General features: G+C 64.7%; 56 protein-coding genes and 2 pseudogenes. 28 read left to right on the top strand and 30 right to left on the bottom strand.

The window, feature by feature from the left end; all coding sequences use genetic code 11:
- Positions 1–101 precede the first annotated feature (101 nt).
- The 4 genes from GGR47_RS17825 (at position 102) to GGR47_RS17810 (ending at position 3,451) form a co-directional block, all read left to right on the top strand.
- On the top strand, positions 102–248 hold the full coding sequence (locus tag GGR47_RS17825) for a winged helix-turn-helix domain-containing protein (RefSeq protein WP_244305032.1): 147 nt from the start codon (positions 102–104) through the stop codon (positions 246–248).
- Position 249: 1 nt separating this feature from the next.
- On the top strand, positions 250–1,569 hold the full coding sequence (locus GGR47_RS17820; protein WP_244305030.1) for a sensor histidine kinase: 1,320 nt from the start codon (positions 250–252) through the stop codon (positions 1,567–1,569).
- A 173-nt stretch (positions 1,570–1,742) separates the two neighbouring features.
- The gene (locus tag GGR47_RS17815) at positions 1,743–2,453 is read left to right on the top strand and encodes a VIT1/CCC1 transporter family protein (RefSeq protein WP_038069674.1); all 711 of its coding nucleotides are present in this window, start codon (positions 1,743–1,745) and stop codon (positions 2,451–2,453) included.
- A 353-nt stretch (positions 2,454–2,806) separates the two neighbouring features.
- Entirely contained in the window at positions 2,807–3,451 is a 645-nt protein-coding gene (locus tag GGR47_RS17810) for a recombinase family protein (protein WP_147036046.1), read from the top strand.
- A gap of 23 nt (positions 3,452–3,474) precedes the next feature.
- Here GGR47_RS17810 and GGR47_RS17805 read toward each other — a convergent pair whose 3' ends face one another.
- On the bottom strand, positions 3,475–4,908 hold the full coding sequence (locus GGR47_RS17805; protein ID WP_226341918.1) for a transposase: 1,434 nt from the start codon (positions 4,906–4,908) through the stop codon (positions 3,475–3,477).
- Between the two features lie 133 nt (positions 4,909–5,041).
- On the opposite strand from GGR47_RS17805, the gene GGR47_RS17800 reads away from it, so the two are divergent.
- Positions 5,042–5,560 carry a hypothetical protein gene (locus GGR47_RS17800; RefSeq protein WP_231376781.1) on the top strand — a complete coding sequence of 173 codons (519 nt, stop codon included), beginning with the start codon at positions 5,042–5,044 and terminating at the stop codon, positions 5,558–5,560.
- A 40-nt stretch (positions 5,561–5,600) separates the two neighbouring features.
- Here the strand turns inward: GGR47_RS17800 and GGR47_RS17795 are convergent, their stop codons facing one another.
- Complete coding sequence (locus GGR47_RS17795) at positions 5,601–6,005, bottom strand: MerR family DNA-binding protein (RefSeq protein ID WP_101750172.1); 405 nt, start codon at positions 6,003–6,005, stop codon at positions 5,601–5,603.
- Positions 6,006–6,077: 72 nt separating this feature from the next.
- Here GGR47_RS17795 and GGR47_RS17790 point away from each other — a divergent pair, with 72 nt between their 5' ends.
- Positions 6,078–6,845: a glutaredoxin family protein gene (locus tag GGR47_RS17790; RefSeq protein WP_017980773.1), complete on the top strand. Its 768-nt coding sequence runs from the start codon at positions 6,078–6,080 to the stop codon at positions 6,843–6,845.
- 21 nt (positions 6,846–6,866) lie between these two features.
- On the opposite strand, the gene GGR47_RS17785 is transcribed toward GGR47_RS17790, so the two are convergent.
- From GGR47_RS17785 to GGR47_RS17725, 13 genes are all read right to left on the bottom strand, one after another.
- Entirely contained in the window at positions 6,867–7,193 is a 327-nt protein-coding gene (locus GGR47_RS17785; RefSeq protein WP_017980774.1) for a copper-binding protein, read from the bottom strand.
- Positions 7,193–10,330 carry an efflux RND transporter permease subunit gene (locus GGR47_RS17780; protein WP_018251208.1) on the bottom strand — a complete coding sequence of 1,046 codons (3,138 nt, stop codon included), beginning with the start codon at positions 10,328–10,330 and terminating at the stop codon, positions 7,193–7,195. The genes GGR47_RS17785 and GGR47_RS17780 overlap by 1 nt, the downstream gene beginning before the upstream one ends.
- The gene (locus tag GGR47_RS17775; RefSeq protein ID WP_061780583.1) at positions 10,327–11,826 is read right to left on the bottom strand and encodes an efflux RND transporter periplasmic adaptor subunit; all 1,500 of its coding nucleotides are present in this window, start codon (positions 11,824–11,826) and stop codon (positions 10,327–10,329) included. The genes GGR47_RS17780 and GGR47_RS17775 overlap by 4 nt, the downstream gene beginning before the upstream one ends.
- The gene (locus tag GGR47_RS17770; protein WP_018251210.1) at positions 11,823–13,040 is read right to left on the bottom strand and encodes a TolC family protein; all 1,218 of its coding nucleotides are present in this window, start codon (positions 13,038–13,040) and stop codon (positions 11,823–11,825) included. Before GGR47_RS17770 ends, GGR47_RS17775 begins: the two co-directional genes overlap by 4 nt.
- Before the next feature lie 897 nt (positions 13,041–13,937).
- Positions 13,938–14,390: a DUF411 domain-containing protein gene (locus tag GGR47_RS17765; protein ID WP_017980778.1), complete on the bottom strand. Its 453-nt coding sequence runs from the start codon at positions 14,388–14,390 to the stop codon at positions 13,938–13,940.
- A gap of 68 nt (positions 14,391–14,458) precedes the next feature.
- Positions 14,459–14,824 (bottom strand): DUF305 domain-containing protein, encoded by a 366-nt coding sequence (locus tag GGR47_RS17760; protein ID WP_018251211.1) that lies wholly within the window; start codon positions 14,822–14,824, stop codon positions 14,459–14,461.
- Positions 14,825–14,984: 160 nt separating this feature from the next.
- Complete coding sequence (locus GGR47_RS17755) at positions 14,985–15,722, bottom strand: PepSY domain-containing protein (RefSeq protein WP_017980780.1); 738 nt, start codon at positions 15,720–15,722, stop codon at positions 14,985–14,987.
- A gap of 25 nt (positions 15,723–15,747) precedes the next feature.
- Complete coding sequence (locus GGR47_RS17750; RefSeq protein WP_024310687.1) at positions 15,748–16,332, bottom strand: c-type cytochrome; 585 nt, start codon at positions 16,330–16,332, stop codon at positions 15,748–15,750.
- Positions 16,333–16,347: 15 nt separating this feature from the next.
- Complete coding sequence (locus tag GGR47_RS17745; protein WP_024310688.1) at positions 16,348–17,640, bottom strand: copper resistance protein B; 1,293 nt, start codon at positions 17,638–17,640, stop codon at positions 16,348–16,350.
- Complete coding sequence (locus tag GGR47_RS17740; protein WP_017980784.1) at positions 17,637–19,670, bottom strand: copper resistance system multicopper oxidase; 2,034 nt, start codon at positions 19,668–19,670, stop codon at positions 17,637–17,639. The genes GGR47_RS17745 and GGR47_RS17740 overlap by 4 nt, the downstream gene beginning before the upstream one ends.
- A 67-nt stretch (positions 19,671–19,737) precedes the next feature.
- Positions 19,738–20,307: an RNA polymerase sigma factor gene (locus tag GGR47_RS17735; RefSeq protein WP_017980785.1), complete on the bottom strand. Its 570-nt coding sequence runs from the start codon at positions 20,305–20,307 to the stop codon at positions 19,738–19,740.
- Between the two features lie 10 nt (positions 20,308–20,317).
- On the bottom strand, positions 20,318–20,758 hold the full coding sequence (locus GGR47_RS17730; protein ID WP_017980786.1) for a periplasmic heavy metal sensor: 441 nt from the start codon (positions 20,756–20,758) through the stop codon (positions 20,318–20,320).
- Entirely contained in the window at positions 20,755–21,024 is a 270-nt protein-coding gene (locus GGR47_RS17725; RefSeq protein WP_020486670.1) for a hypothetical protein, read from the bottom strand. The genes GGR47_RS17730 and GGR47_RS17725 overlap by 4 nt, the downstream gene beginning before the upstream one ends.
- A gap of 127 nt (positions 21,025–21,151) precedes the next feature.
- On the opposite strand from GGR47_RS17725, the gene copC reads away from it, so the two are divergent.
- From copC to GGR47_RS17710, 3 genes are read left to right on the top strand one after another with little or no spacing between them, the layout of a single operon-like run.
- Positions 21,152–21,520 carry a copper homeostasis periplasmic binding protein CopC gene (copC, locus tag GGR47_RS17720; protein ID WP_020486671.1) on the top strand — a complete coding sequence of 123 codons (369 nt, stop codon included), beginning with the start codon at positions 21,152–21,154 and terminating at the stop codon, positions 21,518–21,520.
- Positions 21,521–21,524: 4 nt separating this feature from the next.
- Positions 21,525–22,451 (top strand): copper homeostasis membrane protein CopD, encoded by a 927-nt coding sequence (gene copD / locus GGR47_RS17715; protein ID WP_042469566.1) that lies wholly within the window; start codon positions 21,525–21,527, stop codon positions 22,449–22,451.
- A gap of 52 nt (positions 22,452–22,503) precedes the next feature.
- Positions 22,504–22,773, top strand: coding sequence for a flagellar biosynthetic protein FliQ (locus GGR47_RS17710; RefSeq protein WP_017980790.1), 270 nt, complete (start codon positions 22,504–22,506; stop codon positions 22,771–22,773).
- 45 nt (positions 22,774–22,818) lie between these two features.
- Here the strand turns inward: GGR47_RS17710 and GGR47_RS17705 are convergent, their stop codons facing one another.
- The 3 genes from GGR47_RS17705 to GGR47_RS17695 form a co-directional block, all read right to left on the bottom strand.
- Positions 22,819–23,151, bottom strand: coding sequence for a four-helix bundle copper-binding protein (locus GGR47_RS17705; RefSeq protein WP_017980791.1), 333 nt, complete (start codon positions 23,149–23,151; stop codon positions 22,819–22,821).
- 89 nt (positions 23,152–23,240) lie between these two features.
- Positions 23,241–24,119 (bottom strand): DUF4396 domain-containing protein, encoded by an 879-nt coding sequence (locus GGR47_RS17700; protein WP_017980792.1) that lies wholly within the window; start codon positions 24,117–24,119, stop codon positions 23,241–23,243.
- A gap of 70 nt (positions 24,120–24,189) precedes the next feature.
- Complete coding sequence (locus GGR47_RS17695; RefSeq protein WP_017980793.1) at positions 24,190–25,503, bottom strand: hypothetical protein; 1,314 nt, start codon at positions 25,501–25,503, stop codon at positions 24,190–24,192.
- Positions 25,504–25,834: 331 nt separating this feature from the next.
- Here GGR47_RS17695 and GGR47_RS17690 point away from each other — a divergent pair, with 331 nt between their 5' ends.
- Positions 25,835–28,192 (top strand): heavy metal translocating P-type ATPase, encoded by a 2,358-nt coding sequence (locus GGR47_RS17690; protein ID WP_371262954.1) that lies wholly within the window; start codon positions 25,835–25,837, stop codon positions 28,190–28,192.
- Entirely contained in the window at positions 28,189–28,572 is a 384-nt protein-coding gene (gene cueR / locus GGR47_RS17685) for a Cu(I)-responsive transcriptional regulator (protein ID WP_017980795.1), read from the top strand. Before GGR47_RS17690 ends, cueR begins: the two co-directional genes overlap by 4 nt.
- A gap of 52 nt (positions 28,573–28,624) precedes the next feature.
- Here cueR and GGR47_RS17680 read toward each other — a convergent pair whose 3' ends face one another.
- Positions 28,625–29,146 (bottom strand): DUF6118 family protein, encoded by a 522-nt coding sequence (locus GGR47_RS17680; protein WP_017980796.1) that lies wholly within the window; start codon positions 29,144–29,146, stop codon positions 28,625–28,627.
- 212 nt (positions 29,147–29,358) lie between these two features.
- Here GGR47_RS17680 and GGR47_RS17675 point away from each other — a divergent pair, with 212 nt between their 5' ends.
- Positions 29,359–30,606: a cytochrome P450 gene (locus GGR47_RS17675; RefSeq protein WP_017980797.1), complete on the top strand. Its 1,248-nt coding sequence runs from the start codon at positions 29,359–29,361 to the stop codon at positions 30,604–30,606.
- Positions 30,607–30,679: 73 nt separating this feature from the next.
- On the opposite strand, the gene GGR47_RS17670 is transcribed toward GGR47_RS17675, so the two are convergent.
- Positions 30,680–31,096, bottom strand: coding sequence for a MerR family transcriptional regulator (locus GGR47_RS17670; protein ID WP_017980798.1), 417 nt, complete (start codon positions 31,094–31,096; stop codon positions 30,680–30,682).
- Between the two features lie 62 nt (positions 31,097–31,158).
- Here GGR47_RS17670 and GGR47_RS17665 point away from each other — a divergent pair, with 62 nt between their 5' ends.
- The 3 genes from GGR47_RS17665 (at position 31,159) to GGR47_RS17660 (ending at position 33,261) form a co-directional block, all read left to right on the top strand.
- The gene (locus GGR47_RS17665; RefSeq protein ID WP_017980799.1) at positions 31,159–31,575 is read left to right on the top strand and encodes a mercuric transporter MerT family protein; all 417 of its coding nucleotides are present in this window, start codon (positions 31,159–31,161) and stop codon (positions 31,573–31,575) included.
- The gene (locus tag GGR47_RS19310) at positions 31,575–31,796 is read left to right on the top strand and encodes a GDCCVxC domain-containing (seleno)protein (RefSeq protein ID WP_081609171.1); all 222 of its coding nucleotides are present in this window, start codon (positions 31,575–31,577) and stop codon (positions 31,794–31,796) included. Before GGR47_RS17665 ends, GGR47_RS19310 begins: the two co-directional genes overlap by 1 nt.
- Positions 31,797–32,058: 262 nt before the next feature.
- Positions 32,059–33,261 carry an aspartyl protease family protein gene (locus GGR47_RS17660; RefSeq protein ID WP_082795033.1) on the top strand — a complete coding sequence of 401 codons (1,203 nt, stop codon included), beginning with the start codon at positions 32,059–32,061 and terminating at the stop codon, positions 33,259–33,261.
- Here the strand turns inward: GGR47_RS17660 and GGR47_RS17655 are convergent.
- Positions 33,255–33,671, bottom strand: coding sequence for a MerR family transcriptional regulator (locus GGR47_RS17655; protein ID WP_004212867.1), 417 nt, complete (start codon positions 33,669–33,671; stop codon positions 33,255–33,257). The genes GGR47_RS17660 and GGR47_RS17655 overlap by 7 nt on opposite strands.
- A gap of 78 nt (positions 33,672–33,749) precedes the next feature.
- On the opposite strand from GGR47_RS17655, the gene GGR47_RS17650 reads away from it, so the two are divergent.
- The 3 genes from GGR47_RS17650 (at position 33,750) to lspA (ending at position 36,958) form a co-directional block, all read left to right on the top strand.
- On the top strand, positions 33,750–34,376 hold the full coding sequence (locus GGR47_RS17650; RefSeq protein WP_007406842.1) for a cation efflux transmembrane domain-containing protein: 627 nt from the start codon (positions 33,750–33,752) through the stop codon (positions 34,374–34,376).
- Entirely contained in the window at positions 34,376–36,337 is a 1,962-nt protein-coding gene (locus GGR47_RS17645; RefSeq protein ID WP_064311260.1) for a cytochrome c/FTR1 family iron permease, read from the top strand. The genes GGR47_RS17650 and GGR47_RS17645 overlap by 1 nt, the downstream gene beginning before the upstream one ends.
- Positions 36,338–36,433: 96 nt before the next feature.
- Positions 36,434–36,958, top strand: a complete 525-nt coding sequence (gene lspA / locus GGR47_RS17640; protein ID WP_064311259.1) for a signal peptidase II — start codon at positions 36,434–36,436, stop codon at positions 36,956–36,958.
- 74 nt (positions 36,959–37,032) lie between these two features.
- On the opposite strand, the gene GGR47_RS17635 is transcribed toward lspA, so the two are convergent.
- From GGR47_RS17635 to GGR47_RS17605, 7 genes are all read right to left on the bottom strand, one after another.
- Positions 37,033–37,614 carry a class I SAM-dependent methyltransferase gene (locus tag GGR47_RS17635; RefSeq protein WP_232318420.1) on the bottom strand — a complete coding sequence of 194 codons (582 nt, stop codon included), beginning with the start codon at positions 37,612–37,614 and terminating at the stop codon, positions 37,033–37,035.
- Between the two features lie 125 nt (positions 37,615–37,739).
- Positions 37,740–39,029 carry a sodium:proton exchanger gene (locus tag GGR47_RS17630; protein ID WP_198161971.1) on the bottom strand — a complete coding sequence of 430 codons (1,290 nt, stop codon included), beginning with the start codon at positions 39,027–39,029 and terminating at the stop codon, positions 37,740–37,742.
- Positions 39,026–39,373, bottom strand: coding sequence for a DUF190 domain-containing protein (locus tag GGR47_RS17625; RefSeq protein WP_064311318.1), 348 nt, complete (start codon positions 39,371–39,373; stop codon positions 39,026–39,028). The genes GGR47_RS17630 and GGR47_RS17625 overlap by 4 nt, the downstream gene beginning before the upstream one ends.
- A gap of 14 nt (positions 39,374–39,387) precedes the next feature.
- Complete coding sequence (locus GGR47_RS17620) at positions 39,388–42,669, bottom strand: efflux RND transporter permease subunit (protein WP_084445250.1); 3,282 nt, start codon at positions 42,667–42,669, stop codon at positions 39,388–39,390.
- A 3-nt stretch (positions 42,670–42,672) separates the two neighbouring features.
- Positions 42,673–43,845 carry an efflux RND transporter periplasmic adaptor subunit gene (locus tag GGR47_RS17615; protein WP_064311257.1) on the bottom strand — a complete coding sequence of 391 codons (1,173 nt, stop codon included), beginning with the start codon at positions 43,843–43,845 and terminating at the stop codon, positions 42,673–42,675.
- A complete protein-coding gene (locus tag GGR47_RS17610) occupies positions 43,842–45,185 on the bottom strand; it encodes a TolC family protein (protein WP_064311256.1) in 1,344 nt (447 codons plus the stop codon). The genes GGR47_RS17615 and GGR47_RS17610 overlap by 4 nt, the downstream gene beginning before the upstream one ends.
- Positions 45,182–45,502: a hypothetical protein gene (locus tag GGR47_RS17605; RefSeq protein ID WP_147036290.1), complete on the bottom strand. Its 321-nt coding sequence runs from the start codon at positions 45,500–45,502 to the stop codon at positions 45,182–45,184. The genes GGR47_RS17610 and GGR47_RS17605 overlap by 4 nt, the downstream gene beginning before the upstream one ends.
- A gap of 250 nt (positions 45,503–45,752) precedes the next feature.
- On the opposite strand from GGR47_RS17605, the pseudogene GGR47_RS19400 reads away from it, so the two are divergent.
- Positions 45,753–46,010, top strand: a pseudogene (locus GGR47_RS19400) (hypothetical protein); the annotation flags it as partial.
- On the opposite strand, the gene GGR47_RS17600 reads toward GGR47_RS19400, so the two are convergent.
- Positions 45,987–47,086 (bottom strand): IS3 family transposase gene (locus GGR47_RS17600; RefSeq protein WP_147036294.1). Its coding sequence is split into 2 segments (ribosomal slippage): positions 45,987–46,825 and positions 46,825–47,086, totalling 1,101 coding nucleotides; the frame shifts between segments, so codons are not numbered across the junction. The pseudogene GGR47_RS19400 and the gene GGR47_RS17600 overlap by 24 nt on opposite strands.
- A 386-nt stretch (positions 47,087–47,472) precedes the next feature.
- On the opposite strand from GGR47_RS17600, the gene GGR47_RS17595 reads away from it, so the two are divergent.
- The gene (locus tag GGR47_RS17595) at positions 47,473–48,390 is read left to right on the top strand and encodes a cation diffusion facilitator family transporter (RefSeq protein WP_064311253.1); all 918 of its coding nucleotides are present in this window, start codon (positions 47,473–47,475) and stop codon (positions 48,388–48,390) included.
- Positions 48,391–48,450: 60 nt separating this feature from the next.
- Here GGR47_RS17595 and GGR47_RS17590 read toward each other — a convergent pair.
- Positions 48,451–48,759: pseudogene (locus tag GGR47_RS17590) on the bottom strand (efflux RND transporter permease subunit); the annotation flags it as partial.
- 247 nt (positions 48,760–49,006) lie between these two features.
- On the opposite strand from GGR47_RS17590, the gene GGR47_RS17585 reads away from it, so the two are divergent.
- From GGR47_RS17585 to GGR47_RS17550, 8 genes are all read left to right on the top strand, one after another.
- A complete protein-coding gene (locus GGR47_RS17585; protein ID WP_042469209.1) occupies positions 49,007–49,339 on the top strand; it encodes an ArsR/SmtB family transcription factor in 333 nt (110 codons plus the stop codon).
- A gap of 11 nt (positions 49,340–49,350) precedes the next feature.
- Positions 49,351–49,779 (top strand): arsenate reductase (glutaredoxin), encoded by a 429-nt coding sequence (gene arsC / locus GGR47_RS17580; RefSeq protein WP_064311251.1) that lies wholly within the window; start codon positions 49,351–49,353, stop codon positions 49,777–49,779.
- Entirely contained in the window at positions 49,779–51,065 is a 1,287-nt protein-coding gene (locus GGR47_RS17575) for an arsenic transporter (RefSeq protein WP_042469213.1), read from the top strand. The genes arsC and GGR47_RS17575 overlap by 1 nt, the downstream gene beginning before the upstream one ends.
- Positions 51,066–51,290: 225 nt before the next feature.
- Entirely contained in the window at positions 51,291–51,494 is a 204-nt protein-coding gene (locus GGR47_RS19195; RefSeq protein WP_338112067.1) for a GNAT family N-acetyltransferase, read from the top strand.
- A complete protein-coding gene (arsH, locus tag GGR47_RS17565; RefSeq protein WP_042469215.1) occupies positions 51,494–52,270 on the top strand; it encodes an arsenical resistance protein ArsH in 777 nt (258 codons plus the stop codon). The genes GGR47_RS19195 and arsH overlap by 1 nt, the downstream gene beginning before the upstream one ends.
- 207 nt (positions 52,271–52,477) lie before the next feature.
- Positions 52,478–52,747, top strand: coding sequence for an HU family DNA-binding protein (locus GGR47_RS17560; RefSeq protein ID WP_042469217.1), 270 nt, complete (start codon positions 52,478–52,480; stop codon positions 52,745–52,747).
- Positions 52,748–53,008: 261 nt separating this feature from the next.
- A complete protein-coding gene (locus GGR47_RS17555) occupies positions 53,009–53,776 on the top strand; it encodes a hypothetical protein (protein ID WP_042469218.1) in 768 nt (255 codons plus the stop codon).
- Positions 53,777–53,959: 183 nt separating this feature from the next.
- Positions 53,960–54,354: helix-turn-helix domain-containing protein (locus GGR47_RS17550; RefSeq protein ID WP_246343130.1), on the top strand; the 395-nt coding region annotated here is incomplete at its 3' end.

The raw sequence follows: 54,354 nt of genomic DNA, 5'->3' as shown, positions 1-54,354 counted from the left end.
TCACTGCCTCCGTCATGACTCGTCTCCGCTGCTAACAAATCCATCATCAGCATCTCAGATTCGAGCCTCCAAGGCTCCGGCAGTCATGGGGTCTATATGCTATGGACGCCGAGGTAACGCCCAATGCGTTGGAAGCGGCAGTATCGCGGCTGCGCAAGCGCCTGACCGCCGTCGGGGCGGACGTGCAGGTCCGCACCGTGCACGGCGTCGGCTATGCGCTGTTCGCGCCGAGCGTATCTGGTGAATAAGATGGACGCAGTTCGGCCAAGGCGACGGTCCCCTACGCTGTTCCGACAGATTGCGGCGCGTCTGGCGGCGTTCACGCTGCTGTTCGCAGCACTCGACGTCGGGATCGTCGTGTTCACCTACAGTCGCCAGCCCGAATCGCTTGCGCAGGAATTGCTGACGCTTGAAGCGACGAAGGCTCAGGCAGGCGGCGTGCTGTCGCCCGACCTGCTAACCGGACCGCCGGGGGCCGAATCCTGGTCCGCGCGATATGTCGAACCGGGATCACCCGAGCTCCGGCGGGTGGGTCAGACCGGGATCGACGGTGCGTCGACCCTGGTCGACTGGACGCGACGCGAACATACCCCCCGCGGCTATCGGATATCGGGCGTCCGCGCGATCGACCGCGGCAGCGAGCGGCGTTGGCTGGCGATGCAGTTCGAAGGCGACGGCATCCGCCCCTATGTGCCGGTGATCGTGAACGAGATCATTCAGCACGTGATGTTGCCGCTGATCCCGCTGTCGCTGTTGCTGTTGCTGTTCAACGTCTTCGCCGTCCGCCGCGTGCTCCAACCCCTTCGCAATGCCGAGCGAGAGGTGGACGCGCTGGAACCCGACAACACCCTGCTTCGCCTTTCGGAGCCGAGTGAGCCTCGAGAGGTCAATACGCTCGTCAGCGCCGTCAATCGGGCGCTCGGCCGGCTCGATGCAGCGATGGCGACCCTGCGGGAGTTCACTGCCAACGCCGCTCATGAGCTGCGCACACCGTTGTCGATCATGCAGCTATCGCTCGACCGGCTTCCGGCAGGCAAGCAGCGGGACGAACTGCGAGCCGACGCGCGGCACCTGACCCGCCTCGTCGAACAGATGCTCGATCTTGCCCAGGCCGACGCGCTGGCCATCGATGGTCACGTGGCCATCGATCTCGCCGACATCGGTCGAGAGGTAGTGGCCGCGATGGCGCCAAAGGTGTTCGCGGCGCAGCGTGATCTACGTTTCGAGAGCTTCGGCGACACCGCGGCGATCGGGCACCCGGAAGCGATCTTCCGCATCTATCGCAACCTGATCGACAATGCGCTGTCACACGCGCCCGGCGTCACGCCCATCGACGTAAGCGCGGGACCCGGTCCACAGCTGACGGTCCGTGACTACGGGCCGGGGATTGCAGAGGTCGATCTTCCGCACGTGTTTGACCGCTTCTGGCGCAAGGATCGCCGCAGCTCTACCGGAGCGGGCCTAGGCCTTGGCATCGTGCAACGGTTGACCGAAGCGCATGGTGGAACGGTCAGCGTCGAAAACGCGACAGGCGGGGGTGCTTCGTTTCGCGTCCGACTCGAGGTCTAGACTTGAAATTACGGGAGCCATCGCTTTCGTCAGCTGTTCGTCAGGCCCGTGCCGCAACGCACCTGGCGTAGCTACATCGCTCCATCATCCCTGCACTGCTGTCCGGAGCCAAATACAATCCAATTCCCGCCCACTCGGCGGCTCACCGAGTTCGACATACTTTAGGATAGCCAATGACGACCGACGCCATCGATCACGCGCCAGGAGAACATCATCTCGTCCACCGTACAGGCTGGCTTCGCGCAGCGGTGCTCGGTGCCAACGACGGAATCATTTCTGTTTCAAGCCTGATCGTCGGTGTCGCAGCCGCGCCAGGCTCGACTGCGAGCACAGTCCTTGTTGCGGGGGTAGCAGCATTGGTCGGGGGTGCACTGGCGATGGCGGCGGGCGAATATGTTTCGGTCAGTTCGCAGGCGGATACCGAGAACGCTGACCTTGCGCGGGAATCGGCCGAGTTGGAACGTTCGCCCGTGACCGAAACGCGGGAACTGGCCGCAATCTATGAAGGGCGTGGCGTCGAGCCGTCGCTAGCGATTCAGGTGGCCGAACAGATGATGGCACATGACGCTCTGGGAGCGCATCGCCGTGATGAGCTTGGCCTTGCTGACGACGGCGCATCGCAGCCGATGCAGGCCGCGGTATCCTCGGCCTTGGCATTTGCCGCCGGCGCGATCCTACCCGTGATCGCTGCATTAGCACCGCGTAGCGCTGTGCTTTATGCGGTACCAGCAACGGCATTGGTGCTGCTTGGCGTGCTGGGTGCGCTTGGAGCGAAGGCGGGCGGCGCCCCGATCGGGCGCGCCATGATCCGGGTGGTTTTACTGGGTGTCCTTGCGATGGGGATGACGGCCCTTATTGGGGCTTTCACCGGGGCGGTGGTTTAAAAGCTTTTCGTTGCCCGCGGCGATGCGACACTAGTCCGCACCGCTACGTCCCGAAAACGAGTAAGCAAACGCATCGCCACCCACGCCTATGGTCAGCCCCCCCCCTTTCGCAAAGCTGATCGTATCCGGCACCACGCTAATTTGTTGCCGAAGTTTCCCGAAGCCTCCACCGTAACTGTCTTTGGCCGTGAAGCGACGGGGCACTCACAGCGCACACCAACCGCCAGAAAAACGACCGGTTTTCTGGCGATTGCTGTTTTTGCCTCGTCCCCCCTGCCTTGTGGTCGGAATACCCGTTGCGGAAACCACCAGCACATTGCAGGGTGTCAGATATCTTTTCTGGCAGGGTGGCGATGCTCATCGGATATGTGAGGGTGTCCAAGGCTGACGGATCGCAGACGCTGGCACCGCAGCGCGATGCGCTGCTCGCCGCAGGCGTCGATGCCTCGCGCATTTATGAGGATCTCGCGTCGGGTCGTCATGATGCACGTCCCGGCCTGACTGCCTGTCTCAAGGCATTGCAGCCCGGCAATACACTGGTGCTCTGGAAACTGGATCGCCTCGGACGCGACCTGAGGCATTTGGTCATCACCGCCGAGGCGCTGCGTGAGCGCGGCATTGGGTTGAAGGTGCTGACCGGCGCCGGCGCGCAGATTGACACCACCACCGCCAACGGCCGCCTGGCCTTTGGCATCTTCGCCGCTTTTGCAGAGTTCGAGCGCGAGTTGATCGCCGAGCGCACACAGGCCGGCCTTGCCGCGGCACGCGCGCGGGGGCGCATGGGAGGGCGACCCCGCAAGATGGACAAGGCAACGCTGGCGATAGCGACGGCCGCCATGTCCGATCGCAACGCGATCGCAGCCGATGTCGCGCGCCGTCTCGGGATGACGACGACGACACTCTATATGTACGTGAACGGTGACGGCACGCCCAAGGCGCCGGGCCAGGCACTGCTCGACGGTGTGCCATACCGCAAAGAACGGCTGCAAGCCGCGTGATAGATCACGCCGCGCCTCAGCGATCAGGCATATCGTCGAGCAGGCGAGGCGATCACGTCGTGTTCAATCGACCGGGCCGAGATCGCAGCCGGCGTCAGCGCTGCGGGGACGCATACTCCCCGGCGCGGCTTGCCCGTCAGCCGCTGGGGTCGCGCCAGGACCATCAGATTCATCACCGCCGCGCCGATCAGGAACTCTTCTTCCGCTCCGCGGATACCGCGCAGGTGAAGCCGCCTCATGCCATGCTTACCCTTGGCGTCAGCGAAGAACCGTTCAACCCCGCGCCGCAACCGCATAGACCGCTTGTAGAGCCCGGTTTCCACTTCGGCTCTGGCAAGATCGCGGACGTCCTCATCGTCCAGCCGAACCAGGGTACGACGCCGCGCCGTCGTGCATTTCTTCCGAAGCACGCACGCCTCGCAGTCACGCGCATCGGCTGCATAACGGTGTACGCCGGTGGGCAGATGGAAGGCATGATGTCGGAGCGGCTTTCCGGTCGGACAGGTAAAGCTGTCAATGTCACGATCATAGCTGAAGGCCGTTCGCGGCAGCTTGCCCTTGGTCTGTTGCGTACGGTCGATTACCGGAATGTGCGGGATTGCGCCGTGATCCCTTACGAAGCCGAGGAAGTTGGCGCTGCCATAGGCTTTGTCGGCCGCAACCCGCTTGGGACGATAATCAAAGCGATCGGCCGATCGCTCGAGCATGACGCGCCCCGCATCAACTTCCTCCGCGAACCGAGCCGGTGTCGCCTTCACATCGAGAGCGACGCCACTCGGGGTGTCGACCAGCGCATTCAGGGCGTAGCCGAACCGGCCACGCACCGTTCGCGCCGACCAAGCCGCGGCAGGGTCCGTTCGAGAGACGCCTTGGCAGCTTTTCGAGCGCGCCATTTCAAAGACGGCATCTCCAGTGTCGTGCACCCACTCCCTAACCGCGCGCGACGCGTTGGCGACATACGGCAGGTAGCCAGGAACGGTCTTGCGCTGCCAGCTCGCATCAGCCGCTATGAACGATGCATCGATCGCGGCGTCTTTTCCGCCAATCAGTCCTTCACTGATGCAGCGTCGGACCGTGCTTTCGAACAGGATCCGGAACACGTCGGCATCGCGGAAACGACCGTGCCGGTTCTTGCTGAACGTCGAGTGGTGCGGAACCTTGTCTCCCGGCGCGAGACGGCAGAACCAGCGATAGGCCAGATTGTAGCGCAGCTCCTCACACAGGCGCCGTTCGGACGTGATCGCGTAAATGCGGCCGACCAAGGCCATGCGGATGAGGAGTTCGGGATCGATCGATGGCCGTCCCCTTGCGCTGTAGTGACCGGCCAGTGCCTGTCTCAACTCGCCGATGTCGAGACATCGATCGACGCGACGCAGCAGGTGGTCTGCGGGCAACATGGCTTCTATGGTGCGGCGGGACGCCCCTTCCCGCTTACCGCGACAGGCTGGTCCCATCATAGCGACGCTCCTTTCGGCAGGGGTGAAACGAAGGAGCAACCCGGCATGTCCGGCATTTTTCAACAGGCCCGAACGGTTTTGACACCATTCCTTGAGTAGCCAAGTCAGCTAATCGCTTAGTGACCTAGCCGTAATGGATAAGTTGAGTCACTGCTGTTTTCTGCTTTCGTTCTCCACGATACTGAATCATAGAATTGTTATGCCAATCGCGCGTGAACATCGCTGGCTCTACCCGATTGACTGGCGTGAACTATCTGCCTTCATCCGGTTTGGCCGCGCCAAAGGACGCTGCGAACATTGTCAGCGCCCGCATGGTCGTCATGTGCTGCATCTGGGCGATGGTGTTTGGTGGGATGAGGACATAAGCAGGTGGCGCAACGGGCAGGGCAGGTGCGTTCGCCGCCTGCCGCCGCCCGACGCCCTCTTATGCGCGCAACCTGGCTTCGTCGGCATTGATCCACCTTCACAAGTGCGGATCACGCGCGTGGTTCTTGCTAGCGCGCATCTGAACCATGATCCGAGCGATAACCGACCACGCAACCTCGCTGCACTCTGCCAGCGGTGCCACATGCGCCACGACGCCAGCGAGCATCGCCGACGTCGGTGGATCAACGCCTTCCGTATGCGTGCGATCGGCGATCTATTTGCCTGATCCGAAATCTCCTGCTGACCGCCTGGGAGCTAATCAAAGATCACTCAGTCGGTGAATCGAACGCTGTCAGGATTGGGCACGGCCCTGCCGATCCCGAGCCGCACTCGCTGGCAAGCCGACGCAGCGAAGCACGCGCCTGTTCAAGCTCGGCGATCTTCGCATCCAGCGCCGCCATCTGCTCATGGGCGAGCTGGCGCGCACGCGCGCGATCGTCGGTCGCATCCAGCGCCAGAAGCTCACCGATCTGCTCGAGCGTGAAACCGGCTGCCTGCGCCGAGCGGATGAAGCGAAGGCGGCGGGCGTCATCGGTGCCGTAGCGCCGGATGCCGCCTCCGGCGCCAGCCCCGGTCGGCCGGTCTGGCTCGTCCAGCAAACCGCGACGCTGATAGTAGCGCACCGTTTCGACGCCGACGCCGCCCTCGCGCGCGAGCGCCGCGATCGTCATGCCGGTCATGCCTTGACTCCGTACTATGGTACGGACCCTATATAGGCGGGGCGAGGATATTGGAGAAGCGGCATGGCGAGCGCCCCCGCCAAACAGGCGACGATCTACCGGATGGTGATGCCGGAACATACCTGCCCTTTCGGGCTGAAGGCGAAGGATCTTCTGCGCCGGGAAGGCTATGCGGTCGATGACCATTGGCTGATGACGCGGGAAGAAACCGACGCTTTCAAGGCGAAGCACGGCGTCAAGACGACCCCGCAGATCTTTATCGCCGGGGAGCGGGTCGGCGGCTATGACGATCTGCGCCGCTTCTTCGGCAAGATGGTCCGCGACCCCAAGGCCGTCACCTATCGCCCGGTGATTGCCGTGTTCGCGATGACGGCGCTGATGGCGCTCGCCGCCAGCTATGCGGTACTCGGCACGCCCTTCACGGTGCGGGCGGGTGAATGGTTCATCGCGTTCTCGATGTGCGCTCTGGCGATGCTCAAGCTCCAGAACGTCGAGAGCTTCTCGAGCATGTTCCTCAACTACGATCTGCTCGCGAAGCGCTGGGTGCCCTATTCCTATGTCTATCCCTACGCGGAAGGAGCGGCGGGCGTCCTGATGGCAGCCGGCGCGTTGACCTGGCTGTCGGTGCCCGTCGCGCTCGTTATCGGTACGATCGGCGCGGTGTCGGTGTTCAAGGCCGTCTACATCGACAAGCGTGAGCTGAAATGCGCGTGCGTGGGCGGGGACAGCAACGTGCCGCTCGGCTTCATCTCGCTCACCGAAAACCTGATGATGGTCGCGATGGCGCTGTGGATGATCGCTGCGCCGCCCGTGCTGGCGATGGCGCACTGACGCGAAGGTCGGCACGCGTCGTCAATGCGGGCTGATCGCCGTAACTTCTGCCGTCATACCCTTCGCCTTGGCGGTGAATGCGACCCGCTGCCCCGACCGCAGTCCCTTGAGCAGGGTCGGGGGGGATGCCCGGAAGGTCATCGTCATTGCGGGCCAGCCGATCGTCGGGATCGGGCCGTGCTTGATGGTTACGGTTCCACCTTTCGCGTCGACGGCAGTGATCGTCCCCGATCCGCTGCCGGATTTTACAGCCGATGCAGCCGGCCTGCTGCCTTGAGCAAGAGCGCTCGCTGCGATCGGCGTGACTAGTAGCATGAATGCGGCGCGCATGGAGAAAGTGGCTTTCATCAGATCTTCCTTTCGGGGCGGGTTGAAGCTCGCCGCCGCAAGAGCAAGTAGGCGGCTGGCAGGATGAACATGGAGAGGAAAGGGGCGGTCAGCATTCCACCGATCATCGGCGCGGCGATCCGGCTCATCACCTCCGATCCGGCGCCATGCCCGATCAGCACGGGGAACAGCCCGGCGACGATGACAGCGACGGTCATCGCCTTGGGACGTACCCGCAACAGCGCGCCCTCCCTGATCGCTTCCGATACTTGCTCGCCCGACGGTGACGGCCCGCGCTCGGCCAATGCGTGTTTCAGGTAGATCAGCATGACGACGCCGAACTCCGCCGACACGCCGGCGAGCGCGATGAACCCGACACCTGTGGCGACCGATTGCGCATAGCCGAGCAGCCATAATGTCCAGATGCCGCCGGTCAGCGCGAAGGGCAGTGTGCCCATGATAAGCGCCGCCTCGTCGAGGCGACCGAAGGTAAGGTAGAGGAGAAGGAAGATGATCGCGAGTGTCGCCGGCACGACGAGCATCAACCGAGCCTCGGCACGCTGCAGATACTCGAATTGTCCGGAATAGGCGATCGAGACGCCGGGGCTGAGCCGAACATCTTTGCCAACAGCACGGCGCAGATCGGCGACCGTGGAGGCCAGGTCGCGCCCGCGCACGTCGACATAGACCCATGTCGAGAGTCGACCATTTTCCGTCTTGAGCATCGGTGGACCTTCCGCGATCGACACGGATGCGACGGTGCCGAGTGTGATCTGCTGACCCGATGCGGTGACGATTGGGAGAGTTCGCAGTCCCTCCAGACTGTCACGCAGCTCGCGGGGGTAGCGGACGCTGATCGGGTAGCGGGCAAGGCCCTCCACCGTCTGGCCGATCGTCTCGCCGCCGATCGCGCCGGACACAATCTCCTGCACATCGGCGATGTTGAGACCGTAGCGCCCCGCGGTCACCCGATCGATATCGACATCGACATAGCGGCCTCCGGTCAACCGTTCTGCCAATGCCGAGCTGACGCCCGGCACGGTCCTGGCGACACGTTCGATGCTGCCGGCGATGCGGTCCAGCTCGGAGAGGTTGGACCCCGACACTTTCACCCCGATGGGACTCTTGATGCCGGTCGCGAGCATATCGATCCGATTGCGGATCGGAGGCACCCATACGTTCGTGAGGCCGGGCACGCGCACTGTGCGGTCCAGCTCCTCCACCAGCTTTGCCGGCGTCATCCCCGCGCGCCATTGATCGCGCGGCTTGAATTGGATGGTCGTCTCGAACATCTCGAGCGGTGCCGGGTCGGTCGCGGTCTCGGCGCGCCCGGCTTTGCCGAACACGGTTTTGACCTCGGGAACGGTTTTTATCAGCCGGTCTGTGCGCTGGAGCAGGGCCGAGGCGCTCGCGGCCGAAAGGCCGGGAAGCGCGGACGGCATGTAGAGCAGATCGCCCTCATCCATCGTCGGGATGAACTCGCCACCCAATCGGGTCAGCGGCCATGCCGTCGTCGCCAGTACCAGGGCGGCGATGCCGATCGCCGCCCAAGGCCGCGCCAACACGCGGTCGAGCGCCGGGCGATAGGCACGGGTGAGCACGCGGTTGATAATGTTGTCGTTCTCGGCCGGAATGCGTCCCCGGATCAGCCATCCCATCAGGACCGGCACGAGCGTTACCGACAGGATCGCCGCTGCCGCCATCGCATAGCTCTTGGTGAAGGCGAGCGGGGCGAACAGCCGTCCCTCCTGCGCTTCGAGCGTGAACACCGGCACGAACGACAGCGTGATGATGACGAGGCTGAAGAACAGCGCCGGCCCGACCTCGGCCGCGGCCTCGGTGATGACGCGCCAGCGTTCCTCGCCCGCCAGCGCCACGCCCGGATGGTCGTGTTCCCATCGCTCGATCCGCTTGTGCGCGTTCTCGATCATCACGATCGCGGCATCGACCATCGCGCCGATCGCGATGGCGATACCGCCCAAAGACATGATGTTGGCGTTCACCCCCTGCACACGCATGACGAGCAAGGCCGCGAGCACCCCCAGAGGCAAGGTGACGATCGCGACCAGCGCAGACCGGACATGCCACAGAAACAACCCGCAGATGATCGCGACGACGACGAACTCCTCGATCAGCTTGCCCGTCAAATTCTCCACCGCGCGGTCGATCAATTGCGAGCGGTCATAGGTGGTGACGATCTCGACGCCGGGGGGAAGGCTCGCTTTCAGTTCCGCGAGCTTGGCCTTGACGGCTTCGATCGTCTGCCGTGCATTCTTGCCCTGACGCAGGATGACGACTCCGCCCGCGACCTCGCCTTCGCCGTTCAGCTCGGCGATGCCGCGGCGCATCTCGGGGCCGATCTGGATCGACGCGACGTCGCCCAAGGTAACGGGGACGCCGGCACCGGCGACCTTGAGCGGGATCGCGCGGAAATCGTCGACGGTGCGCAAGTAACCTGACGCGCGCACCATATATTCGGCTTCGCCCAGCTCGAGGACGGACCCGCCGGCCTCCTGATTGGCGCGGCGAATGGCATCGACGGCCTGAGTGTGCGTGACACCGAATGCGGCGAGCCGCGTCGGGTCGAGCAGCACCTGATATTGCTTCACCATTCCGCCGATGCTCGCCACCTCCGCAACGCCGGGCAGCGTTTTCAGTTCATAACGTAGGAACCAGTCCTGCAAGGATCGGAGCTGCGACAGGTCACGGCGGCCGGTGCGGTCCAACAGCGTGTATTCATAGACCCAGCCGACCCCCGTCGCATCAGGACCCAGCGCGGCCTGCGCGCCTTGGGGAAGCCGTCCCTGCACCTGGCTCAGATACTCCAGCACGCGTGAGCGCGCCCAATAGAGGTCGGTCCCATCCTCGAAGAGGACATAGACGTAGCTGTCGCCGAAGAACGAATAGCCGCGCACGGTTTTCGCGCCAGGCACGGACAGCATCGTCGTGGTGAGCGGATACGTCACCTGGTTCTCGACGATCTGCGGGGCTTGGCCCGGCCAGCTCGTGCGGATGATGACCTGCGTGTCGGACAGGTCGGGGAGCGCATCGACGGGGGTGGCACGCATTGCGAACACCCCGGCCATGGCGAGCGCGATGGCCGCCAGGACGACGAGGAAGCGGTTCGCGACCGACCAGCGGATGATCGCGGCAATCATCGCCCAGCCTCGCGCGTCATGCGGCGCAGCGTTGGACCATCGGCGGGTTGATCAAAGCCGAACCGCACCCGCTCACCCTTGCGATACCCACGCACCAACGCGGGATCGGCGACGCGGAACGTCATTGTCATGGCCGGCCAGCCGATCGCCGGAACGGGCTGATGGGACAGGGTGACGGAACTGCGATCGATCGCCTCGATGCTGCCGACCGTCTCGTAGATCGACGCGGTGGGTTTCACGGCCGGCTTTGTTGCGGGTGACGCTTCGACACCAATCGGACGCGCATCGAGGCCAGCGAGGCTCGCTTCGGAGTCGATCAGGAACTGGCCCGACGCGACAACCTTCTCACCCTCGGTCAGGCCGGCGACTATCTCGGTTTTGCCGCCGCCTTCTGCGCCAGTGCGAACCTCGGCGGGTCGAAAGCGTCCACCCGGCCCTGCCAACATGACGAGTGTGCGCCGGCCGGTCCGGATCACGGCCTCACTCGGAACAAGGAGTGCATCGCGGCTCCCCTGGTCGAGCGCCACGCTGGCGAACATACCGGGGCGCAACCGGCCGGCACGGTTGGGGAGCTCGACGCGGATTGTGAGCGTGCGGCTCGCTGCCTCGGCCTGGGGCAGGATCGCAGCGATGCGGCCCCTGAAGCTTTCGCCCGGGAAAGCCGCCAGCGTGGCGATGACGGGCGTGCCGATCCGCAGGTTTCCTGCGAGGGCCTCAGGGACAGCCGCGTTCAGCCACACGGTGGCGAGGCCGTTCACCTCCGCCAGTGTCTGTCCTTGCGCGACCGTCATCCCCTGTCGGACGCCGAGCGTCTTGATGACGCCCCCCACGGGCGTGCTGATCGTCGTCACACCTTGCGGTCGGCCGCGCCACTCCGCCGATGCAATCGATCCGGCGGGCATCCCGAGAAGCAACAGGCGCTCTCGTGCCGCCCGCGTGAGCCCGGCATCCCCGGTGCGGCGCACGGCGAGATACTCCGCCTGCGCGCCCGCCCATTCGGGCACAAGGATATCGGCGAGCGGGGCGCCTGCCGGCACGACATCGCCTGGCGCGCGCGCATAGACGCGCTGAACGAAGCCGCCGCTGCGTGCCTGCACGACCGCAACGTTGCGGTCATTGAACTCGATGCTGCCGGTTGCCGAGGCCGAGTTTGACAACGATCCGCGTTCGACCGTGACGATCCGCGCGCCGAGCCGCTGGAGGCTGGCCGGATCGATCGCTACGCCCGGTGCGGCGCTACCGCCTGCGCCCTCGTCGGCATAGCGGGGGATCAGTTTCATCCCCATCGACGAGAGACCCGGGCCGTCGTGCCGCTCCCCCGGGATCATCGGATCATACCAGTAGAGGATCTTCTTCTGCGGGGCTGGGGATGCCGTTTGATCGGCAGCCGAGGACGTGCCAAGTTTCGCGAGCCCGAAGCCCACGCCCCCTGCGACCAGCACCAGCGCGCTTACCGCGGTGACAAGGCGGGCGCGGGTAATGGTAGTGTCGCTCATCGATCGGCGCTCCCGAAGGTAATGGTGAGGCGGACAGAGTCTGCGGCGACGAGCGCCTCACGGTCGAGCACGGTCAGCTCGGCGTCGGCGAGCGCGGTCTTGGCTTCGATGGCATCCGCAAGACTCGCGCGACCGGCAGAGTAGCTCGCTATCTCCAGATCGGCTCGCTTCCGAGCGAGCGGAAGGAGCACGTCGCGCGCGCGCTGCCATTGGCTGTGATGCATTTGGTGGTCCGCCAGCGCGGCCTCCAGATCGGCTGCCAATGTGCGCCGGGTTTCTTCGCGCGCGGCCTCGGCCTGCGCCTGTGCGGATTTGCGGGCTTCGATGCGCGGGTTCTGACGCGATCGAGCGAACAGCGGCAGGCTCATCGAAACTCCCGCCGACACCATGTCGCCATACCGGGGGTCACGGCGTTGATAAGCTACCTCTACCCCCCAATCGGGTCGCTTCTCCGCTCGCGCCGCATCCACGTCGGCCTGGGCGCGCTGAATACCGGCCTCGGCGAGAACCATGTCGGAGTGAAGGCTGAGCGCGTCCCGCAGCCGCGCCGGAGCCAGATCGATCGCGGGCATATCGCCGGCAATCTCGGGCGCCGATACGCCGGTCCAGCGAGCCAGCATCGCGCGGGCGCGCGCAACGGCGGCCATCAACTCGTCGCGGCGGTCGTCGAGTGCCGCGATCTCCTGATCGGTCGTCAGTGTCTGACCAGGGCGGACCGAACCGGTCGTCACGGCGGCCCGCGCAGCGGAAGGGAGAGATCGAAGGAATAGCAGAACGGTGTCGAGGGCAGCTAGTCGACGCTCGGCATAAGCAAGGTCGATCCATGCCTGCCCCGCTCCCAATCGCACCTCCCGGAGCTTGGTCGCTTGCGATGCTTCTGCCGTTGCGATCACGGCGCGTGCCTGCGCTTGCGCGGCATGACGCTTGGCAAGGTTGGGTAGGTCCTGTTGGAAACCGACACGCCCCATCGTCATGTCGTCTCTGGATAGGGAGAAGGCGGGTGGCCCAGAGACAGGATAATTCTCGATTCCGATCGACACACGGGGGTCCGGAAGGCTTCCCGCCGCACGTGCATCGGCTTGGGCGGCGCTGACCCCCGCGCGACCGGCAACCGCTCCCGGGGCGTTGGCAACCGCATCGCGCAGCGCTTGGTCATAGGTAAGTGTCTGCGCGTGCGCGGCGCTCGTCGTGAGCGCGGCGACCGCGAGCATCATGGATGCGCGCATCCCTCTAGTCCCTTCATGTCATAATGATGGCCGGGCTCCAAATGGTTGATCGGAGCCCGGCACCTGTTCAGGCTCGCCAGCTTAAGTTGACTGGCCGCCCTTCATTGACATGCAGGCGTCGCGACCGCGTTCCATCATCGGGCACACGCAGGCGCTCGACTGGGGAACGTCCGTAACCCATACGCGACGTGGGGCTTGAAGCGGCGCCCGCGGGCCCGGCTGGTAATTGGAACGCCACTCCCAATGACCATTGCTTTTATTTTCAGATGTGGCCGCCGTCGCTGCCGACGCGGCGAGGCTAGCGGCAAATACCGCCAAGATGAACGTTTTCATGTCACTTTCCAATTTGATCGAGATTTAAAATCGGCAGAGCCGCAACCGGCGAACGGCTGCAGCCTGACACGGCTTGACTCGATCAAACGGTAGGCGGTTCGGGCTCGGGAGCGACGTTGAGGCCGGCAAGTGCCCGGCTGGCAGGCCAGATAACGATTTGAGATGCGATCGAGCGCTTCAGCACTCTTGCCGGCTCCTCAAACGTCATGGGAACAACGCATCCCATTTGGGCGATACACGCCAGCGTCAGTCCTTTGCATGGGTGTTCCGATGACGGATCCGGGGTCGCCATACCCGCGCAATCCATGCGGGATGGGGTGACATGGCTCATCGCCATCTTGGGTGAGAGCGATGGGCCGGCCGCATACGCAATTCCTTGGCCCAAAAGGCCAAGCAACGCTCCAACAAGAAGCAAGAGAGAAAGACGAGCTTTCAACACCCGGATACTATCCCAATTGTCAACGCCGAGGTCAATACGGGTGGTTTGCCGGGTGCCGTAGTGCCGGCATGAAGCGCCGGGGAAGATTTGCCGCTCACAAGACAACCTGTCGTTTAGGCGCCGTGGCTAGCAAAGACACGCCGGCCAGCGGCACCGAACGCAATGACGTCATAGGGCTGGGTTCTCATGCCGGGCACCTCCATGCCCGGTGAGCCCATCGGCATTCCGGCCACGGCCAAGCCGCGCACGCCTTTAGGATGCTGGGCCAGCGCGCGCTTCATGTCCGCGATCGGGACATGTCCCTCAAACGCCATGCCGTCGATGATCGCGGTATGGCAGGACGCGAGGTCAGCGGGCAGGCCGATCTTACGCTGCAGCACCTCACGGCGATCATCGTCGATGATCTGGACCTTGCGGCCGAACTGCTGACGCACCTGCGCCGCCCATTTCTCGCAACAGCCGCAACCCGGATCGCGGTGCATGGCGATGTCGGCCGCGGCCGATGCGACCGCTGGGATGGTCATTAGCAAGGCGGCGACGGCGCCACGAACACCATTCTTCATCATCAGCTCCTAAAAGGAAATCCCCGCCCTGCCGGGGGGTAGGGGGATCGACAGGGCGGGGCAGCGCTCCCTTATTGCGGGCGCTTGCCGTGCTTGCTGAGCCACGCCTGCAGCTCGGCAATATCCTTTTCCTGTTTCGTGATCGTCATCTGCGCCATGCGCTTGGTCTCGGCGTCGCGCGCGTCACGCACCGCAACGCGCGACATGGCGATGGCGCCTCGGTGATGCTCGATCATCTTGCGCGTCCACATTTCGGCCGCGTCGCCCTGCTTGGCCGCCATCATCTTCTGATGCATGTCCATCTCGGCCTGGCCGTAGGGATTGCCGGCCATCATGCCCGCCATGTCGTCGTGGTTCATGCCGGCCATCTGACCGTGGTTCATGCCCTGCATTCCGCCGCTCTGCTGCGCGAGGGCGGGCGTGGCGAGCAGCGCCAAAGCTGCGAATGTTGGTGCGAAGCGCATTATTGATCTCCCTGGGTTCTAAGACTTCTACGCGTGCGAGGCGGCTATCCCTCACCCGGGGTGCTAGAACGCGCGAGAAATTGTCAGGAAACAGGACTTTATTTCCGAGGGCTACGCTCCTGAGCCGCGTATATTATGCCTCGATCACGATGTTGCGACGCCGCGTTTTGGGCCATCGCATGTAGAGAAGCACTGCCCCCCCTAACCAAAGCGCAAGCCCACCGATCGCGAAGGCGAGCAGCCAGGGCGTGTTGAAGTTCTCGTGATTCGTCCAATCCATGATGTGAAGGCCCCAGAAGAAGTCGTAGAGCCGCCAAGTGCCGGTTCGGACAGCCGAGATCCGACCGGTGTCGGCCGCGACAAAGACGCGGGTGGAATCGAGGTCGGCGAACGCGACGCGCCAGGCGGGGAGCGTGCCGCGATATTCGGGGCTGGCGCGCTCGATCCGCTCTACCTTCGCCGCTGGTCGAGCACCGCCACGCCATGCCAAACGCGCGATCTCCTCGGCCTCACGAGCCGTTGGTGCTGGCAGCGCTTGGCCCGTCGCGGCGTCGAACAGGCGCGTTCCCTTGGCTGTCGCGACCTCGGCGACCGGGCGGCCAAGCCACATGCGATAGGTGATGGCCTCGATGGGCGCATCTGCTGCGCCTACGATCGCCGATGGTGGGGCGAACGTGCTGCCGCGGGGAAGGGGCGCCGCGGCTTTGCGGTCAACGAGGTGATCGCCATGCACCCGATCGATCGGCAGGAAGCTCATCAGGGCGCCGCTTGCGAACCATAGCAGGAGCTGCGCGCCGATGATGATCGCGAGCCATTTGTGCGTGCGGCTCGCGAGTAGATGCAGCCTCAGTTTCGCGCTTTTCAGAACCACTCCTCCCTCAACCTCGTCGCCGGGGTCACTTCATACCCGGCATGTCCTTCATCATCTCGTCGTGATCGGCCGGGGCGCTCGCGACCAGTGCCTTATACTGTTCGGGCGTCATGCCGGGGAGCTTGCGGACGAACGCGACCATATTCCAAATTAGGGGGTCGGGATGCGTCTTGCCCCATGCCGGCATGGCGCTGAGCTTCACCCCGTGCTTGATGATCCAGAATTGCTGGGCGGGGGTGAGATCTTGAGCGCGCGCGAGTTCCGGCGCCTGTGGATAGAGGCCCTGGCTCATCTCGGATTTCTCGACGCCGGGGCCGAGATGGCAACCGGAACACATTTCTCCGTAAAGGCCCGCGCCGACTGACACGCGCTGCGCCGATGCCAGATCGGCCGGGGGTGTTATGCCGCGCGCGCGTGCCTCAATCGACCGATCGCGCAGGCGTTCGAGCATTGAATAGACCGCCGGCGTGTGCGGTTCGTCGGCCGCGATGTTATACACGCCAAGGTAGATAAACGCGGCTGCGCCCAGCGCCAGGACGATCGCCAGGGCGCCTACGAACGGCAGGCTCGGGAAGTGCTGCCTTATCGAGCGCCTGCCGTCTTGAGCCATCTGTTCCTCCATCGATCAGAACCAGACACGAACGCCGGCGACGATGCTCTTGGACGTTGCGCGATCCCCATCGGCGCGCGCGTAGCGGGCGGTGTCGCCGAAGCGGCGATCCCATGACACGCCGACATAGGGGGCGAACTCGCGCCGGATCTCATAACGCAGCCGCAATCCAAGCTCGGCGTTGGATAGGCCCGATCCGATCCGGTTTTCCGGCACGTCCTGCGCAGCGAAATTGAGCTCGGCGCGCGGTTGCAGGATCAGCCGCTGGGTGATGCGCTGGTCGTAATAGCCCTCAAGCCGCCCTAGCAGGTCGCCCTTGTTGGACAGGAATACCGCGCCCTCTAGCTCGAAGAAGCCCGGTGCCAGCCCCTCCAGCCCGACGGTCGCATAGGTGCGTTTCGGGGACGGCCCCAAATCCTGGCGGACACCCGCTTGTAGATTGAAATAAGGGCCAATGGTCCGGCTATAGAGCGCCTGCACCTCGGCGCTCTCGATGCCCTCGCGGAAGGCTCCCTCGCCCTCAGACTTGATGAAGAGGCGGTTGATGTCACCCCCGAACCACGCCTCGCCATCCCAGCGATAGCCGTCACGACCGTTGCGGAATTGATACTCAGCGAGGTTCAATAGCACCTGGCTGAAGTTTTGACCGCCGTGATGCTGCTGAAGGTGATGGCGACCCATCGCCATCGCGTCCGCGCCGTAAACGCTGTCGGCCGCATGGTCGGTCGGCAGGGGCGGGGCGGGGGCGTTTCCTGCGGGAAGCGCGGTGCCAGTCTGCTGCACCCCATCGGCCGCCATGCCTGGCATTCCGGCCATTCCCGACATGCCCTGCATGTCGTGGCCGCTGTGCTGGTCGGCTGGCATGGTCATCCCCGGCATCGCCGAATGGTCCATGCCCTGCATCGGCTGCTGGGAGCCCTGAGGGACCGTTTGGCCGTTTCCGGGCATCTGCATCCCCGGCATGGCTTCCATGCCCTGCTGTGAGCCCTGCGGAGCCGCATGGTCCATGCCGGGCATAGACGAGTGATCCATGCCCGGCATGGTCCCGTGATCCATACCATTCATGCCGGCCGTTGGCGCGGCGCGGCGTTTCGTCGTCGAAGCTGATGGTCGCCTCGCAGGAGCTGACCTAGTCTTGGCCGGCTTGCCTTTGGCCGTGGGCTTCACCACCGGCTTCTTTTTCGCAGGCATCGGCATGGTCATGCCCGGCATTGCCGAATGATCCATGCCCTGCATCGACTGAGCGGCGACAGGACCGGCGATGCCGAGCATGGTGGTGGCGGCGAGCGCCGCGGTCAGCCGGTTCATGCCGCCTCTCCCGCGAACGGGCGAACGGTGACGACGCGCATCATGCCTGCGGTCATGTGGTAGAGATTGTGACAGTGGAACGCCCAATCGCCGGGTGCATCGGCGGTCAGATCAAAGGTCATCTTGCCTCCAGGCGGCACGTTGACGGTGTGCTTGCGCGGCGCATGATTGCCGTGCCCCGTCACCAGCTCGAAGAAATGGCCGTGGAGATGGATGGGGTGCGGCATCATCGTATCGTTGACCAACGTCACCCGCGCCCGCTCGCCTTTGCGGAACGGGATGGGGTCGGCGGGATCGCTCAGCTTCTGCCCGTCGAAGCCCCACATGTAGCGCTCCATGTTACCGGTCAGATGGATCTCGAACTGACGCGACGGCGCGCGCACGTCGGGGTTGGGCGCGAGCGAAACGAGGTCGCGATAGGTGAGGACGCGGTGATCCAGGCCCCCCAGACCCTGGGGCGGTTCACCGCTACGGTCCTTCGGCATCGGGGAGATGGTCTGCACGCCCGGCCCCATCTTCACGCCCGGCGCATTCTTCGGGTCGCGCATGTTCATGTTCATGCCGCCACCCGACCCGTGGTCCATCCCGGCCATGCCGCCAGCCTGGCCCGATCCGCCCGACATGGCACTATGGTCCATGCCGGCCATGCCAGCACCGCCCGCTGCCATTTGGCTATGGTCCATCCCGGGCATTACAGCGCCGCCCATCTGGCTGTGGTCCATGCCCGACATGCCGGACATGCCCGCCATCGCTGCGCCTGCCGCGACCGTCCCGTGATCGGTCGGCCCCTTCCAGCCCGTCAGCTTCCAAAGATTGCGCGAGGCGTTCTGCATCAAGGTGGGGTCCGGCCCGCGCGTGGCGACCGGGCTCTCGTCCTTCATGCCGGACATGCCCTGCATCCCGCCCATGCTCCCCATGTCCATGCCCATATCGGTCATGGTCAGCAGCGTGCGCGGACGAAGCGGCGGGACCGGGGCGACCATCCCCTCACGCGGGGCGAGCGTCGCCCGGCCCATGCCGGAGCGATCGATAGCCTCGGAGACGAAGCTGTAGGCCCGGTCCTCGGGCGTCACGATCACGTCGAACGTCTCGGCAACGCCGATCTGGAACTCGTCGATCTTCACCGGACGGACATTCTGCCCATCGGCCTGCACGACGGTCATCGGCAGGTCGGGGATGCGGACGTTGAAGTTGGTCTGCGCCGCGGCGTTGATGATCCGCAAGCGGACCCGCTCGCCCGGCTTGAACAGCCCCGTCCAGTTGTCATACGGCCCGTAGCCGTTGACCAGGAAGGTATAGGTCGAGCCGGTGACGTCGGCGATGTCGGCGGGGTCCATTCGCATCTTTCCCCACTCGATCCGGTCCTTGAGCGGCATTTCCCGACCCGCGAGCAAGCCCGCGAGGGTCGGCCGCTGATAGTTGAAATAGGCGCCGCCCATCTGCTTCAGCTTCCGGAAAATCTGCTCGCCGGTCATCTGGCTGTGGTCGGACAGCACGATCACATGCTCGCGGTCGAACGCGATCGGATCGGCACCGGCCGGGTCGATCACGATCGGCCCGTAAAGTCCGCCCTGCTCCTGCTCGCCGGAATGGCTGTGATACCAGTAGGTGCCCGACTGGATGATCGGGAACTCGTAGATGAAGGTCGAGCGCGCCTTGATGCCGGGGAAGCTGATGCCGGGCACGCCGTCCATCGCGAACGGCACGAGCAGCCCATGCCAGTGGATCGAACTGTCCTCGTCGAGATTGTTGGTGACGGAGAGGCGGACCTTTTGCCCCTCCTTCAAGCGAATGAGAGGGGCCGGCACCGTGCCGTTGACGCCGATTGCGGGCGTCGACTTGCCGTCGACGGGAAGTCTGAAACTGTCGATCGTCAGCGCGATGTCAGTGCCCGAGACGGTCGGCAGCGGTTTGACGATCCCGCCCGAGACAGGCTGCGCCCACGCGGGCATATAGGCGGTCAGCGCCATGCCACCGCCAGCAAGGGCGGCGCCGCGAAGCATCTGGCGGCGATCGATAGTGCGGCTCATACGGTCCTCAAGGCTCTCGAACGGGAGTGTCCCTCTAGCCTTGATACGCAGCTCAGGGCGCTATCCCTCAGCGCCCGCCCAATCGCTCCAGCAACTTCGATCGCGCGCGATAGAGGCGGGTTTCTACCGCCTTTTCGCTGATCGACAACACTGCCGCGGTTTCAGCCTGGCTCAACCCCTCGATCGTGCGCAGCACCAAGGATTCCTTCAATGCGGTCGGCAAGCCCGCAATGGCGCGCGTCACGCGGTCGAGTTCCTGTCGGTCGCCCGTCGCGTCGTCGATCGCCACCTGGTCGTCTGCAATGGCTTCGGCTTCCGCGCCGATCGGTGCGGCGAACGCCAGAAAGCGCCGCACGGTGCGCTTGCGCCCCCAATCGCGGCACTTGTTGATCGCGATCGTCGATAGCCACGCGCGCATCGATCGATCGCCGTCGTAGCGGGGCAGGGCCTGATGCGCCGCGACGAAGGTCTCCTGCAGAAGGTCCAGCGCCTCGTCGGCCTCGCCGACGCACGCGCGCACCATGCGGAAGATTGACTGCCGATGGCGGCGCATGATCTCGGCGAAGGCGGCTTCGCGCCCGGCGATGCTGAGGGTCGCCAGCTCGCCGTCCGTAAGCGTGGTCCAGTCGAGGCTCACGCGCCGAACCTCAACGTGCGTCGTCGGTGAGCGCCTTCACCACGGCCTGATCGAACTGGCCGGTCTGATTGGGCCGCAAGAGCTGGCGCATGGCGAAGATGTGCGCCAGCGTCGCTTTCTGGAGCTCGCCCATGACGGCGTGGCTCTGGTCGACCGCTGCGGCGACGCGCGGCCCGTTGCCATGCTCGGCCTCGATCGCTTCAGCGAGCCGGGCATTGTTCGCCCGCAATTCCAGCTCGAATGCGCGCCGCTGCACGGCGAAACGCTGCTCCAGCACTTCAAGTCGCGCTTCCTGGTTGGCGTCCAGCGCCAGCTTATGATGCAGCACGTCGTGCAGCTCCGAGCCGGGCTGGGCACGTGGCGGAAGTAGCGCCCGCCCCACGAACACACCGATGATCGCGGCGATGAAGCACGCGACAATGCCAAGCAGAAGGCGGATGCGGCCGCTCATTGCACGCCGACGAGCAGCGTGGAGGGCGCGAGCGGCGACACCGGCCCCAAGGGCGATAGCGAAGCCGCGCTGGCTTCCTTCGCGGGCACACCGGCACCGAAGATGCCCATGACGAGCGCCGCAGCGATCGTCATTGCCCCAACGCCTAAGCCGGCGCGCGCCGCTGGACGTGCGGCGACCCGCGCCAGCACGCGATCTTCCATGCCATCAAGGCTCGCGGGCACGGGTGCTTGCGCCAGCCTCATCAATACTGCGTCGAGGTCCATGTCGTTCACTCCACCCCTCTAGCATGGATTACGCAAGCGACGCGCCCATCCCTCAAATCCATCCGTGAGGGGTGGTCGATCGGGGCGCGTAATGAAGGACAGGAACCCTCCTGTCGAAAGGCCCCCTATGCGCCGCCTATCCGTTCTGACTGCTGCTGCCGCTCTCGTCATGTTCGCCGGAACGGCGAACGCCCATCCTAAGCTGGTGTCGGCATCGCCGGCCGCCAATGCGACGGTCGCGAAGCCCGCTCGTATCGAACTTCATTTCAGCGAGAAGCTGATGCCAGCCTTCTCCAAGGCCGATCTCACGATGGCAGCGATGCCCGGCATGGCAGCCATGAAGATGGCCAGCGCCTCCGCGCTCTCGTCCGATGGCCGGACCCTCGTCATCACCCCGAAATCGCCGCTCCCATCGGGTCGGTATAGCGTCGCGTGGAATGTCGTCTCGACCGACACCCACAAGGTCGCAGGAACCTACGTCTTCGCGGTGAAGTGAGGCGATGGGGGACTGGTCGCTTATCGGCGTCCGCTTCGCGCTCTACGTGACGCTGGCTGCGCTGTTCGGCCTTGCCGCATTCAGCCTTTATGGGCTGCGGGCGTGCGAGCGCGGCGACGCGCTCGCGCTGCGTCCCTGGTTCATCGCCAGCGCTGGCCTGAGCCTGTTGTTTTCAGGCGCCTGGGTCGTGCTGATGGCCTCCTCAATGGCCGGAACGCCGGCCTGGCCGATCGACCGTGAAGCAGTCGGCGCGCTGCTCACCGGCTCTGCGATCGGAGCAGCATGGAAGCTGCGCATGGTCATGGTGGCCCTCGCGGCGCTGGCAGCGCTGGTCGCGGGCGGGCGCGGCATCTGGCTGAGCATCGTCGCGCTCTGCTCGGCCGTGGCACTCGCAACGCTGGCGTGGACCGGACACGGCGCGATGGACGAAGCCGTGATGGGCTGGGTCCACCTCATCGTCGACATTCTCCATCTGATCGCCTCGGGCGCTTGGGTTGGCGCACTACTGGGGCTGCTCCTGCTCGTCTCCCGACCCGCGGCGCGCGTAGACGCGGCGCATCTGGGGCTGACGCACCGCGCGCTGCACGGGTTCGGCGCGATCGGGACGGTTGTGGTCGGCACGATCCTCGTCACCGGCCTGGTCAACGGCTGGATGCTGGTCGGGATCGGCAACCTCGCCACGCTTCCTGCGACGCTCTATGGTCAGCTCCTGATCGCAAAGCTGGCGCTGTTCGTCGCCATGCTAGGGCTCGCCTCGCTCAACCGCTTCCGGCTCACGCCGGCATTCGAGCGGTCGATCGCAGCGGACGATCACAAGGGCGCCCTCGGCGCGCTGCGGACAAGTCTGGCGATCGAAACCGCCTGTGTCATCGCGGTTCTCGGGCTGATCGCCTGGCTCGGGACGCTCGCGCCGCCTGCATCGGCGATGTGATGCGCGGCCGGGGAGCCCTCGCGGTCCCCGGCCGTTCACGGGGCCGCGCCTGATGGATCAGTCGATCCTGCTCGACGAGACGGGGAGGATGCTGGCCGTGGCCGGCCTGATCTGCGTGGTGCTGCTCGTGCCGATGATGATCGTCGGGCTGATAATCAGCATCATCCAGGCGGCGACGTCGATTAGCGAACAGACGCTGAGCTTCGTGCCTAAGCTGATCGCGCTAGGCGTATGTTTGGTGATTTTCGGGAGCGCAGCGACCGAGCTCCTGACCAAGTTCACGGCCGAGCTGTTCGCTGTGATCGCGAGCATGGGCCGTTGATATGCAGATAGCTGCGCGGGCGGGCGACCGCCCGCGCAAGCCCCGCTATGCCGCCATCCGATCGCAGGAATCGGCGCACTTCCGGCACGCTGCCACGCAATCCTCCATGCCGCCCAGGGCCTCGCAGCTCGCTGCGCAAGCCCGGCAGATCTCGGCACACTCGCGGCAGATATGCTGATGGTGGGCGGACTTGCGCGCCATGAAGTCGATCGCAACCGCGCAAATTTGCGCGCAGTCGGCCATGATCTTCATATGCTCGGGCGCGGCGTGCTGGCCGCCCATTTCGAGGCAATGGTTCATCGCCATGTGAAGACAGGTCACATGGCATTCGTGGCAGGCGTCCATGCACGCCTTCATGCCGGGGTCGATCTGGTGCATCGCATTATCTCCGTATGAGCCCCCGCCTGTTCCTAGATACGCGCGCCGCGCGATCACCCCTTGCCGCGATCTCCGTCGTTCGCGGCAAGTTACATGGCCCACCGACCGAACAGCGTCGCAACGATGATGCCCGCGCCAAGCATGATGAGCGTCAACACTGTCATCGCGGCGATCTGAGGTCCGGTCACGCGCGCGCCGGCCGCCATGCCGCTCATCCCTGCCATTGCGTCGTGTCCCATGTCCGGCATCGGCGTGGCCGATTGCCGGTCCGCGCCGACTTCGTGTCCGCCATGCCCCAGCGCGCGCACCGTGCCCATGCCGTGCTTCAAGCGCACGCCAACCAGCCAAAGGTTGATCGGATAGGCGACTGCGAACCCGACGAGTGTCGCCAGCGACATGACGCCCCAAAAGCGGAGCGAGCTGGCGTGCATCGCGGCCATGTCGCGGCTCATCAACACCACCATCGTCGGGATCATGCCGGCCATGACGGCATTCATCGACAGCCATTCGGGGATGAACGACATGCGAAGCGCGCCCCAATAGGAACCGCCCGCCATGTCGCGCATGAAAAGCGCCTGGAAAATCAGCAGTCCGAACGCGAAGCCGAACACATATTCCGCGATCACGTCCTGCCACATCGGCAGGCCGAGCGCCGTGGTGATCGCGGCTGCGGCGATGACGCCGGTTGCATCGCCCGCCATGCAATGGATGGCCGAGCCGAACGCCTGCTTCCAGAGCGGTCGAACGAAATCCTCGTGCCGCTCGTTCGCCGGCTCCTGGCAGGACAGGACATAGGCCGCGGCCATGATCGGGCCACCATAGAGCGTGACCAACAGCCACCCCCATTTCATCACGCGCAGCTCGGGGTTGCGGGTGAAGGCATCCCACGCGACGTAAGCGACCGAAAGGGCGGTCAGCACGAACCACCCGATCAGCACGGCGTCGAGCCAGGGGGCCGGGGATGGCATCGTCACGGCAGCACTCCTCTACATGCTAGAGGATACGCGGCTCTCCGGATCATCCCTTGCGCGGAGCGGGCTAGGCGAGCTTGCTGGAAACGGCCTTGATCGCTTTCAGTCCCGATCCGAACCGCGCGATGGCCTCCCGGTTCTTCTCCAGCTCGCCATAGGGCAGGTAGGATATGTCGAGGTCGGCTACGCGGCTGAACGCGGGCCGCTGCAACTGCGCGCGAACGTCCGTCTCGCGCGCGTCGGGCGCGACAAGGAACAGCCCCGCGGTCGCGTGAAGGTCGCCACCGCTCAAGGCCAGGTCGAGCATCCTGACGATGCCCGAATAGATCGAGGTCGAATGCTCCACCTCGAACGCCGCGGCGACATGATCGCCGGCCTTCTCAAGCCACAGCACGTCGATCAGCCGGATCGAGTCAGCGCCCTTCGACGTCGCGATCGTGTCGGGCAGGCGCTCAAGGCATCCTGCGCCCAAGGGTGATCCGTCGAAGGCGCGGCTGCGGTCGTTCGCGGCGATCCATACGTCATAGCCGAGCGCCAACCCTAGATCGCGAAGCCATGCCTGGATTTCGGTATGGGTGCGCTCGTTCTCGCCCTCGCGCTGAGCGGCCTTGCTGAGCGTGCGCGCTTCCTCGCGCGCCGCCTCAAGCCGCTGCCCCCAGCTCGCCAGCGTCGCGCCGCTCACGTCGAGGGGCGGAGCCGGATAGCGATCGGAGCCGATGTCGAACAACAGACCGCCGATCGCGCCTAAATCATTCGATAGCAGCTCGCGGAAGCGGTCGTTGAGATCGAGGATGCCGGTCCGCATCGCCAGAAAATGCTCCCAGCTCCCGAGCTTCACATTCGCCCCCGTCAGCGCGTTGTAGCCCTTAACGATTGCGGTGTTGAAGGGCGGCACCAGCGTCGGGTGAAGGAAGTAGAGGAGGTTGGCGACCGCCGGACCCAGCCCCTTGATCTTCAAACGGTCGATCGCGTGGATATGGCTGATGATCTCCTCGGCCGTGTCGCAACAGGAACAGGCGTCGAGCAAGCGGCCGAACGCGCGCTGATTGTCGGGGCTCTCGTAAATGTCGGGGATGCGGAGCTTCGGCTTCCAGAGGAACGCATGGTCCGCGCCCTTGAAGATTTGCCGCTGCTCGGCGACGGAATGGACGACGGTTTCGAGCGACGATCCGCGGTAGGCGACGCCGAACGTGCCGCGCTCGATCTCGCCGACAACCTGGGTGATGCCGCGCCGGATTGATCGGAAGTTCTTCAACCGCTCGTCCCAAAGAAACCAGCTCCGATAGGTCGCGCCCTGATCGTCACGCCAGCGGGCAATTAAGCGGCGCACCAGGCCGTCATGGTCGGTGCCAGTAGAAAGACTGTCGATCTGCGCTGCCATATGTCCCCGATTGCCCCCGGCCCGCGTTTGGCGAGCTAGTAATAGACCTAAGCTGCGGCCCTTATGGCGTCGAGGGTGTAGAGCTGGCCCCCGCAATATGAGGGCAACGCCGCTCCCGCGCGTAGATTCAACATACACGCCAGCGGTGCCGACAGGGCCTTGACCCTAACACGGTGTCATACCCTACATGCTCTCGGGTCGAAGGAGTCTTGCCATGAACGACCCTCATTCCCATTCCCAAGCCGGGGGTTGCGGCTGTTCGAAGCCTGCGCCTGAATCGGTCTCCACGCCCTCATCCTGTTGCGGGGGCGGCTCGGCCGCTCCCGCAAAGATCGAGCACGAACATCATCACACCGAAGCGGGCGGCTGCTGCTCGGGCAGTAAGGACAACGATGCCGCAGCAGCAGTGATCGACGCGGTGTGCGGCATGACGGTCGATCCCGCAAAAACGACACACCATGCCGAGCACGCTGGTCATGCCTATCATTTCTGTAGCGCAGGGTGCCGGAGCAAGTTTGTCGCCAATCCTGACGCCTATCTGAGCGATAAGCCGAAACCGGAGCCGATGGCGACGCCGGGGGCGATGTGGACGTGCCCGATGCACCCGCAAATTCGCCAGGAAGGGCCGGGAACTTGCCCAATCTGCGGCATGGCGCTCGAACCCGAAGAACCGTCGCTCGACGATACTCCCAACCCTGAGCTGGTCGACTTCACGCGCCGACTGTGGGTGGCGGGCGCGCTCACGATCCCGCTGCTCGTCGTCTCGATGTTCGCGGAAATGTTAGGCCTGCATGTGGTTAGCCCTGCGGCCTCGCCTTGGGTCCAGCTCGCACTCACCGCGCCGATCGTGCTGTGGGCGGGCTGGCCGTTTTTCGAGCGGGGGTGGACATCGCTTCGTACCCGCCATCTCAATATGTTCACACTGATCGCGATCGGCGTAGGTGCCGCCTTCCTCTATAGCGTGGTCGCGACGCTCGCGCCGGGCATCTTCCCAGCGACCTTCCGCACGCATGGGAGCATGGTTCCCGTCTATTACGAGGCGGCCGGCGTCGTGGTGACACTGGTGCTGCTCGGGCAAGTGCTCGAACTGCGCGCTAGGGCGGCGACAGGGCGCGCGATCCGCGCTCTCATGGATCTCGCCCCCAAGACGGCGCGACGCTTGCAGCCTGACGGTTCTGAAGAAGAAGTCGGGCTTGCCGACGTGGCAACCGGTGACCGGCTGCGGGTCCGCCCCGGTGAAGCCATCCCGGTCGATGGCGTCGTGGTCGAGGGTCGTTCGTCGGTCGACGAAGCCATGCTCACCGGCGAACCCGCGCCGGTCCTCAAGGAAGTCGAGGCGATCGTTACCGGGGGCACCGTCAACGGGACGGGCAGCCTGGTGATGGAAGCCCGCGCGGTTGGTTCGGACACGATGCTCGCGCGTATCGTCCGCATGGTCGCGGAAGCGCAGCGAAGCCGCGCCCCGATACAGGCGGTCGCCGATCGGGTTTCAGGATGGTTCGTGCCGCTCGTCGTGCTGATCTCGATTGCGACCTTCATCACTTGGTCGCTGGTCGGCCCTGAGCCGCGCATGGGCCATGCCCTGCTTAACGCCATCGCAGTGCTGGTGATCGCCTGCCCGTGCGCGCTCGGGCTCGCCACGCCCATGTCGATCATGGTCGGCACGGGACGCGGCGCTCAGGCCGGCGTGCTGGTGAAGAACGCGGAAGCCTTACAGGGGCTGGAAAAGGTCGATACCCTTGTCATCGACAAGACGGGTACGCTCACGGAAGGCAAGCCCAAGCTGATCGCGGTCGAGACGGTCAGCGCGGTCGGAGAGAACGACATGCTCGCGCTTGCCGCGGCCGTCGAAGGCCAATCCGAACATCCGCTCGCGCACGCAATCGTCGTTGCCGCCAAAGAACGAGGATTGCAGCTCGGCACAGTCGCGGACTTTGCCTCGCAAACCGGGCTGGGTGTCAGCGCCACGGTGGGCGGCCGCTCGGTCGTGATTGGCAATGCGGTGCAAATGAGCCGGATCGGCGCTGATCTCAAGCCGGTCGACGCCGCGGCCGATCGTCACCGTGGCGAAGGCGCGGGCATCATCCTCGTCGCGATCGACGGGGCGCTCGCCGGTCTGCTCGCAGTCGCCGATCCGGTGCGCGCATCGGCGCGCGACGCTATTGCCGCGCTTCGCAAGGAGGGCCTGCGGGTCGTCATGCTCACCGGCGACAATCGTGGGACGGCCGATGCTGTCGCGCGCGCCGTGGGCGGTCTTGATGACGTGCGCGCCGATCTGCTGCCGGAAGACAAGGCGCGTATCATCGGCGAGCTGAAAGCGAGCGGCGCAAGGGTCGCAATGGCGGGCGATGGGATCAACGACGCCCCGGCGCTCGCCGCCGCGGATGTCGGCTTGGCGATGGGAACGGGAACAGACGTGGCGATCGAAAGCGCCGGCATGACGCTCACGCGCGGCGATCTCTCGGCGATCGTGCGCGCCCGCAAGCTCGCTCGCGCGACGATGCGAAATATCCGCCAAAACCTGTTCTTCTCGTTCTTGTTCAACGGAATCGGCGTGCCGGTTGCGGCCGGCGTGCTTTACCCGGTTGCCGGTATCCTGCTGTCGCCGATGCTGGCCGGTGCAGCGATGGCGCTCTCGTCCTTCACCGTGGTCCTGAACGCACTGCGGCTCAACGCGGTAAAGCTGTGAACATCGGAGCGGCGTCGGACGCCAGCGGCGTCTCCCAACGCATGATCCGCCACTATGAAAAGATTGGTTTGGTGCCCGCGCCGCCACGGCGCGGGAACTACCGGGACTACGCCGACGCTGACGTTCATCGGCTGCGATTTATCGCCAACGCGCGCGACCTGGGGTTCCCGATCGAGGAAATCCGCACGCTGCTGGGGCTGTGGTCGGATCGCGATCGGTCGAGCGCGGAAGTGAAGACGCTGGCGGAAGCCCGCGCTGCCGAACTGGGCCGCAAGGTCCGCGTCTTGGACGCCATGCGCCGCTCGCTTACCGGGCTCGCCCAAGCCTGTCATGGCGATGATCGGCCTGATTGTCCGATCATCGAACGCTTGGCTGAATAACTTGCGCGGCTAACTTTTACTCCACTTGAGCGTGATCGTGCGTCGCACCGTTTCACGCGTTTCGCGCTGCGGCTTTGCCGCACCCCTCGATCGCCGCGCGGTTGGCCGTCACGATCCTGTCGGCCCCGACGATGGCGCGGAACGCGGTGGGACTGGCGCTCTGGATCATACGCTGCCCGGCTTCCCAGCGGGGCAAGTCGAGCGTCCGCGCCGCCATGCGCTCGGGCCATTGCCAGCTCGCCGGTGCGATCTCGCGCGCGACCAGGCCCGGCACGATCGCCCATGCGAGGATGCCGGCCGCCACCCCACCCAGAGCAAACCATAGCTGCCGATTCTTCTGGTCGGCGCGTGTCCATGCGGACCCGGCGATGGCGCGAAGATCGGCCATGATGCGGGCCTTGTCCTCGCCCGCCTTGGCGAGCGCCGCCTGATCCTCGCGCCGGGCGGCGCTGCCCGCCGCGGCGATGCGCTGCGCCATCTGCTCCGGCGTCATCGCCAGCGCCGGGGCCGCTTTCAGGAATTGGCCGATGCGCGCGACGTTCTCGCCTGCCGTGTTCACGTTCTGCTGGAGCACGCCAAGCGTCTCGGTATGGTCGGGTATGTCGATCGCCGCGCTCGGCCGCCAAGCCCTCCACGGCGCAGCGCCAGCTCGCCGCGCATGGCCTCGAACGCCTCGGCCGCGCCTGCTCCGCCCTGATCGTCCTCGTTCGTCACCTGTCGTGAGCCTGCAACCCGTGATATTCCTCCGAGTTAATCAAAGGAGACCCAACAATCACCGGACCGGTCATGCCTAAGACACCACACACGAAAGGCCCGGACGAAACCCTTTCTCTCCTCGCCGATCCCTATCGGTTCATCTCCAGGCAGTGCCAGCGCCTAGGCGCAAACGCTTTTGAATCCCGTTTCCTGCTGAAAAAGACCAACTGCCTTAAGGGGGCCAAGGCCGCCGAAATCTTCTACGATACGACCCGCTTCGAGCGCGAAGGTGCCATGCCGGTCGCTATTCAGAAGACACTGCTGGGCCAAGGCGGCGTTCAGGGTCTGGACGGCGAGACCCATCGGCACCGCAAGCAGATGTTCATGGGCCTGATGACACCAGAGCGCGTGCGGGCGCTGGCGCAATTGTTCGAGGCCGAGTGGCGCAGGGCGGTGCCGGGCTGGACGCGCAAAGGAGAGATCGTCTTCTATGACGAGTTGCATGAGCCGCTGACGCGAGCGGTATGCGCTTGGGCGGGAGTTCCTCTTCCGGACGATGAAGCCGGCAACCGCGCGGGCGAGCTGCGGGCGCTGTTCGACGCCGCCGGCTCGGCGAGCCCAAGGCATCTTTGGTCACGGCTGGCCCGTCGTCGCGTCGACGCATGGGCGAAGCGGATCATTGAAGGCATTCGGGCCGGGAGCATCGGCTCGGGCTCGGGGACCGCGGCTTACGCGATAGCCTGGCATCGCGACCGGCACGACGATCTTCTTTCGCCGCACGTCGCAGCGGTCGAACTGGTAAATGTCCTTCGCCCGACCGTCGCGATCGCAGTGTACATCACCTTCGTCGCCCACGCGCTGCAAACCTGTTCAGGGATCAGGGCGGCCTTGGTTCAGCAGCCGGACTATGCCGAGCTCTTCGTCCAAGAGGTCCGCCGATTCTATCCCTTCTTTCCCGCTGTGGTGGCGCGCGCGAGCCAAGATTTCGAGTGGGAGGGGATGGCCTTTCCGGAAGGGCGTCAAGTGGTGCTAGACCTTTATGGGAGCAATCACGACGCAGCGACCTGGGCCGACCCCCAGGAGTTTCGCCCTGAGCGTTTCAGGGCTTGGGACGAAGACTCCTTCAACTTCATTCCGCAGGGCGGCGGCGATCACTATCTCGGCCATCGCTGTCCCGGCGAATGGATCGTCCTCGCGATCATGAAGGTGGCGGCACACCTCCTCGTCAACGCGATGCGCTATGACGTACCGGACCAAGACCTGAGCATCGATTTCGCCAGGCTGCCAGCGCTTCCGAAAAGCGGCTTCGTGATGCGCAACGTCCACATAGGTGGCTAGGGCCGCGTGCCGTGGTGATGGTGATCGGCTCCGTTATCGACCGTTTGCGCGAGTACGGGGTGCGATGCGACATCTACGCAGTCGAATGTTGGTTCAGCAAGTCGATCACGGCGCACCTCGCCGCCCCGTCGCCTTCGCAACGGTCGATGGTCGCAGCCAGCAGGCTTTCTAGTTGCGCCAGATCCTCCATCTTAGCGCGCACACGCTCTAGATGGTGAGCCGCGATCTCGCGGACCTCACTGCATGACGCCTGCGCAGAACCGCCAAGAGACAGGATCGCGCGCACCTCGGCCGGGGAGAAGCCGAGTTCGCGCGCGCGACGGACGAACCCAAGTGCGCGGACGTGACCGGTCCCATATACCCGCCGCCCGCCGCTTGTGCGGGGTGGCGTTGCGAGAACACCAACGCGCTCGAAGTACCGGATCGTCTCGATATTCACGCCAGTCCGGCGAGACAGCTCGCCGATCGTGATGCTTTCCTCAACGCGCATATATTGCTTGCTCCTGTAGTCACTACAGGATGCATAACGGGCTAACCCGCTAGAGGCGATAGATGAACCAAGAGACCATCCCGCGTGAACCCCTAGGCGCACCAACGTCACGACGTCGCGCCGACACGGGGCTATCCGCCCTCGGCGCGCTTGCGAGCTTAGCCGCTGTTCTAGCTGCGGCGTCATGCTGCGTCCTGCCCCTCGCACTCGCGGCGCTCGGCCTGGGGGCGGGCCTGTCCAGCAACTTCGCCGCGCTGATACCACTACGGTGGCCGCTAACGGCGACCTCCCTCATCGGCTTGGCTGCTGGGTGGTGGGCCTACGCGCAGCGGCGGAGGTCCTGTGCTGGGGACCGGTCCTGCACAATGCCGCTGCCCTCGCGCGCGACACCTATCCTGCTCGCGATTGGAACGGTTCTGACGCTTATCGCGTTCGCCTGGGACCTCCTAGAAGCGCCGCTGATGAACGCGCTTTCCTGATGCAGCTCACCTCAACCCTGACCTGTCCCAAATGCGGCGGGGTGGCCACCGAAAGGATGCCCACCAACGCCTGCCAATTCTTCTATGATTGCCGGCATTGCGCGGTGGTGCTGCGGCCCCTGGCTGGCGACTGCTGCGTGTTCTGCTCATTTGGCGATGTCCCATGCCCTCCGATCCAGGAAGCGAAAGCAAACGGGACTGTGGCGGGCTGCTGCGGGTGAGGCGATAGCTTCACGTTTCTTCGTGAACTGGGGTCCTGCTCGCCAAGGTCGCGCAAGCGAAATTGCCTACTTCGGTCTTATTCGACCGGTTCCTGACCTGCCTCAACTGCTCATTTTCGAGAGGGCATTTGAACAGGATAGCATTTCGGGCGCTTCAAAAACCCTTGCTCCTCCAGTTGCTAGAGCATGTAACCGCAATTTGCTCTCCTGCGGACGGGGGGCTGGAGGTGGCTTTTTGACGGCCCGTGTTGAAGCAATCGGTATGTCTCGACGCTCATTAGTGGCGCGGCTGGTGGCCTGTGGAACCGGCTTGGTGCTCGGTTCTCCAACGCTCGCGCGACAGACTTCCCGGTCTGCGGCCTCGTGGAACTTCGGCGCGGCTCACCTCGAATGGGAGCCGCTGGAAGTCGGCACGGGTGATACCCTCCTTGTTTCGGCACAAGTGCGCGGAGTGCCGGCGCGGGCGGTGCTCGACAGTGGCAGCGGCGCGTCGATCATGAGCACGGCGCTCGCGGCGAAGCTCGGCTTGAACAATGGTGAGCGGCGCATGATTAGCGGGCTGAGCGCCAAGGCCCCGGTGCTGCTGGTCCGCGACATCGACGTACAGCTCGCCCGCGAAACCCGTCGCTTACCCTTTGCCGTTGTTGGTGATCTGAGTTCAGTGTCGGCGGCCTTCGGACGACCGATCGACGTTCTCCTCGGTGCCGATATGTTCACGGGCAGCTGCATCGCGCTCGATTTCGCGAACAGGCGTATGGCGGTCGTCAAGTCAGGCACGTTTCTCGCCGGCCCCGACTGGCGCGCTGTCGCGCTCGGACGCGGTGCCAAGCAGGAGCTGTTCATCCGGGCCTCCGTCGAGGGCCTGTCTCCCGTGCCCTTGATGATCGATCTTGGCAGCTCGGCCGCGCTGATGCTCTCGTCGGCCTATGCCCGCGATCAAGGGCTGTTGAACGGGAAGCTCGTCTCGACCGCGGCGATCGGCGGCGTCGATGGCGTGCGAGTCAACGATGCTTTCACAACCCAGAACATCAACATTGAAGGGCTTGGCGTCTCGAACGTCCCCACACTCGGGATGAGAGCTTGGCTCTCCACCAGCACGGTTGGCAATGTCGGCCTACCGCTGATCGCTCAATTCGACGTGGTGTTCGACGTGACCGCCGGATTCGTGTGGCTCCGGCCACTCGGTCCTCGTCGTCGCCTGCCGATGCTGAAGGACCGTAGCGGCCTTGGCCTCGCAGCCTCACCAACGGCGCTCACCGTCGTTCATGTGGCGGCGAACAGTCCCGCGGAAAAGGCTGGCTGGGCGGTCGGCGACCGGATCGTGGCGGTGAACGGCCATTCGATCGATGCGAACTATACGCGTGGGGAGCTCTGGCAAGTGCGCTCCCGGCCTGCTGGCACCCTCGTAAAGCTGACGATGGCCTCGGGTGATGTGCGCGACCTCAGGCTAGCCGACTATTACTGATCGGCTTGAGGGTGGCCTTTGCCGATCGCCTTCATGATCCGACAATCGGCCATGCGCGCCTTGGTGCAGCTCTGGCTGAGCATTGCCAACTCATCCCGCAACACCGCGAGTTGCGCCAGCCTCTCCTCAACATCCTTGAGGTGCTGAGCAGCGATAGCTGAGGCGGCACCACAATCCTGGTCCGGGTTCTGCGCCAGCCCCATCAACGATCGTATTTCGTCGACCGAAAAGCCGAGCCGGCGACCGTTGCGGATGAAGTGCAAACGCTCGATGTCGCTGGCATCATAGGTTCTACGGCCCGACGCCGTGCGCGGGGCGGAGCGCAGCAACCCGATCGACTCATAAAACCGGATCGTCGTCACTTTTGTCGACGTCTCGCTGGCGAGCTGCCCAATCATCACCGGCTTCATCATGCCATCCTTGCTAATGCGAACGTGTCGCACATTTCGCTTGCTTCTACAGCGACTGGAGGTGGTAAGGAAGGCCGCATGAATGCTTCTACCGAAAGCTGCGGGTGCCACGGGGAGCCCGCGCGCGCGCAAACCGATCCGGCCTATCGCCGTGCGCTGCTGACCGTCGTGGTGCTCAACCTCGGCTTCGGAGTCGCCGAGCTGTTCGGCGGGTTCATCGCCGATAGCCAAGCGCTGAAAGCGGATTCCCTCGATTTTCTCGGGGACGGGTCGATCAGCCTTATCGGTCTTCTCGCGCTTGCCTGGTCCGCACGGGCGAGGGCAAAGGTCGCGCTGACGCAGGGGTTGTTTCTCGGTGCGCTTGGCGTGGGCGTAATCGGTTTCGCGATTTGGCGCGCCCTGAACGCAACCGCGCCGGATGCCGAACTGATGGGCACAATCGGCGTTGTCGCGCTCGCGATCAATGTCGTGTCCGCCTTGGTGCTTGCGCGTTTCCGGGAAGGGGACGCCAATGTTCGCGCGATCTGGCTGTTCAGCCGCAACGACGCGCTCGCCAATGTCGCGGTGATCGCCGCGGCCGGTCTGGTGGCGTGGACAGGAAGCGCCTGGCCGGACCTCGCCGTCGCCGGCCTCATCGCCCTCCTGTTCCTCCACTCCGCTTATGAAATCGTCACTGGCGCTCGGCGCGAACTGGGAGAGCAGTAGTGCGTCTGCTCACCTTGATCCGGGCAATGCTCTCGCTGCGGCTGCTCGCCGCGCTCGCTGCGCTGCTGATCCCTGCTGCGGCATTCGCCGAACCCGGCGACGTGCAAACCGCATGGCGGCTGCTCGACTATATGGCCGTCGATTATGGAGGCGCGGTCGCGAACGGTCGGATCAAGAGCGCGTCGGAATACGCCGAAATGAATGAGTTTGCCGCGTCGGTCTCGACACGGCTTCAAGGCCTGCCGGCGAAGCCGGAGCGCCAAGCCCTCATTCAGCGGGCCGCCAACCTCCAAGCGGTAATCGCGGAAAAGGGATCGACTGAACAGGTGGCAACACTGGCGCACGGGCTCGCGGCCGATCTGCTGCGCGCCTACCCGGTGCCGCTCGCGCCCGATAAGGCTCCGAACCTCGTCTCCGGCCATGCCCTGTTCCAACAATCCTGCGCGTCCTGTCACGGCATGACGGGCAACGGCCGTGGCCCCGACGCCGCCAAGCTCGCGACACCCCCGATCGCCTTTACCGATGCCGAACGTGCGCGCCAGCGCAGCGTCTTCGCGCTCTATCAGGTGGTGACGCAGGGCATCGACGGGACGGCGATGCAGAGCTTCGCCGATCTGCCGAACGATCAGCGCTGGGCGGTAGCATTCCGAGCCGGGAGCTTCGCCTTCACGGACGCGCAGGCGCGCGAAGGCGAGCGGCTGTGGAAATCCGATCCGACCCTTCGCCGTCGCATCCCGGACCTGAAAACCCTGGTCGCACTCACCCCGGCCGCGCTCGGCGCGGCGATCGGCGACGCCAAGGCTGACGCCGTGCTCGCGTTCCTGCGTCGCCACCCTGAACAGGTGATGCAACAGGCTCCCGGCTCGCTCGCGGTCGCCCGCGCCAAACTCGCCGAAAGCGTGGCCGCTGCCCGGCGTGGCGATGCGCGGATGGCAAAAGAGCTGGCGCTGTCAGCCTATCTCGATGGGTTCGAGCCGATCGAACCAACGCTCACCGCGCGCGACGCGACGCTGATGGGCCGAATCGAGGGCGCCATGGGGGAGTTCCGCGCCGCGATCGACCGGGGCGCATCGCCCGATGATCTCGCGGAGAAGGTCACGGTGCTGGGCGGCTTTTTCGATGATGCAGAAGCGGCGCTCGCGCCCGATGCCGCCACCGAGGCGTCCACGTTCCTGGGCGCGTTCACGATCCTGCTGCGTGAAGGGCTCGAAGCCCTGCTCATCGTCGTCGCCATGATCGCATTCCTGCGTAAAGCCGACCGCGGCGAGGCGCTGCGCTACGTTCATGGCGGCTGGGTCAGCGCGATCATCGCGGGCGGAATCACCTGGGCGGTCGCCACCTATGCAATCGGGATCAGCGGCGCGAGCCGGGAGCTGACCGAAGGGTTCGGCTCGCTGTTCGCCGCGTTCGTGCTGCTCTCGGTCGGGATTTGGATGCACGGTAAGGCGCAAGCCGATCAGTGGCAGCGCTATATTCGCGAGAAGATGTCGCGGGCGCTCTCGGGCGGGTCGGGCTGGTTCCTGTTCGGACTCGCCTTCGTGGTCGTCTATCGCGAGGTTTTCGAGACGATCCTGTTCTACGCCGCTCTCTCCGCGCAAGGTGACAACGGGATGCTGCTCGCCGGCGCCGGATCGGCCATTGGACTGCTTGGTGTGATCGCCTGGGCAATGCTCCGCTACAGCCGCAAGCTGCCGATCGCGCAGTTCTTCCGCTATAGCTCCTGGCTCATGGCCGTTCTGACCGTCGTGCTTGCGGGCAAGGGCGTCGCCGCTCTCCAGGAGGCCGGCCTTATCAACATCGCACCGCTCGCGGACGTGCCGCGGCTGTCGATGCTAGGGTTATTCCCCACCTGGCAATCGGTGCTGGCGCAACTCCTGATGGCGGTCGCCATCGCAGTGGGGTTTGCCTGGAATCGGCGCAACCGATCTCGCTCGGGTTCCGGCCCGGCGACGGCTCACTAGGCGAGGCTCGCATTTGCCCCCGCTTCGCTCGCGCACACTGGCCGGCATGTCGCGCATCCGCGACGGGCGCCAGGACCTCGCGGGTACGCAGCGGACATGAAAGCGGGCACGGCCACGCTGCTGATCGCCACGGGGGCCGCGCTAGACCTGGCGACCAAGGCATGGGCGCGGGCTGCGCTCGAACCCTATGGGCCGGCGGGCGATTTCCTGCCCTTCGTCTCGCTGCGCCTGACCTTTAACGAGGGCGTGTCGTTCAGCCTGCTCGCCTCTGATGGCGACGTCGGGCGCGCCCTCCTGATCGGGCTCACGGCAATCCTGACCCTCGGCCTTGTCGCGTGGGCCTACCGCTCGCAGGGCTGGCAGCGCACGGCCTTAGCGGTCGCCGCGGCCGGCGCCGTGGGCAATCTGATCGACCGCGCCGCACGCTGGTCTGTAACCGACTTCCTCGGGCTGCACTTCGGGAGCTGGCACCCCTTCGTTTTCAACCTCGCCGACGTGTGGATTTCGCTCGGGGTCGGGCTACTGCTGCTCGGGCCATACTTACCCGCAAGAGGATCGACGGCAGAAGCGTTTCGCCGGAATGGCGCTGAACGCCCGGCAGCTACGGACGGAGGGCCGTGATGACAGAGAGTTCTCGCGACAGGCGCCCTTGATGGAGGCAACCGTCCGCCCCCGCCTTTTCGGCTGATACCGAGCTAAGGCTTGTGTGCCGAGTAGATAGAAATGGAGCCGGTCGGCGTTGATATCGACTGGCGCTCGATCACGCGATCGAACCCCGCCGCGGCGAACATGCGGGGTAGCACGCCATCAGCGTTCGGCTGGGTGTTCGCGAACCCGTCGAGGCGCTGAATCTGCCGAAACAGAGCCCGCATCGTCCGGCTGCGCTGCTCGCCATAGTCGGCAACGAAACGCGCGCCGCTTGGCCGCAGAACGTCAAATATCGCGTCAAGGATCGCCCGTTTTATGACAAGCGGGCATTGATGGAATATCAATCTCGACACGACCTTATCGACCGGCTCGATCCCGGTCCTCGCCAGCTCGTCACCCATCGCCTCGGTCCATTCGATCGCGGCGCGCGTTTTGGCTGCCTTCGCGTGGGCGATCTTCAACACGGACGGGTCGGGGTCCACCCCGATAACGCGCGCGGCCGGGCATTGCCGCTTCACCATGATTGCGAAGCTGCCCGTCCCGCATCCTACATCTAGAATCGTTTCGCTCGGGCTGGGGGCCGCCAATTGCAGCAGCGCGGTTCGCCATCGGCGCTCGCGCGTCAGCAACGCTATCGCATGATCGTATAGACCGGTCAGCTCGGGGCGGCCCAGCGCGGCACGTAATCGCGATCGAGGACGACGGGGTGCCGCTGTTTCATCCTGCCAACGGTTCCATCGTCATTGCCGAAACATCATGCATTTTCTCCCCGATGCCTTTGAGGTCGAATGGCACCCACGAGTCCCGCCAGATACTTGGCGTTCAAAGCAAAGAGCCCGCCGGCGAGCACGATGTAAAACCAGCCGAGTGCGGTCAAGCTGGCGACAGTGCGTGCCTCATCACCCTGCCAGGCTACAGCGAGCACGACCTGAACGATGAATAGCCCGGCAAGCGCTGCCGCCCCAAGCAAGCTCAGCCCGAGGCGAAGTAGGAGGGCGATGCCGAACAGCGACTGCGCCGCGGTCAGGAAGAACTCCTCATGCTGGCGCGCGTCGAGTGGTAAACTCGAAAGCTGGCCCGCACCTAGACTGACGGCGAGGGGCAACATGCCGACCAGCAAGGTCCACTGGTTGATCTTGTCGGAAATCATCGTCGCTAAGCCCTGTTCGGACCGCCTCGCCAACACGAAGAGAATGGCGACTGTGACCGCGGGGGCTTCGCTGGCGAGCGGCGCGAGCCATTGGATCAGCAGGAACTCGTCGAACCCGAGCTGACGGCCGGAGTCGACCATCGCTTCGGCGAACGGCTCCGCCGACGCGAGGATTACCGCGGCTGCCACCAAGGTCAGTCCGCCCATGACAAGCCATTGGCGCGTCGGAGAGAGCAGGGTGAGCGCAGCCGCAGGACCGGGCTCGTCATCATCGTCGTCGTCGCTGCCCGCGCCTTCACCCTTGTCGCTCGCTCGCCACATATACAGGCCGAACAAAGCAATGAGCAGGACCGTATCGACGATGCTGATTGCGTCCTTCAAGAGGACGCTGAACGCATAAAGGCTGGGCACGAGGAGGAAGAGGATCTCGACCCGGTTGGCGCTAGAAAGCGAAATTGCGCGTTCGCCTGTCTTGCGCCAATGAAGCAGCACCAGAAGCGGCCAGGCGATGCCGACCAGCAGCCGGTTCGCACCGGTCATATTTGCTGCCGCATAGTGGACGTAATTGGACCCTGGATTAGCCCCAGCCGAGTAGGCGTAGTAGAAGTCCACGGCATATTCCGGGAGCACGGTGATCAGCGCCACGATGGCGACGATCAGGCCCGCGGAGATGCGCGACTCCGCGGCTTCCGCTCCCCATGACAGGTAGAAGCCGGCTGCCAGGATGGCAGCGCCGAACAGCATGGCGTCGAGCAGAGGGTTTGGCCGCCACCCCTCGATCCTCAGAATAATGGCTGGGATCATGGCAAGCGCGGTTAGCGCGACCAGCATGACGAAGCGGCGCAACGATGCTGGATGCGCCTCCGAAGGGAAGAGATCGACTTGCCTCATCATCGTTTCGCCCCTCCGTTGTGGTCAGCGTCGGCCGTCGGGGTAATGATCTCGACCGCCTCCAAGGTAATCAGTCCGATCTCCGGAACGTCGGCGAGCTGGGTCGCAAACGAACGCAGCCTAGGGTCTTCGTCGACGATCTCGACGACCACGGCGCGGTCGCTTTCGAGCACATGGCGACGGTGGACGTGCGCCGATCGGCCGAATCCGATGAGCGCCTCCAGGACCGTCACTCCGGCAAGCCCGGCGTCTCGCGCCCGAGAGGCGACAACCTCATAGACCTTGCGATCTCCGACATAGGCGGCCTCGTCGGTGTAGATGCGGAGCAGTCTGGCTTGCTGGTTCATGCTTGGCTCCATTTTCATATCGTGCCCGGTCCAGGGAGCTGGTGCGCTCCCCCGCCGTCGTGCGGTTCGGGATCATGCCGTGCGGGATCACCGCGCTTGCTCGCCCGCTCGCCCCAGCCGAGCACCACCCGCGCAATGGCGGGAAGGACGAGCAGCGTCAGGATGGTGGCGGCGATTAGGCCGCCGATCACCGTCGTCGCCAAAGGCTTTTGCACCTCGGCGCCGGTGCCGTGCGCGAGTGCCATCGGCACGAAGCCGATCGCCGGCACGAACCCGGTCATGACAACCGCGCGCATCTTGTCCGCCATGCCGTTGCGGATCGCCTCGGCGATCGGCGCGCCGTTCTCGATACGCTCCCGGATCGCGGTCATCACGACCAGTCCGTTCAGCACGGCAACGCCGGCAAGGCAGATGAACCCGACCGCGGCCGACACCGAAAAGGCGATGCCGGTCAGCGCGAGCGTGAACACACCGCCCGCCAGCCCTAAGGGCACGGCCAAGAATACCGCCCCGGCGCGCGCGAACCCGCCCAACGCCATGTAAAGCAACCCGAAGATGGCAAGGAAGCACAAGGGCACCACGACCGCGAGCCTGCGGCTCGCATCCTGGAGGCTCTGGAACTGTCCGCCCCATTCAAGATAATAACCGGCAGGCAGCTTCACCCGCGCGATCTTGGCTTGTGCCTCTGTGACGAACGACCCGGCATCGCGACCTAAGAGGTTGACCTGGATGGCGAGGCGACGTTTGCCGTTCTCGCGCCTGATCTCATTCAGCCCCTCGGTGACGCGTATCTGCGCCACCTGGGCAAGCGGCACCTGCTGGCGCGCTTGGCCGGCTTCGCTGGGCAGCAACACCGGTAGCGCCTGAATTTCATCGAGGTTGATTCGTGTAGCCTCGGGCACCCGCACGGTGATGTCGAACCGCCGGTCGCCCTCGTAGAGCAACCCGGATTCGCGACCGCCCAACGCCGCGGAGACGGTATCGGCGACTTCCCTAACCGTCAGGCCGTAGCGCGCGATGGCGGCGCGATCGAGCTTGACGTCGAGCGTGGGCGCACCGCCAACCTGGTCGGCCTTGACGCTGCCCGCTCCGGGGATCGACTGTAGAATGCGGACCATCTCGCCAGCGGTCTGCGCCATCTTGTCGAGATCGTCGCCGTAGAGCTTGATCGCGACGTCTCCGCGCACGCCGGCGATCAGCTCGTTGAAGCGGAGCTGGATCGGCTGGCTCATCTCGTAGAGCTGACCGAGCTGACCCCGAGACGCTTTCTCAATCCGCTCGATCACGTCCGCTTTGGTATGGACGCCTGCCGGCCACTGATCCTGCGGCTTAAGAATTACATACCCGTCCGACATATTCTGCGGCATGGGGTCGGTCGCGACCTCGGCCGTGCCGGTTTTCGAGAACATCAATTCGACCTCGGGCAGCTTGGTGACGGCCGCTTCAACCTCGCGCTGCATCACCAACGACTGTTCCAGGCTGACGGATGGCACGCGTGTGGACGCGAGCGCGATGTTCTTCTCGTCGAGCTGGGGGATGAACTCGCTTCCCAGAAGCCCGAACGCGGGGATCGCCGCCAGAAAGAATGCCAGGCCGCCAAGGATGAACGGCCACGGGCGCGCAATTGCCTTGTCGAGGAGCGGTAGATAGCGTGCCTTGGTCTTGGCGATCAGCCACACTTCCTTCTCGGCGACGCGGCCCCGGATCAGCAGCGCGACCATCGCGGGCACGAAGGTCAGCGCGAGGATGAACGCGGCGACAAGCGCGAGCATGATCGTGATCGCCATCGGCGAGAAGGTCTTGCCCTCAACGCCGGTGAACATGAGCAGCGGCGCGAACGCGAGCAGGATGATTGCCTGCCCGAACACGGTGGGCTTAATCATCTCCTGGGAGGCCCGCATGGTCTCCTCAAGCCGCTCGCGAAGGGTGAGGAGCCGCCCCTCATGCTCCTGCCGGTGCGCGAGCCTCGCCAGGCAGTTTTCGATGATGATGACCGCGCCATCGACGATCAGGCCGAAGTCGAGCGCGCCCAGGCTCATCAGGTTTCCGGGGACGCGAAAGGCGTTCATCCCCATCGCCATCATCAGGAACGAGAACGGGATCACGAGCACCGCGATCAGCGCCGCGCGCCAATTGCCGAGCAACAGAAATAGCGCCGCGGCAACAAGGATCGCGCCCTCGGTCAGGTTACGTTCGACCGTCGCGACCGTGGCACTGACGAGCTTGGCGCGATCGAGCACGATCTCGACTTCGACGCCCGGCGGCAATGTTTTCCCGATCTGATCCAGCTTCGCGGCCACGTCCTGCGCGACGATCCGACTGTTTTGGCCGATCAACATCAAAACGGTGCCGATCACGGCTTCCTTGCCGTTCACGCTGCCCCCGCCGGTGCGAAGATCGCCCCCGCTCTCAACGTTGGCGATCTGTCCCACCGTGATCGGCACGCCGCCTCGGGTGGCAGCGACGGCGTTCTTGATCTCGTCCACCGAGCGCACCCGCGCGTCGAGGCGCACGAGATAGCCTTCACCGCCGCGATTATAGTAGTTAGCGCCTACCGCCAGATTGGCGTTCTCCAGAGCCTCACCAAGCTCGCTGTAGGAGATGCCGTAGGTGGAGAGCTTCACCGGATCGGGTTCGACCACGAACGTCTTGGCATATCCGCCGATCGAGTCGACGCCGGCCACGCCGGGAACAGAACGTAGCTGCGGCCGGACGATCCAGTCCTGCACGGTGCGCAGGTATCCGGCTTGTTCAACCTCGTTGGTCAGCCGCTCGCCTTCCGGCGTCAGATAGCTCCCGTCAGACTGCCAGCCGGGCTGGCCGTTCGCGCTCCTGGCTCCTTTTCCTCCCGGATTGGCGAAGCGGACCGTATACATCACGATTTCGCCGAGCCCGGTGGTCACGGGGCCGATCTGCGGCTGGACACCATCGGGAAGCGTGTCGCGCGCCTGGGTCAGCCGCTCGCCTACCTGCTGCCGCGCGAAATAGAGGTCAGTGCCTTCGGAGAAGATCGCACTGACCTGGCTGAAACCGTTGCGCGAAATCGATCGGGTCGTCTCTAGGCCGGGGATGCCGGCAAGCGCGGTCTCGATCGGATAAGTGACGAGCTTTTCCATTTCGACCGGCGAAAGACGCCGATCGACCGTGTTGATCTGCACCTGGTTGTTGGTGATGTCGGGCACGGCGTCGATCGGCAGCTTGGTGAGCTGCCAAACACCGATGCCGGCGATCCCCAAAATTATGAACAGAACCGCCCAACGCGCGCGGACAGCCAGCGCAATGAGATTGACGATCATCTGTTATTCTTCCTCGCCCGCGCCCTTGCCGAGTTCGGCCTTGAGCAGGAATGCGTTCTTGGTGGCGATGGTCTGACCCGATGCGAGACCGGACACGATCTCGATGCGGCCGGCGCTGCGCTGCCCGGTGGTGACGGGGACGGCTTTGAACCCCTTGGGCGTGCGGACGAACACCACGTCGCGAGCATTGAGCGATTGCACCGCCTCCTCGGGCACCACGATCGCGGTCGATGCACCGCTGCGGCTCGGAAACAGCCGCACGCGCACGGCCAAGCCCGGCTGAAGCCGACCGCCGATCACGTCGAGCACCGCGGTCGCAGCGCGAGTTTCGCCGCTCAAGGTCGGCGTCACGGCGCGAACACGGGCGCTGGTCGTGGATCCGTCTGGCAGGTCGATGATCGCCCTGTCACCAGGCGCGAGCCGCTGCGCGTCCGCAGGTCCAACCGCCGCCTCGATCTGTATCTGACTGGAATCGGCGACGCGGAACAACTCGGTCTCCGGTTGCACGAACGCGCCCAGGCTGACATTTTCCGATGTCACGCGTCCCGCGATTGGAGAGGCGACGACGACGCCGCGCCCGTCGCTGGTGACATTGGCCGCTCCTGCCGCGACGCTCGCACGCCGCGCCTCGGCCGCCGCTGATGCGGCTTCCGCCTGCGCCGTTTCGAGGTCAACACGCGGCGAGACCTTTTGGCCGTAAAGATAGCGTTCGCGCGCAAGGTTGCGTTGGGCAAGAGTCGCTTTCGCCGCGGCCGCTGTCCGGTCGGCCGCGATCTGGGCGGCGTCGCGGCTTTCGACGATCGCCAGCGCCTCGCCGCGTCTGACAGGATCGCCCAATCGTTTGAATACCCGCGTCACCGCGCCCCCCGCGCGCGCCGTCACGATCGCCTCGCCCGTGGGCGACGGTGCGACCGTCGCCTGGGCCACGATCTCGGCCGCCAACCCGCCTGGATTGACGGTTTCGGTGGTGACGCCCGTTCTCTTCATCATCTCGGCGCTCATCGGGAGCGTATCGCTCGGCGCCGCCTCCGCTTCGGCCGCCTCGGACTTGCCACCCTCGGGCGCGGGCGCGGCCGGGGTGTCGGCCGTCCATCGTGCGACGGTGAACCCGCCCGCCGCCGCAACGAGCACCGCCGCTGCCACGCCGCCCAACAAACGCTTGTCAGATAAGATCATCGAATATCTCCGGGGATGGCGGGGCGCGCACTCGAGGGCGTCTGCTCGGCCGATAGGGTGGCTGGCGCGGTGAGCCGCGCCAGGCGGGCCTCCGCGTCGCGGTATGTGGCAAGGGCGTCGATCGCTGCGGCGCGCGTTTCGCGAAGCGTCCGCTCGGCCTCCAAAAGATCGAGTTGGCTGAACTTGCCCGCCGCGTAGCCGAGGCGTGCGATGCGGGCGGCCTCCGCGGCTGCGGTCAGCGCCGGTCCTCCCGCCGTGCGCGCGGTCGTCGCGGCATTGGCAAGCTCGGCCTGCGCGCTCGCGATCGACCGATCGGCCTCTAGCAACGCCACCCGGCGTAGCGCCTCCGCCTGGGTTGCCTGTGCCTGGGCCTGGGCAATGGCCGCGCGACCATTGTTGAACACCGGAAAGGGGACCGACACGCCGAATACCGCCGCCACATCGTTCGTTGCCTCAAGTCGGCGCGCGCTCGCGCTCACCGTCACGTCGGGGATGCGCTGCGCCCGCGCGAGCCGGACCTGGGCGCTCGCGGTGCGCGCGTCAGCATTGGCCGCTGCCAGCGCCAGCGTGCCCTCGGCCGAGATAAGCTGGGTGGGTCCGTAGCCGCCGATCCGCTCGAACCAAGCCGTATCCAGCGGCCCGGTCACGGGCTGGCCGATCAGCCTCGCCAGGTTCGCGCGCGCCACCTCGGCAGTGCGCGCGGCCCGTTCCACCGCGGTCTCCGCGTTGATGCGAAGCACCTCGGCGCGCTGTTGCTCGATCGGCGACGCCGCGCCTGCTGTCACACGCACCCGTGCCGCCCGCGCGCCCTCAGCCGCAAGGCCGGCTTGCTCGCGTGCGACAATCAACCGCCGCTCGGCCGCCGCAGCCTCGATGTAGCTCTGCGTGATTGAGAGTGTGAGGTCGGCGATCGCGATGGCCGCGCCGATCCGCGCCCGGTCGATCTGCGCGTCCGCGACCGCGACTCGCGCCGATCGCTTGCCGCCAAGCTCGATCGGAAGCGCCAAGCCCGCGGTAGTTTCCGCGCTGCGGAGTCCGCGATATTCGCCGCTGCCGGCGACGTTCTCGGTTTCGACGACGATCTCGGGGTTGGGGCGAAGCGCCGCCACGCGGCGACCAGCCGTCGCGGCCTGTACGCCTGCAGTTCCGGCCGCAATCGAAGGAGAAACGGCGCCGCCAAGCGCCAGAGCGCGCTCAAGGGTGAAGGGAGGCTCCGAAGGCACGGCCGATGACGGTGCGGACGTCTGCGCCAGTGATCCCGACACGGGGAATGCGAGGAGCAGAACTGCGACTAGGCTCTTCCTCTTCCAGCTTTTCTGTCGAACTTGGTGCTTGCTCATCCGATTTCCCGCGATTCATGTCGCAGGTTGCGCTCATGCAACCTACAGTCTCTAGAGGAGCAAGCCCTAATTTCGCTGCTGTGCTTTCCCATCTCGAAACTGGGGCGAAGGGCGACGACGACCCGGCGTGCGGTCACGGCCTGCACGCCGGCATTGCTGACCACCAGCGGATGGAATGCAGCGCCGCCCGGTGCGAGCGCGCGTTCAAGGATGAAGGGCGGATCGGTAGCGGCCTGGGATGGCCGCGCGGCCGTTTGCGCCTGCGCTATCGAAGCGCCTGACGCGATGGCCATAAGGGCCGCGATGACACGGGACATGAATGATCGTCTCCTGACAAACCTGGAAGCCCGTGCGCGCGCACAGGTGCTAGGGGTTCGTCAGGCTTGTGGAGGCCGTAAAGCCGGGTCGCTCGTCGCGGGCGTGATCGACCCTTGATCCCACGACAGCGGGCACACGCGCATTGCGCTCGCCGAGAACACGGGGGCGGGCGTCACCGGCACGCCGATGTGGTCGCCATGGCAAGTCACATGATGGTGCGGATAACCCTTGTCGGAATCGGCTGGCACCGGCAAAGGCGTCGCCGCGCTCCAGGAAGCCGGCCTTATTAACATCGCGCCGCTCACGGACGTGCCACGGCTGTCGGTTCTAGGCGTGTTCCCCACCTGGCAATCGGTGCTGGCGCAACTTCTGATGGCTGAGCTGCCCCCTTCTGAGTGGTCCATCGACTATGACAGTCTGGATCATGGTGAGCCTCACCCCGTCTTAGGTCCGGTCTTTATGAGAAAACCGGCTCTCTTTTCGTCAGGGCAGGCATGCCTGCCCTGACGAAAAAGCGCGCTCCATCGGGGTCTGGTTGCCGAGGGAGCTATGCGGACGGTGCTCGTTGTAATCGCGCCGCCACGCCTCACATTCTACCCGTGCGTCGTCCAAGCTCAAGAACCAGTATGCGTTGAGGCATTCGGCCCGAACGCGGCCATTGAACGCCTCCGCGAACGCATTGTCGGTCGGCTTGCCGGGGCGGCTGAAGTCCAGCACTACATCATGCTGATAGGCCCATAGATCGAGATCCTTCGAGATGAATTCCGGCCCATTATCCAGACGTATGCGCTTGGGGCGACCGTGTGCTGCGGCAATGCGGTCGAGCGTCTCGACCACGTCAGAGCCACGATAGCTCGTCCGTACATCGAGCGCTGGCGACACGCGCGTGAAGTTGTCGACGATCGACAGCACCCGGATCTTGCGCCCGTCGAACAGCTGGTCCGACAGGAAATCCATCGACCAGCACTCGTTGGGCGCCGTCGCCGGCGTCCGGTCATCGCGCAGCTTCGCCTTCACCTTGCGCTTGGGCGTCTTGTTGCGCAGCTGCAGCCCGAGTTCGCGATACAGCCGATGAGTGCGCTTGTGGTTGATCTCCCAGCCTTCCCGCCGGAGCAGCACATGGATGCGTCGATACCCGTAGCGAACACGGGTCGCAGCCAACTCCTTGATCCGCATCTTGAGGCCGGCCTGATCGAGGCGGCGGGACTGATAGCGCTGGGTCGATCGATTGATCGGAAACGCGCCGCAGGCTCGCCGTTCGCTGACCTGGTAGCTCGCCTGCAAATAGCCGACGATCTCCCGGGCTCGACCAGGCCCTACATTTTTCGGCGGATGACGTCCTGCAGCATCTCCTTGTCCAGGCTGAGGTTCGCCACCAGCCGCTTCAGCCGGACATTTTCCTCCTCCAGCACCTTCAGGCGCTTCATCTCCGACGGCATCAGACCTCCGTATTTGCTGCGCCATCGATAGTACGTCTGGATCGAGATGCCGGCTTTCCGACACACCTCCTCCACGGTCGTTCCATCCTCGGCCTGCTTGAGGATGAACGCGATCTGCTGCTCGCTGAACCTCAACTTCTTCATTGACGGATTCCCTCGTCCGGCATCTGCCAAACCTAACCGGGAATTTCTCACAAAGAACGGACCAATCTGGAGGGCTCAGGTCAGCCCCGGACTTGGAGGTCATCTCCATGTCACCGCATTCATCAAGGACTTGGCTAACCCATACAGCGTCGACACACGTTGGAACGGCACTCTTTCAACAAGGGTAAGGCGTTTAGTGCCGTTCAGCGCGTCGATCGCCGATGTGCCTATTGAGAGAGTGGAACACATCGACGTCGAGTATCGCTCTGGTCATGATTATCGAACCCGGAGCGTTACAACGTGAGGGTTTATCGTAACTCAATCTGCGCACCCCTTCTCGAACGGGTTGTGGGGCCGTTCATTTCTGAAACTTGGGAAACTTCCTGATGCCGCACGATCATGGCGCAGCCGGCCATAGCCACGACCATACGGCGGGCGCCAACGCGAAGATGCTCACCTGGGCGCTGGGGCTGACCGCCACCTATCTCGTCGCCGAAGTAATCGGCGGGTTCGTTTTCAACAGTCTCGCGCTGCTCTCCGACGCCGCGCACATGATGACCGATGTCGCGGCGCTCGTGATCGCGCTGATGGCGATCAAGCTCGGCGGCAAGTCAGCCGACGAAAAGCGGACGTTCGGCTACCGGCGGTTCGAGATATTGGCGGCGGCGTTCAACGCCGTGCTGCTGTTCGTCATCGCTATCTATGTGTTCGTGGAGGCGATCAAACGCTTCAATGCGCCGCAGGAAGTCCAGTCCTGGGGCATGATGGCGGTCGCGGCGATCGGTCTCGTCGTGAACCTGATTTCGATGCGGCTGCTGACAGCGGGCAAGGACGCCAGCTTCAACGTGAAGGGCGCCTATCTGGAGGTGTGGGCCGACATGATCGGCTCGATCGGCGTGATTCTTGGCGCGCTCGCCATCAAGTTCACCGGCTTTACCTGGATCGATCCCATCGTCGCAGTAGCGATCGGGCTGTGGGTGCTGCCGCGGACGTGGATATTGCTCCGCGATACGACCAACGTGCTGCTCGAAGGCGTGCCGGGTGGACTGAAGCTCGGCGAGGTCCGCACGGCAATCGCCGGCGTTCCCGGCGTCGCCGGCCTCCACGATCTTCACGTCTGGTCGATGAGCAACGACGATGTGAGTTGCACGGTCCATGTCGTGCTGAAGGAGGGCGCGGACGTCGATGCCACTCGCACCGCTGTCCAGGCCGTCCTTCTGGAAAAATACGAGATCGAGCATAGCACGATCCAGACCGAAGGGTCAGATCGTCAATGCGGGGACGAGGACCATCTTCATCGTTAGTCGGTGAAGGATGGGAGGCGTCGCGGAACAGAACCGCAACGCCTCCCACTCTCGCGACTGTCAGGCCGAGGATAAGGCCGTGTCCGTCCGGCGTCGCGGCCTCAACCGCGACACCCAGGCGGTGATCGCCGGCAGCACCAGCAGGGTCAGCACGGTCGATGTGATTAGACCGCCGATCACGACGATCGCCAAGGGCCGCTGCACCGCGGCGCCAGTTCCAGTGGCAAGCGCCATCGGCAACAACCCGAGCGACGCCACCATCGCGGTCATCAGGACCGGACGCACCCGTTCCATCGCGCCATCGGCGATGGCCTGTTCCTCGTCCTGACCATCTTCCAGATGCTTCCCGATCGCGCTCATCATTACGAGATCATCGCCAGCGCCAAGCAAGCGTTTATCAACGATCATATCGATCATTGCCCTGTTCATGCCGAAGAAGGTGAGGGCACGAAAGTCGCGGTGGAGCAATTCCGCGCAATCTCAAAATACTGGTAGCCGCAACAGGGTCGCTGCTTGTCGCATCAACCAAGCCCTGGCCCCAACCATCCCGGCCAACGACCGGTAAGGCAGGGTATACGGGGCTGGACACACCAAGCATATCCATTATGCTGGATATATGGAAAACGAGGATGCCATCTCGGCGCTGGGTGCTCTTGCACAAGGAACGCGCCTTGACACGTTCCGCCTCTTGGTACGGCACGAACCGGATGGTTTGGCTGCCGGCGATATCGCGCGTCAGCTCGACGTGCCGCAGAACACCCTGTCGGCGCACCTCGGCATCCTCGCCCGCGCTGGCCTGGTCCGCTCCGCACGGCATAGCCGCTCGATCATCTACCGTGTCGATCTGGACGGCCTGCGCGCGCTGACGCTGTTCCTCGTCAAGGACTGCTGCGCCGGCAATGCGGAGCTGTGCGCGCCGCTCGTCGCCGAACTCACCCCCTGCTGCTGAAAGGACGCCCTGTGGCCGTCGATGTCGTCGTCTATCACAACCCCGAGTGCGGCACGTCGCGCAACACGCTCGGCCTTATTCGCAACGCCGGCATCGAGCCGCACGTGGTCGAGTATCTGAAAACCCCTCCAGCCCGCGCGTTGCTGGTCGAGCTGATCGATCGCGCCTGCATGACACCCCGCGAACTGCTGCGCGAGAAGGGGGCGCCCTATGCGGAGTTGGGCTTGGGCGACACGTCGCTATCCGACGACGCGCTGGTGGACGCGATGATGGCGCATCCGATCCTCATCAACCGGCCGCTGGTCGTATCGCCGCTCGGCGTGAAGCTCTGCCGGCCCTCCGAAGCCGTGCTCGACCTGCTGCCGACCAATCAGCTCGGAGCGTTCGCAAAGGAAGACGGCGAGCAAGTGGTGGACGCATCGGGCCAGCGCGTCGCCTGATGCTCCTTGCTGTCCTGATCTTCGTTGCGACGATCGCGCTCGTCATCTGGCAACCCAAAGGCCTCGGGATCGGGTGGAGCGCGATGGGCGGGGCCGTCGTGGCGCTGCTTGCAGGCGTCGTCACGCTGTCCGACGTGCCGGTGGTGTGGGGCATCGTCTGGAACGCGACAGCCGCGTTCGTCGCGATCATCGTTATCAGCCTACTCCTCGATGAAACCGGATTCTTCGAATGGGCGGCGCTCCATGTCGCGCGCTGGGGGAGGGGGCATGGTCGCCGGCTGTTCGTTCTGATCGTGCTGCTCGGTGCGGCGGTGTCCGCGCTGTTCGCCAACGACGGCGCGGCGCTGATCCTGACGCCGATCGTCATCGCCATGCTGCGGGCGCTGGGCTTCAACGACAAGGCGACGCTGGCGTTCGTCATGGCGGCGGGGTTCATCGCCGACACCGCCAGCCTACCGCTGGTCGTGTCGAACCTCGTCAACATCGTGTCGGCCGACTTCTTCCGGATCGGGTTCGGCGACTATGCGTCCGTGATGGTGCCGGTCGACCTGGTGTCGATCGCAGCGACGCTTGGCGCGCTGCTGCTGTTCTTCCGGCGCGACATACCGGCGGATTATGACGTAGGCGCGCTGCGCGCGCCGCGTGACGCGATCCGCGATGCCGCGACATTCCGCGCGGGCTGGATCGTTCTTGCACTGCTGCTCGCCGGCTTCTTCCTGCTCGAACCGCTCGGCGTCCCTGTCAGCGCCGTCGCCGCTGCCGGCGCGATCCTGCTGCTGGTGATCGCGGGGCGAGGCCATGTGATCCCAACGGCCAAGGTGCTGCGCGGCGCACCCTGGCAGGTCGTGATCTTCTCGCTCGGCATGTACCTGGTCGTCTATGGCCTGCGAAACGCCGGCCTGACCGACCATCTGGCAGCACTGCTGGATCGCACCGCGCAAGGCGGCGTGTGGGGCGCGGCGCTAGGAACGGGCGTCATCGCAGCGGTCCTGTCGTCGGTTATGAACAATATGCCGACGGTGCTGGTGGGCGCGCTCTCGATCGACGCCACGCACGCGAGCGGCGCGATCAAGGAAGCGATGATCTACGCCAATGTGATCGGCTGCGATCTCGGCCCCAAGCTGACGCCGATCGGCTCACTCGCGACGCTGCTCTGGCTCCATGTCCTCGGGCAAAAGGGCGTGCGGATCGGATGGGGCTATTACTTCCGTGTCGGCGTCACGCTCACCGTACCGGTGCTGCTCATCACGCTCGCGGCGCTTGCAATCAGGATTAGCATCGCATGACCAGAACGGTCGCCACGTTGCTCGAACCTGCCGGTCTGGCTGGCTTGGCACAATTGCTCGATGCCGCGGACCTGCCGAGTGCCGATATCGCCGATCCCGGCCGCCTGATCATCCGGATTGAGGCCGATAGCCTCGTCGGTTTCGGTGGGCTCGAGGGAGAAGGGTCCGACCGCTTGCTCCGCTCGATCGTCGTCGTCCGATCGACGTCGACATGGCCTCGGGCGGGTGTTGGTCGCCGCCCTCGAACGACAGGCACACGACCTCGGGGTGGAGCGCCTGCACCTCCTGACGACCACGGCCGCACCATTCTTCCGGGCGCTCGGCTATGCCGATGCCGATCGCGGCGCTGCTCCCTCGGCCATCGCCGCATCGCGCGAATTCACCGCACTGTGCCCCGCGTCGGCCGCCTACCTCGTGAAAGCCCTCTGATGCCGCTCCGCACGCTCGCCGATCCCAATATCATGCCGGCGCTCGATCCGGCCTATGCCATCCAGCGACCCGCCGTGAGGCTCGGCCCGCTCGATCCCGCGCCGCGTATCCTTCTGCTCTACGGTTCGCTGCGCGAACGGTCCTTCTCCCGGCTGTGCGTTGAGGAAGCGGCACGCCTGCTCCGGTTCTTCGGCTGCGAGACGCGCATCTTTGATCCATCGACCCTGCCGCTGCCTGACCAACATGCTGGCGACGACCATCCGGCCGTCCACGAGCTGCGCGAGCTGTCCTTATGGTCGGAAGGGCAGGTGTGGTGCAGCCCGGAGCGGCATGGCCAGATCACGAGCATTATGAAGCTTCAAATCGATCATCTGCCGCTTTCTATGGGCGGGATGCGTCCGACACAGGGGCGCACGCTGGCGGTCATGCAGGTGTCGGCCGGATCGCAATCGTTCAACAGCGTCAACACGCTGCGCGTGCTGGGTCGCTGGATGCGAATGATCACGATCCCGAACCAATCGAGCGTTGCCAAGGCGTTCAACGAGTTTGATGACGCGGGGCGCATGAAGGCGTCCAGCTACTATGACCGGATCGTGGATATGATGGAGGAACTGGTGCGGTTCACGGTGCTGCTGCGCCCGCACGCGGTTCAGCTTGTTGATCGCTACTCAGAGCGGAAAGCGGCGGGCGTGCCAATCGACCGCGCGACCGATCTGTCGAGCATAGCGATTGCGGCCAAACCGCGTGGCCGGCACGCCGTCAAGGCAGGCGGCTGATGCGACGTTTGCCGAAGCGAGCCACGCTAATGTGGTCCCGCCGGCTAATCCGGCTTGTGCTCTGCGCTTTGAGAAACCTACGGGTTTCAACCTGCGTGGCCGGCCTCCCCAGGCGTCAGCTGGATCGTCGAGCGCTACCTGTCTTGCGCTGACGCGATTATCGCTTCAGGTCGCTACAGCGACAGATGAAGGGGAGCGTGCTTGACGATGAACACCAAGGATCTGGCCAAGGACGTTGCCGCCAAGCGGGGCGTCACCGAGAAGCAGGCCCTCGAGGTCATGGCTGGGCTCCTCGAGGGTATCGCGGAGGCGGCCGCCAAGGGTGAGGAGATATCGCTTCCCGGCTTCGGCAAATTCAAGGTGAAGGACACGCCCGAGCGCTCCGGGCGCAATCCGTCGACCGGCGAGGCGATCACGATCGCGGCGTCGAAGAAAATCACATTCACGCCGGCCAAGGCGCTTAAGGACCGACTGTAGGCTCGACAGCACCGGCCGGCGTCGCCCGGCCACGTGTTGGATGTTCACGAATTATTCGCTATCTAAGGCGTTGGAGAATGACAGGCGCGTGAACACTGCCAAATCTATGCGGCTGGCCCGGCAGGTGAAGGGGAGGTTCGGCACGTGGGCGGCCGTGCGTCAGGCCTCGCGCGTCGAGAACGGCGTATATGTGGTCGATCCAAGCGCTGGCGGTGACCGCGACAGCAAGGATGTAGCGGTTCCCGCCACGGCGTAACGGCCGTGACGTTCAGCTACTCGCTGTTCCTCGCACTGCTGCTGCTTTTCCTGGGGCTCTGCTTCTGGGCAGGGTGGCGCGTCGGCGAGCGCACCGATTTCCTCAGCCCAACCCCGGACCGGCCGAACTCTACGGTGACGCTGTTCATCGTGGTGTTCGGCACCATCGCAGGGCACCTTCTGGGAACCGGCTTCTTCGCCGCCCAGGCGGCATGGTGCCGGGCGACAAGCGTCTGTTTCGACCCCGGCTTCGATCCAAATATCTATCGCGCGCTCGCCCGCGGCGGCGCTGGGGCACGCGATGCGTCCGACCTCGCGCTGGAAATGTGGCTTTTCGCGATGCTCCTCATCGGAGCCGCGACGGGCTCGATCGCGCACTGGTTGGTGCAGCGGGAAGCAGTTAGCGGGAAGACCGACGCGATCGCGTTCGGCTGGCTCAACCCGGCCGTCCAAGCGGTCAAGAAGGGAGACTCGTTTGTCGTCGCCTATGTGCTGACAAAGACGAGCCACGAGTGCTTCACGATCGCATACGAGGGCACCGTCCAGCAGCTCGCGCTGGACGAGGAACAATCGATCAGGTTCGTCGTCCTGAACGACGTCGACCGATTCCTCGTCAAGATATCTGAGAACGGCCTCGAGCGTGTGGACGCGCCGTCGACGCCGATCACGCAGCTTCAGATCACCGCGGTCGAGATCGCCAACGTCGCGCTTGAGGTAGTACGGGCGCCAGACATGGATGTTGCGGCAATCGAGGCTGAAGACGCGGGTTCATAACGCGGCGTTCGAGATCGTCAGACGTCCGTCAGACCTGTCTCCATCCATAAAGTCTAAATCCAAAAAGCTCTGCATTTAACATAATCAATGTTATCGGACTAGCAAATTGTAGGTGCTAAGTAGAAATGACACTCCTCCGCTAGATAGAAAAGGCACAACGAGTGCCAGCGGGTCGCCGGTGTCATGGCCATCCTCGGCAGCGAGGATGTGCAAGCGATGACGGTGCTGACAATGAGTGCTGCCGAGGTGAGCCGGTACGACACGCTGATGCGGCTCGACCGCGGTGAGATCAGGGTGGCGGACGCGATGGCGCTGCTGAGGCTTGAGCGTCGACAGATCTACCGGTTGCTGGAGCGACTTCGGCAGGACGGCGCAGCCGGGCTCATATCCCGCAAGCGTGGGCGTCCGAGCAACCGGCGTTACGGCGATGCCGTTCGTGATCAGGTCGTCAGCCTCGTGCGCGAGCAGTATAGCGGCTTCGGGCCGACGCTCGCGCGCGAGTATCTGGCCGAGCGGCACGGCATCCGAATCTCGTGCGAGACGCTGCGGCAGATGATGATGGCAGCGGGGCTGTGGAA

The organism is Sphingomonas aquatilis (genome assembly GCF_014196115.1).
In the GTDB taxonomy this organism is placed as follows: Bacteria; Pseudomonadota; Alphaproteobacteria; order Sphingomonadales; family Sphingomonadaceae; genus Sphingomonas; species Sphingomonas aquatilis.
This window is presented reverse-complemented; position numbering and strand designations above follow the sequence as displayed.

What these genes read in the sequence shown, in the direction of transcription:
- GGR47_RS17825 (WP_244305032.1), top strand. Translation starts at nt 102, where the DNA reads ATGGACGCCGAGGTAACGCCCAATGCGTTGGAAGCGGCAGTATCGCGG.
- GGR47_RS17820 (WP_244305030.1), top strand. Translation starts at nt 250, where the DNA reads ATGGACGCAGTTCGGCCAAGGCGACGGTCCCCTACGCTGTTCCGACAG.
- GGR47_RS17815 (WP_038069674.1), top strand. Translation starts at nt 1,743, where the DNA reads ATGACGACCGACGCCATCGATCACGCGCCAGGAGAACATCATCTCGTC.
- GGR47_RS17810 (WP_147036046.1), top strand. Translation starts at nt 2,807, where the DNA reads ATGCTCATCGGATATGTGAGGGTGTCCAAGGCTGACGGATCGCAGACG.
- GGR47_RS17805 (WP_226341918.1), bottom strand. Translation starts at nt 4,908, where the DNA reads ATGATGGGACCAGCCTGTCGCGGTAAGCGGGAAGGGGCGTCCCGCCGC.
- GGR47_RS17800 (WP_231376781.1), top strand. Translation starts at nt 5,042, where the DNA reads ATGGATAAGTTGAGTCACTGCTGTTTTCTGCTTTCGTTCTCCACGATA.
- GGR47_RS17795 (WP_101750172.1), bottom strand. Translation starts at nt 6,005, where the DNA reads ATGACGATCGCGGCGCTCGCGCGCGAGGGCGGCGTCGGCGTCGAAACG.
- GGR47_RS17790 (WP_017980773.1), top strand. Translation starts at nt 6,078, where the DNA reads ATGGCGAGCGCCCCCGCCAAACAGGCGACGATCTACCGGATGGTGATG.
- GGR47_RS17785 (WP_017980774.1), bottom strand. Translation starts at nt 7,193, where the DNA reads ATGAAAGCCACTTTCTCCATGCGCGCCGCATTCATGCTACTAGTCACG.
- GGR47_RS17780 (WP_018251208.1), bottom strand. Translation starts at nt 10,330, where the DNA reads ATGATTGCCGCGATCATCCGCTGGTCGGTCGCGAACCGCTTCCTCGTC.
- GGR47_RS17775 (WP_061780583.1), bottom strand. Translation starts at nt 11,826, where the DNA reads ATGAGCGACACTACCATTACCCGCGCCCGCCTTGTCACCGCGGTAAGC.
- GGR47_RS17770 (WP_018251210.1), bottom strand. Translation starts at nt 13,040, where the DNA reads ATGATGCTCGCGGTCGCCGCGCTCACGACGAGCGCCGCGCACGCGCAG.
- GGR47_RS17765 (WP_017980778.1), bottom strand. Translation starts at nt 14,390, where the DNA reads ATGATGAAGAATGGTGTTCGTGGCGCCGTCGCCGCCTTGCTAATGACC.
- GGR47_RS17750 (WP_024310687.1), bottom strand. Translation starts at nt 16,332, where the DNA reads ATGGCTCAAGACGGCAGGCGCTCGATAAGGCAGCACTTCCCGAGCCTG.
- GGR47_RS17745 (WP_024310688.1), bottom strand. Translation starts at nt 17,640, where the DNA reads ATGAACCGGCTGACCGCGGCGCTCGCCGCCACCACCATGCTCGGCATC.
- GGR47_RS17740 (WP_017980784.1), bottom strand. Translation starts at nt 19,670, where the DNA reads ATGAGCCGCACTATCGATCGCCGCCAGATGCTTCGCGGCGCCGCCCTT.
- GGR47_RS17730 (WP_017980786.1), bottom strand. Translation starts at nt 20,758, where the DNA reads ATGAGCGGCCGCATCCGCCTTCTGCTTGGCATTGTCGCGTGCTTCATC.
- GGR47_RS17725 (WP_020486670.1), bottom strand. Translation starts at nt 21,024, where the DNA reads ATGGACCTCGACGCAGTATTGATGAGGCTGGCGCAAGCACCCGTGCCC.
- copC (WP_020486671.1), top strand. Translation starts at nt 21,152, where the DNA reads ATGCGCCGCCTATCCGTTCTGACTGCTGCTGCCGCTCTCGTCATGTTC.
- copD (WP_042469566.1), top strand. Translation starts at nt 21,525, where the DNA reads ATGGGGGACTGGTCGCTTATCGGCGTCCGCTTCGCGCTCTACGTGACG.
- GGR47_RS17710 (WP_017980790.1), top strand. Translation starts at nt 22,504, where the DNA reads ATGGATCAGTCGATCCTGCTCGACGAGACGGGGAGGATGCTGGCCGTG.
- GGR47_RS17705 (WP_017980791.1), bottom strand. Translation starts at nt 23,151, where the DNA reads ATGCACCAGATCGACCCCGGCATGAAGGCGTGCATGGACGCCTGCCAC.
- GGR47_RS17700 (WP_017980792.1), bottom strand. Translation starts at nt 24,119, where the DNA reads ATGCCATCCCCGGCCCCCTGGCTCGACGCCGTGCTGATCGGGTGGTTC.
- GGR47_RS17695 (WP_017980793.1), bottom strand. Translation starts at nt 25,503, where the DNA reads ATGGCAGCGCAGATCGACAGTCTTTCTACTGGCACCGACCATGACGGC.
- GGR47_RS17675 (WP_017980797.1), top strand. Translation starts at nt 29,359, where the DNA reads ATGCCTAAGACACCACACACGAAAGGCCCGGACGAAACCCTTTCTCTC.
- GGR47_RS17670 (WP_017980798.1), bottom strand. Translation starts at nt 31,096, where the DNA reads ATGCGCGTTGAGGAAAGCATCACGATCGGCGAGCTGTCTCGCCGGACT.
- GGR47_RS17665 (WP_017980799.1), top strand. Translation starts at nt 31,159, where the DNA reads ATGAACCAAGAGACCATCCCGCGTGAACCCCTAGGCGCACCAACGTCA.
- GGR47_RS19310 (WP_081609171.1), top strand. Translation starts at nt 31,575, where the DNA reads ATGCAGCTCACCTCAACCCTGACCTGTCCCAAATGCGGCGGGGTGGCC.
- GGR47_RS17660 (WP_082795033.1), top strand. Translation starts at nt 32,059, where the DNA reads ATGTCTCGACGCTCATTAGTGGCGCGGCTGGTGGCCTGTGGAACCGGC.
- GGR47_RS17655 (WP_004212867.1), bottom strand. Translation starts at nt 33,671, where the DNA reads ATGAAGCCGGTGATGATTGGGCAGCTCGCCAGCGAGACGTCGACAAAA.
- GGR47_RS17650 (WP_007406842.1), top strand. Translation starts at nt 33,750, where the DNA reads ATGAATGCTTCTACCGAAAGCTGCGGGTGCCACGGGGAGCCCGCGCGC.
- lspA (WP_064311259.1), top strand. Translation starts at nt 36,434, where the DNA reads ATGAAAGCGGGCACGGCCACGCTGCTGATCGCCACGGGGGCCGCGCTA.
- GGR47_RS17630 (WP_198161971.1), bottom strand. Translation starts at nt 39,029, where the DNA reads ATGATGAGGCAAGTCGATCTCTTCCCTTCGGAGGCGCATCCAGCATCG.
- GGR47_RS17625 (WP_064311318.1), bottom strand. Translation starts at nt 39,373, where the DNA reads ATGAACCAGCAAGCCAGACTGCTCCGCATCTACACCGACGAGGCCGCC.
- GGR47_RS17620 (WP_084445250.1), bottom strand. Translation starts at nt 42,669, where the DNA reads ATGATCGTCAATCTCATTGCGCTGGCTGTCCGCGCGCGTTGGGCGGTT.
- GGR47_RS17615 (WP_064311257.1), bottom strand. Translation starts at nt 43,845, where the DNA reads ATGATCTTATCTGACAAGCGTTTGTTGGGCGGCGTGGCAGCGGCGGTG.
- GGR47_RS17610 (WP_064311256.1), bottom strand. Translation starts at nt 45,185, where the DNA reads ATGAGCAAGCACCAAGTTCGACAGAAAAGCTGGAAGAGGAAGAGCCTA.
- GGR47_RS17605 (WP_147036290.1), bottom strand. Translation starts at nt 45,502, where the DNA reads ATGTCCCGTGTCATCGCGGCCCTTATGGCCATCGCGTCAGGCGCTTCG.
- GGR47_RS17595 (WP_064311253.1), top strand. Translation starts at nt 47,473, where the DNA reads ATGCCGCACGATCATGGCGCAGCCGGCCATAGCCACGACCATACGGCG.
- GGR47_RS17585 (WP_042469209.1), top strand. Translation starts at nt 49,007, where the DNA reads ATGGAAAACGAGGATGCCATCTCGGCGCTGGGTGCTCTTGCACAAGGA.
- GGR47_RS17575 (WP_042469213.1), top strand. Translation starts at nt 49,779, where the DNA reads ATGCTCCTTGCTGTCCTGATCTTCGTTGCGACGATCGCGCTCGTCATC.
- arsH (WP_042469215.1), top strand. Translation starts at nt 51,494, where the DNA reads ATGCCGCTCCGCACGCTCGCCGATCCCAATATCATGCCGGCGCTCGAT.
- GGR47_RS17560 (WP_042469217.1), top strand. Translation starts at nt 52,478, where the DNA reads ATGAACACCAAGGATCTGGCCAAGGACGTTGCCGCCAAGCGGGGCGTC.